General features: G+C 64.3%; 40 protein-coding genes, 1 tRNA gene and 1 pseudogene (1 of these 42 running past the window's edge). 19 read left to right on the top strand and 23 right to left on the bottom strand.

Features of this window, described 5'->3' with window-relative positions; genetic code table 11:
* Window positions 1-147: 147 nt before the first annotated feature.
* Complete coding sequence (locus tag AC1Q6E_RS23620) at window positions 148-1,044, top strand: LysR family transcriptional regulator (RefSeq protein WP_152792918.1); 897 nt, start codon at window positions 148-150, stop codon at window positions 1,042-1,044.
* A gap of 142 nt (window positions 1,045-1,186) precedes the next feature.
* Here the strand turns inward: AC1Q6E_RS23620 and AC1Q6E_RS23615 are convergent, their stop codons facing one another.
* Genes AC1Q6E_RS23615 through AC1Q6E_RS23600 form a run of 4 tightly spaced genes read right to left on the bottom strand, consistent with a single transcriptional unit; the run spans window position 1,187 to window position 7,000 of the window.
* On the bottom strand, window positions 1,187-2,248 hold the full coding sequence (locus AC1Q6E_RS23615) for an NAD/NADP octopine/nopaline dehydrogenase family protein (protein WP_492573616.1): 1,062 nt from the start codon (window positions 2,246-2,248) through the stop codon (window positions 1,187-1,189).
* Window positions 2,245-3,906 (bottom strand): hydantoinase B/oxoprolinase family protein, encoded by a 1,662-nt coding sequence (locus tag AC1Q6E_RS23610; RefSeq protein ID WP_492573615.1) that lies wholly within the window; start codon window positions 3,904-3,906, stop codon window positions 2,245-2,247. The genes AC1Q6E_RS23615 and AC1Q6E_RS23610 overlap by 4 nt, the downstream gene beginning before the upstream one ends.
* Window positions 3,907-3,908: 2 nt before the next feature.
* The gene (locus tag AC1Q6E_RS23605) at window positions 3,909-6,020 is read right to left on the bottom strand and encodes a hydantoinase/oxoprolinase family protein (RefSeq protein WP_492573614.1); all 2,112 of its coding nucleotides are present in this window, start codon (window positions 6,018-6,020) and stop codon (window positions 3,909-3,911) included.
* Window positions 6,017-7,000 (bottom strand): Bug family tripartite tricarboxylate transporter substrate binding protein, encoded by a 984-nt coding sequence (locus AC1Q6E_RS23600; protein WP_492573613.1) that lies wholly within the window; start codon window positions 6,998-7,000, stop codon window positions 6,017-6,019. Before AC1Q6E_RS23600 ends, AC1Q6E_RS23605 begins: the two co-directional genes overlap by 4 nt.
* Before the next feature lie 157 nt (window positions 7,001-7,157).
* Between AC1Q6E_RS23600 and AC1Q6E_RS23595 the strand changes: the two genes are divergently transcribed.
* The 3 genes from AC1Q6E_RS23595 (at window position 7,158) to AC1Q6E_RS23585 (ending at window position 8,861) form a co-directional block, all read left to right on the top strand.
* Entirely contained in the window at window positions 7,158-8,075 is a 918-nt protein-coding gene (locus tag AC1Q6E_RS23595; protein ID WP_492573612.1) for a LysR family transcriptional regulator, read from the top strand.
* A gap of 245 nt (window positions 8,076-8,320) precedes the next feature.
* A complete protein-coding gene (locus AC1Q6E_RS23590; RefSeq protein WP_492573611.1) occupies window positions 8,321-8,512 on the top strand; it encodes a HipA N-terminal domain-containing protein in 192 nt (63 codons plus the stop codon).
* Window positions 8,448-8,861 carry a HipA domain-containing protein gene (locus AC1Q6E_RS23585; protein WP_492573618.1) on the top strand — a complete coding sequence of 138 codons (414 nt, stop codon included), beginning with the start codon at window positions 8,448-8,450 and terminating at the stop codon, window positions 8,859-8,861. Before AC1Q6E_RS23590 ends, AC1Q6E_RS23585 begins: the two co-directional genes overlap by 65 nt.
* Window positions 8,862-9,540: 679 nt before the next feature.
* Here AC1Q6E_RS23585 and AC1Q6E_RS23580 read toward each other — a convergent pair.
* A tRNA-Gly gene (locus tag AC1Q6E_RS23580) sits at window positions 9,541-9,614 on the bottom strand.
* 211 nt (window positions 9,615-9,825) lie between these two features.
* Between AC1Q6E_RS23580 and AC1Q6E_RS23575 the strand changes: the two genes are divergently transcribed.
* The 10 genes from AC1Q6E_RS23575 (at window position 9,826) to AC1Q6E_RS23530 (ending at window position 20,584) form a co-directional block, all read left to right on the top strand.
* Window positions 9,826-10,332, top strand: coding sequence for a sigma-70 family RNA polymerase sigma factor (locus AC1Q6E_RS23575; RefSeq protein WP_152792924.1), 507 nt, complete (start codon window positions 9,826-9,828; stop codon window positions 10,330-10,332).
* Window positions 10,329-11,318, top strand: coding sequence for a FecR domain-containing protein (locus AC1Q6E_RS23570; RefSeq protein WP_492573610.1), 990 nt, complete (start codon window positions 10,329-10,331; stop codon window positions 11,316-11,318). Before AC1Q6E_RS23575 ends, AC1Q6E_RS23570 begins: the two co-directional genes overlap by 4 nt.
* Window positions 11,319-11,384: 66 nt before the next feature.
* Entirely contained in the window at window positions 11,385-13,817 is a 2,433-nt protein-coding gene (locus tag AC1Q6E_RS23565) for a TonB-dependent siderophore receptor (protein ID WP_492573609.1), read from the top strand.
* A gap of 136 nt (window positions 13,818-13,953) precedes the next feature.
* Window positions 13,954-14,778 (top strand): aspartate dehydrogenase, encoded by an 825-nt coding sequence (locus tag AC1Q6E_RS23560; RefSeq protein WP_152792926.1) that lies wholly within the window; start codon window positions 13,954-13,956, stop codon window positions 14,776-14,778.
* Window positions 14,775-15,092: a non-heme iron oxygenase ferredoxin subunit gene (locus AC1Q6E_RS23555; protein WP_296555857.1), complete on the top strand. Its 318-nt coding sequence runs from the start codon at window positions 14,775-14,777 to the stop codon at window positions 15,090-15,092. The genes AC1Q6E_RS23560 and AC1Q6E_RS23555 overlap by 4 nt, the downstream gene beginning before the upstream one ends.
* 15 nt (window positions 15,093-15,107) lie before the next feature.
* Complete coding sequence (locus AC1Q6E_RS23550) at window positions 15,108-16,382, top strand: Rieske 2Fe-2S domain-containing protein (RefSeq protein ID WP_296555859.1); 1,275 nt, start codon at window positions 15,108-15,110, stop codon at window positions 16,380-16,382.
* Between the two features lie 23 nt (window positions 16,383-16,405).
* A complete protein-coding gene (locus AC1Q6E_RS23545) occupies window positions 16,406-17,656 on the top strand; it encodes an NAD(P)/FAD-dependent oxidoreductase (RefSeq protein WP_152792927.1) in 1,251 nt (416 codons plus the stop codon).
* Between the two features lie 61 nt (window positions 17,657-17,717).
* Window positions 17,718-18,704 (top strand): DODA-type extradiol aromatic ring-opening family dioxygenase, encoded by a 987-nt coding sequence (locus tag AC1Q6E_RS23540; RefSeq protein WP_152792928.1) that lies wholly within the window; start codon window positions 17,718-17,720, stop codon window positions 18,702-18,704.
* An 11-nt stretch (window positions 18,705-18,715) separates the two neighbouring features.
* Complete coding sequence (locus tag AC1Q6E_RS23535) at window positions 18,716-19,492, top strand: alpha/beta fold hydrolase (RefSeq protein ID WP_492573608.1); 777 nt, start codon at window positions 18,716-18,718, stop codon at window positions 19,490-19,492.
* 72 nt (window positions 19,493-19,564) lie between these two features.
* Window positions 19,565-20,584, top strand: coding sequence for a tripartite tricarboxylate transporter substrate-binding protein (locus AC1Q6E_RS23530; RefSeq protein ID WP_296555863.1), 1,020 nt, complete (start codon window positions 19,565-19,567; stop codon window positions 20,582-20,584).
* Window positions 20,585-20,609: 25 nt separating this feature from the next.
* Here AC1Q6E_RS23530 and AC1Q6E_RS23525 read toward each other — a convergent pair whose 3' ends face one another.
* From AC1Q6E_RS23525 to AC1Q6E_RS23505, 5 genes are all read right to left on the bottom strand, one after another.
* A complete protein-coding gene (locus AC1Q6E_RS23525; protein ID WP_296555865.1) occupies window positions 20,610-21,569 on the bottom strand; it encodes a LysR substrate-binding domain-containing protein in 960 nt (319 codons plus the stop codon).
* 79 nt (window positions 21,570-21,648) lie between these two features.
* Window positions 21,649-22,818, bottom strand: a complete 1,170-nt coding sequence (locus AC1Q6E_RS23520) for a Rieske 2Fe-2S domain-containing protein (protein WP_296555867.1) — start codon at window positions 22,816-22,818, stop codon at window positions 21,649-21,651.
* Between the two features lie 34 nt (window positions 22,819-22,852).
* Window positions 22,853-23,713, bottom strand: coding sequence for an alpha/beta fold hydrolase (locus tag AC1Q6E_RS23515; protein WP_296555869.1), 861 nt, complete (start codon window positions 23,711-23,713; stop codon window positions 22,853-22,855).
* Window positions 23,714-23,753: 40 nt separating this feature from the next.
* Window positions 23,754-24,572 carry a DODA-type extradiol aromatic ring-opening family dioxygenase gene (locus AC1Q6E_RS23510; protein ID WP_296555871.1) on the bottom strand — a complete coding sequence of 273 codons (819 nt, stop codon included), beginning with the start codon at window positions 24,570-24,572 and terminating at the stop codon, window positions 23,754-23,756.
* Window positions 24,556-24,837: a hypothetical protein gene (locus AC1Q6E_RS23505; protein ID WP_296555873.1), complete on the bottom strand. Its 282-nt coding sequence runs from the start codon at window positions 24,835-24,837 to the stop codon at window positions 24,556-24,558. Before AC1Q6E_RS23505 ends, AC1Q6E_RS23510 begins: the two co-directional genes overlap by 17 nt.
* A 180-nt stretch (window positions 24,838-25,017) precedes the next feature.
* On the opposite strand from AC1Q6E_RS23505, the gene AC1Q6E_RS23500 reads away from it, so the two are divergent.
* A complete protein-coding gene (locus AC1Q6E_RS23500) occupies window positions 25,018-25,716 on the top strand; it encodes a GntR family transcriptional regulator (protein WP_152792935.1) in 699 nt (232 codons plus the stop codon).
* Between the two features lie 26 nt (window positions 25,717-25,742).
* Here the strand turns inward: AC1Q6E_RS23500 and AC1Q6E_RS23495 are convergent, their stop codons facing one another.
* The 4 genes from AC1Q6E_RS23495 to AC1Q6E_RS23480 all read right to left on the bottom strand — a co-directional run bounded on the left by AC1Q6E_RS23495 (window position 25,743) and on the right by AC1Q6E_RS23480 (window position 29,971).
* The gene (locus tag AC1Q6E_RS23495; RefSeq protein WP_152792936.1) at window positions 25,743-26,837 is read right to left on the bottom strand and encodes a porin; all 1,095 of its coding nucleotides are present in this window, start codon (window positions 26,835-26,837) and stop codon (window positions 25,743-25,745) included.
* A gap of 135 nt (window positions 26,838-26,972) precedes the next feature.
* A complete protein-coding gene (locus tag AC1Q6E_RS23490; protein WP_492573607.1) occupies window positions 26,973-28,277 on the bottom strand; it encodes an MFS transporter in 1,305 nt (434 codons plus the stop codon).
* 215 nt (window positions 28,278-28,492) lie between these two features.
* Window positions 28,493-29,176, bottom strand: coding sequence for an RraA family protein (locus AC1Q6E_RS23485; protein ID WP_152792938.1), 684 nt, complete (start codon window positions 29,174-29,176; stop codon window positions 28,493-28,495).
* Window positions 29,177-29,185: 9 nt separating this feature from the next.
* Window positions 29,186-29,971, bottom strand: coding sequence for an SDR family oxidoreductase (locus tag AC1Q6E_RS23480; protein ID WP_492573606.1), 786 nt, complete (start codon window positions 29,969-29,971; stop codon window positions 29,186-29,188).
* A 95-nt stretch (window positions 29,972-30,066) separates the two neighbouring features.
* Here AC1Q6E_RS23480 and AC1Q6E_RS23475 point away from each other — a divergent pair, with 95 nt between their 5' ends.
* From AC1Q6E_RS23475 to AC1Q6E_RS23465, 3 genes are all read left to right on the top strand, one after another.
* Complete coding sequence (locus AC1Q6E_RS23475) at window positions 30,067-30,987, top strand: LysR substrate-binding domain-containing protein (protein WP_152792940.1); 921 nt, start codon at window positions 30,067-30,069, stop codon at window positions 30,985-30,987.
* Window positions 30,988-31,060: 73 nt separating this feature from the next.
* Window positions 31,061-31,978 carry an EamA family transporter RarD gene (gene rarD, locus AC1Q6E_RS23470; protein ID WP_296555879.1) on the top strand — a complete coding sequence of 306 codons (918 nt, stop codon included), beginning with the start codon at window positions 31,061-31,063 and terminating at the stop codon, window positions 31,976-31,978.
* 141 nt (window positions 31,979-32,119) lie between these two features.
* Window positions 32,120-33,748 carry a tannase/feruloyl esterase family alpha/beta hydrolase gene (locus AC1Q6E_RS23465; RefSeq protein ID WP_492573605.1) on the top strand — a complete coding sequence of 543 codons (1,629 nt, stop codon included), beginning with the start codon at window positions 32,120-32,122 and terminating at the stop codon, window positions 33,746-33,748.
* Window positions 33,749-33,801: 53 nt separating this feature from the next.
* Here AC1Q6E_RS23465 and AC1Q6E_RS23460 read toward each other — a convergent pair whose 3' ends face one another.
* The 9 genes and pseudogenes from AC1Q6E_RS23460 to AC1Q6E_RS23420 all read right to left on the bottom strand — a co-directional run bounded on the left by AC1Q6E_RS23460 (window position 33,802) and on the right by AC1Q6E_RS23420 (window position 45,393).
* Window positions 33,802-35,103 (bottom strand): purine-cytosine permease family protein, encoded by a 1,302-nt coding sequence (locus AC1Q6E_RS23460; protein ID WP_152792943.1) that lies wholly within the window; start codon window positions 35,101-35,103, stop codon window positions 33,802-33,804.
* 152 nt (window positions 35,104-35,255) lie between these two features.
* Complete coding sequence (locus tag AC1Q6E_RS23455; RefSeq protein ID WP_152792944.1) at window positions 35,256-36,191, bottom strand: dimethyl sulfoxide reductase anchor subunit family protein; 936 nt, start codon at window positions 36,189-36,191, stop codon at window positions 35,256-35,258.
* 5 nt (window positions 36,192-36,196) lie between these two features.
* Window positions 36,197-36,808, bottom strand: a pseudogene (soeB, locus tag AC1Q6E_RS23450) (sulfite dehydrogenase subunit SoeB); the annotation flags it as partial.
* A 4-nt stretch (window positions 36,809-36,812) separates the two neighbouring features.
* Window positions 36,813-39,614, bottom strand: coding sequence for a molybdopterin oxidoreductase family protein (locus AC1Q6E_RS23445; protein ID WP_152792946.1), 2,802 nt, complete (start codon window positions 39,612-39,614; stop codon window positions 36,813-36,815).
* 21 nt (window positions 39,615-39,635) lie between these two features.
* A complete protein-coding gene (locus AC1Q6E_RS23440; protein WP_296555881.1) occupies window positions 39,636-40,568 on the bottom strand; it encodes an electron transfer flavoprotein subunit alpha/FixB family protein in 933 nt (310 codons plus the stop codon).
* 11 nt (window positions 40,569-40,579) lie between these two features.
* On the bottom strand, window positions 40,580-41,329 hold the full coding sequence (locus AC1Q6E_RS23435; protein WP_152792948.1) for an electron transfer flavoprotein subunit beta/FixA family protein: 750 nt from the start codon (window positions 41,327-41,329) through the stop codon (window positions 40,580-40,582).
* Window positions 41,326-42,696 (bottom strand): 2-oxoadipate dioxygenase/decarboxylase HglS, encoded by a 1,371-nt coding sequence (gene hglS / locus AC1Q6E_RS23430; protein ID WP_152792949.1) that lies wholly within the window; start codon window positions 42,694-42,696, stop codon window positions 41,326-41,328. The genes AC1Q6E_RS23435 and hglS overlap by 4 nt, the downstream gene beginning before the upstream one ends.
* Before the next feature lie 3 nt (window positions 42,697-42,699).
* Window positions 42,700-44,187, bottom strand: a complete 1,488-nt coding sequence (gene tcuA / locus AC1Q6E_RS23425; protein ID WP_152792950.1) for an FAD-dependent tricarballylate dehydrogenase TcuA — start codon at window positions 44,185-44,187, stop codon at window positions 42,700-42,702.
* 33 nt (window positions 44,188-44,220) lie between these two features.
* Window positions 44,221-45,393: an amidohydrolase family protein gene (locus tag AC1Q6E_RS23420; protein ID WP_152792951.1), complete on the bottom strand. Its 1,173-nt coding sequence runs from the start codon at window positions 45,391-45,393 to the stop codon at window positions 44,221-44,223.
* 206 nt (window positions 45,394-45,599) lie between these two features.
* Between AC1Q6E_RS23420 and AC1Q6E_RS23415 the strand changes: the two genes are divergently transcribed.
* Window positions 45,600-46,580, top strand: the 5' portion of a protein-coding gene (locus AC1Q6E_RS23415; RefSeq protein WP_296555883.1) for an amidohydrolase family protein. The gene runs 216 nt beyond the window's last position; the window shows 981 of its 1,197 coding nt (coding positions 1-981); the start codon lies at window positions 45,600-45,602; its stop codon lies beyond the right edge, outside the window.

Raw genomic sequence — 46,580 nt, 5'->3', positions numbered from 1 at the left:
CCCCCCCCCCCCCCCCCCCCCCCCCCCCCCCCCCCCCCCCCCCCCCCCCCCCCCCCCCCCCCCCCCCCCCCCCCCCGGGCCCCGACGCTATAGAATACGAACCAGACAAGAAAACTAGAAAAACACAATGGGGAGGCAAAAGCCACAGTGCGCGAAGCTCATCTGCGCGATTTGATTGCGGTTGTCGAGACAGGTAGCGTTCGGTCCGCAGCGCGAGCGCTCGGCCTGGCGCAAGCCGCCGTCAGCAAGAACCTCACCGCGCTCGAGAAATCGCTGGGCGTACCACTGCTGATACGTTCCGCCCGAGGCGTCGAACCTACCGAAATCGGCCGCCTCGTGCTGCGCCGCGCGCGCGTCATCGATGCCGAGTTGCGCAATCTGCACGAGGAAATCGAACGGTTCAGCGGCGAACACCACAGCCAGGTCAAGATCGGCCTGTCGGCCACCGCCGAGGCGATGCTGCTGTCCGAGGCCGTGGCTCGCTTCCGCGAGCTCAGGCCGAACACGCAGCTCAGCGTGTACGGCGGCCGGTCGTCTTCGACGATCGCGGCGCTGCGCGAGGCCAGGATCGATTTCGCGGTCAGCCCGCTGCCGACCGACCAGAGCATCACCGACCTGCATACCGAACGCTTGTGCAGTTCGGACCTGGGCATCATCGTGCGGGCGGATCACCCGGCCGCCGACGCCCGCGACCTGGCCAGCCTGGCTCCCTACGGCTGGCTGTACAGCGTGCAGCAGTCCGGCGGACCGATGATCGTCTCGCTGATGCGCAAGCAGGGCCTGCCCGATCCCACGTTGGTGGCGCACTGCAATTCAGCCAGCGCGCTGGTCGACATGCTGCTCCAGGGCGACTATGTCGCGATCAACAGCCTGGCGGCGCTGGAGCCCCTGCGGCAGCGGGGGCTGCTGAAGTTCCTGCCTATCGACCTCGATCTGCCACTGGCCGTGCAGTACCTGATCACCCCGACGATGCGGCCGCTGACGATAGCGGCGGCGGCGCTGGCGGCCGAATTCCGGCGCGCCTCGCGCAGGCTGCGGCGGTGAAACGCTCTACTCGACGCGTTTGGCCCTGCGCGGTATCCGCCGATCAGACCGCATGCACCTGTCGCAGGAATACCCGTAAGCGCGGCCACTTCATCCAGATACGTGGGCCCGAGTGGGTCCTGCGATTGCCTCGTGTTCCTCGTCACGCGAAGCGGTGCGCCAAGGATTCCGCCGTTTCCGTTTCCAGCCGGAGTCCCGCCAGGATCGGATTCATTCGCGCGTACGGCTTGTCCAAGCCGCAACTCAGCAGCGCGATGGCCATATCCAGATTGGGCGTCGCCGCGCCAACGCGTACGCCGATCTGTTGAAGCACCACCAACCCATAGGGAACATCTTCTTCGATGTAGCGGTGACTGGTGCTCTCAGGCCCCGGAGCCCCGAGTCCTGCTGCTTCGATGGCTTGGGCAAGCGCCGCCAGGTCCCTGCCTTCCACCGCATAGGACAAGCGATAGTGATCGGCCAGCGAGCGAAGGGGGATTCCGAAGCGGCGCCCTATCTCCAGCCGTTCGGCATCTATCGCCTCGGCAATGCGCGCACCGGCGCGTGAGAAATTGGCGAACAGACGCCACGGCTCGCCGTTCTCGATGCGGGTCAGGTTCGGGATGACCTGTCCCGCATGGGCAATGGGGTTTATATTGGCCAGCAATGTCGCCAGATGTGCTGGCGCAGCTTCGAAGCGATCACCGAATAGCGCGGCGCAGCGGCCCGTCAGGGCTTCGAGGCGGGCAGAAGGTAGCGCGCTCACGCCAAGACGCGGCCGCACCGTGGCGATGCGGGCATGCAAGGGCGCCGCGCGATTGGCGGTGCCGAGGGTCGTCCCCCAGGCCACCAGGTCCGGAGCGGAGCCTTTCCAATCCACGGAATCCCTGAACCAGAATTGCACCAGCGAGAGCGCGCCGCTGAGAATCACCGTCTGCTTCCCGTGCAGGAACGGCGTGGCCATGCCTAGCACGTCGGCATAGGCGGTGGCAGGCAAGGCCACCAGAATATGGCTCCATTCGGCGAGCGACTCCGGCCCGGAGATGTTCTCGACCTCCACGCTCGACTCCAGCTTGCCAGAGCAACGCAAGGTCAGCCGCCTGCCCTCCACCGGCGTACGTGGGGACCACACCCCGACGCGATGCCCCGCGGAAGCCGCCAGCGTTGCCGAGAGAATACCGATGGGGCCCGTGCCGATGACGGCCAAATCCAGGGAGCCAGTCATTCCGCGGATTCCTTCACGGAGGTATAGCCGCAGCTTGCATCGTGGGCCTTGAGCGCGGCGGGGCGGTCTTCAGGTGGACCAAAGCCTCCACCGCCGGCCGAATCATGAAAGATCAGGTCGCCCGGCAGAATCGACACGGTGCCGGACAGCGCATGCAACGTCACATCCTGGCCAGCCCGCACGATATGGACGGCATTGGGTTGTCCCGGCTTGCCACCCGCCAGACCGGGGGGAGGCACCATCACGCCGTCGCCAGTTGGCGTCAGGCGGCCCGGCTCCACGCCCTCGTAGCGAAGAACATAGGTAGCCCCCAGGCCTCCGCGATGCCTTCCCTCGCCGCCAGAGTCCGGACGCAGCGCATACTGTTCGACATGCAGGGGAAAGACTGACTCCGTCCTCTCCACGCTGGGCGAAGGCGTGCCCCCCGGGCTTTGCACGACACCCAGGTTGGACCAACCGTCGCCCGAGGCGTGCGCACCGGCTGCCCCCCGGTTGGCGAAGTGGTGCCACACCACACTGCGCCCGTTCCTGTCGTGGCATGCGATCGCCACGCGAAAGCGCCGCGCAAAGCCTGCGATGACCTGATGGGGCACGATCTTGGAGAGCGCATCCAGGACCGCCTCGATGATCGGCGCCGCGGTGAGAGTGGTACAAGCGGTGACTGGCGCCGGCGCGATCGGATCCACCAGGCTGCCTGGCCGGGTAAGGAGCCGTATGGGACGCATCGCGCCGCCGCTCTGCCGCCCCTCGCCCGCGCAGACATATGCGAAAGCAGCGTTGACCGCCGCGGTAGTGTTGGCCAGCGGCGAGTTCACGAATCGCACGACCTGATCGGAGCTGCCTCGCAGATCCACCGTCGCTTCGTCGCCCTCCACCTCGATCCGGACGTGGATGCGCGGCGCGGCGCCGCCGGGTTCGATCGGATCAAGCCAGCTTTCGCCTTCCTGCATTCCATCGGGCCACGCGCTGATGGTGGCCCGCATCGCCACCTCCCCCGCCGCCAGAATCGCTTTGCCGCATGCGGCCAGGCAAGGGGCCCCGTAATGATCGACCAGCGCGCGCAGCCGTATGGCACCCGCCTGAACGGACGCAAGCTGGGCCAGGAGATCGCCACGCATGTCCGTCGGCGTGCGGGAATTCAGGCAGAGCAGATCGAGCAACTCCTCGTCCAGAAGCCCGGCCCGCACCAGACGGACGGGCGGCACCCGCAAGCCCTCGTGCCAGATTTCCGTCGCACGAGGGCTGTAGCCGCCAGGAGAGATACCGCCGATATCGCCTTGATGAGCACGGTTGACCACCCAGAATGCGACTCGCCCGTCTATCACGACGGGCAGGCACAACGTCATGTCCGGCAAGTGGCTTCCGCCGTGATAGGGGTCATTGAGCAGCACGACGTCACCGTTGGCGAGCCGCTCGCCGAACCGCTCGCGGGCGGCCATCAGCGCGAACCGCAACGCCCCCAGATGGATGGGCAGGCGCTCCGCCTGGGTCAGTAGCTCCCCATCCGCATCGAAGAGAGAAGCCGAGAAGTCGCGCGACTGATTCAGGATCGGAGAAAAGGCCGTACGCGCCATCACCTCGACGGTTTCGTCCACGATCGCAGCGAGGCGGGCTCGCACGACCGCCAATGTCACGGGGTCCACCGGTTGCAAGGCCATCGTCACTTCTCCACTGAGAGGATGAGCAAGCCCTGCTCTCCTCTGCTCAAGGTTTCACCTTCCCGCACGACCACCACTCCACCGCAATCGCACAAGAGAGGACCGCGCCATACGGCGTCCTCGCCAAGCCCATCGACCGAGATGACGGGCCATTCCCGCCAGCCCCCCCCTTGGTGAACCGAGCGCGTAAGCGCCTGCCCGGCCGGCTTCGGTCGCGTACGGCTCTTCCGGCGCCCCGACGCGGCGCAAGGCTGTGTCGCCACCAGCCGCAGGGCATCCAGCACGCAGGCCTCGTTGTGATGCGCATGGCCAAAAAGCATGGTGTAGCGCGCCTCGAAGCGGGCCGCCACCTCGTCCACCGCGCCGCGCTCCAGCTCATCCGAAGTGAGTGGAATGGCAACGGTACCGGCCTGCCGTGCATAGCGGCATTCCGCGATCCAGGCCATCTCCATCGGTTTATCGCCCCAGGCCATGGCGTGGCGGTCACTCCAGCGCTGCATCTCATCCTCCATGTCGCGCGCGAGCGTGGCCAGGCTCTCCTTCGGCAAGGTGTTCATCGCCAGACCGGCGTGCCGGATCGTGTCGTATCTCGTTTCCGCATCGAGGAACCCGGCGGCCGACAGCACAGACCCCGCAGCCGGCGCCACCGCCAGCTCCACGCCGGTCTCCCGCGCCACGGCGCCGAGCAGCAAGCCGCCGGCGCCGCCAAAGCCGACCAGCGCCAGAGCGCGCGGGTCAATGCCCCGGCTGACCGTGGCCGCGCGAATTCCACTGGCCACCATGGTGGCCGCGAGTGTCAGCACCGCTTCCGCGGCCGCTTCCAGCGAAAGCCCCAGCGGCACGGCAACATCGCGCGTAACCGCCTGGATGGCCAGCTTCCTGGACAGGCTCAGGCCGGAAGTCCCGCCCAGGCTGCTCGTTTCGCCAGCATCGCCGGCCGGCAATAATCCGAGCACGACCGCCGCATCCGTCAGCGTCGCCCTCGCTCCGCCACGGCCGTATGCGGCGGGTCCTGGTACCGCGGCCGCACTCTCCGGCCCGACCTGCAGCACGCCGTCCGTCCCGACCCGCGCGATCGAGCCGCCGCCCAGGCTCAGCACATTGATATCGATCGTGGGCAACCCGATGACGTACGCATCGGTACTCGTCACGAGCCGCTCCTGCGGCTGGCCGTCGTGAATGACCGAGATGTCGGTGGTAGTGCCTCCGACATCGAAGGCCACCACGTCACGCCCCAGTTGACGCGCAATGCTGGCGGCGGAAATGGCGCCGCCGGCCGGACCGCTGTTGACAAAATGCGCGGCCCGGTCCCCCGCCGCGGTCAACGGCAGCAGGCCGCCGGAAGACTGCATCACCTGCGTGCGGACCGGGCCGCCAGCCTTGGCTTCCAACTGTTTGCCCAAGCGCTCCAGGTAGCCTTCCAGCACCGGTGCGACGCTCGCCTCGATCGCAGCCGTCGAAAAACGGACGTACTCGCCCTCCTGCGGCAACACCCGATGCGACAGCACGATCGGCCCCCCCCAGCCCGCTTCGCGCAGCCATTTTTCCAGCGTCAGTTCATGCGCGGGGTTGCGGTGCGCATGCAACAGCCCGATCACCACTGCTTCCACATCGAGATCGAGGAGCGAGGCAATGGCGTCTCGCGCCTGCGTTTCATCGAGCGGCGTCCGGACGGATCCGTCGAATCCCATTCGCTCCATCACCTCCAGCCGGCAAGGCCGGGCCACGAGCGGCATCGGACTGGGCACCCGTAATTGATAGCGATTGCCCCGTGTGCCGTCACGCAACTCCAGTATGTCCCGGAACCCGCGTGTGGTCAGCAGACCGACGCGCGCGGGGCGTCCCTGGGCCAACACATTGGTCGCGATCGTGGTGCCATGCACGAGTTCGCCCGCGGATGAAAGCAACTGGCGCGCATCCTGGCCAAGTTGCTCCGCCAGCGCAGCGATACCGTTCAGCACGCCCTCGACCGGATCGTCTGGGGTGGTCGGCACCTTGGCGAAAAAAACATCGCCATCCGCCTGTCGAACCGCTACATCCGTAAAAGTGCCGCCTACGTCGCAAGCAAGCCTAAACGCCATACAGTATTCCCTTGGCTTTTCACCCGTGTTCATTCGATCTTGATGCCGGTGCGCGCGATCACGTCACGCCACTTGTCCGACTCCGCATTGATGTAGCGCGCCATCTCTTCCGGCGTGCCACCCATCCCATCCAGACCCAGTGCGATGAAACGCTCACGCAGGTCGGGCTGCTTGAGCATCTCGTTGATCGCGCGGTTCAGTTTCGCGACGATGTTGGCTGGCGTGCCCGCCGGCGCAAAAAGCGCATAGACCGTCGCCGAATCGAAACCGGGATAGCCGAGTTCCGAGATAGTCGGCAAATCGGGCATGGCAGGCGAGCGGCGGCTTGAGCTCACCGCCAAGGCGCGGACCTTGCCGGCCTCGATAAGGGGTTTGGCGACAGCGACGTCGAGCGCCGCCATCTGTACCTCCCCGGCGAGAAGTGCTTGCAGGGAAGGTCCGGTTCCCCGGTACGGGACATCCAGCATGTTCAATCCTGCTGTTGTCGCCAGCAGCACCGAAGCCATGTGGCTGGTGCCGCCCTTCCCTCCCGATCCGTAGGAGTAGCGGCCGGGATGGGCGCGAACGTGGGCAATGAAACTTGGCAGATCCTTCGCGGGAACGGACGGGTGGATACAGATGATCTGGGGGTTGGCGGCCACCAGCGCCACCGGCGCGAAATCCGATATTTTGTAAGGCGTGGGGGGCAGCAAATGTGGAGCGATTCCATAAGTGCTGTTCGTGCCCAGCAGTAGCGTATAACCATCCGGCGACGAACGGGCGACGACACCGAACCCGATCGTACCGGCCGCTCCGCCTCGAGCGTCCACCACGAAAGGCTGCCCGAGCAAGGCCGCCAGGCGATCTCCGACCAGCCTGGTCGTGACATCGGCGGAACCTCCCACCGGCCATGGCGAGATGAGGCGCACCGGCTTCGACGGATAATCATCCTGCGCGAAGGCGGCACCGCTTCCCATCAGGGCTGCGGCAGCCAAGCCGTGTACAAGTACATGCCGGCGATTCAGCTTGCTCATTTTCGGCCTCCAAGGAGCCTGGTGCTTGTTAAGATCGGGTGAGTATGTGTGCCCAACTCAGATGAAGTCCAATCGCAATGCACGATGAATCAATAGGGTTTGGCGATCCTTGCTCCGGGAAAAACGCCACGAAGATCCTCCGTTGGAGTTGGCTGCCTTGACCCAGCGCGTCACCATCAGGCAATTGGACTGCTTCGTGGCCGTGGCGAAAGCCGGCCATTTCACCGTGGCGGCCGAGCGATTGGCTCTCGCGCAGCCGGCACTGACTGCCACCATCCAGAAACTCGAGGCAGAACTGGGCGTACGCCTGTTCAACCGGTCGGCCCGGCACGTCGAGCTGACCGAGGCTGGGCGGGACCTGCTTCCCATCGCGGAACGGCTGCTCCAGGACCTGGATCACACGGTCAACGATATGCGCGGCTTCGCGAGCGGCAGCCGGGGCCATATCAGCGTGGTAGCAGCGCCTTCCGCATTCGAAGCGATTCTTGCGCCTGCCATCGAAGCCTTCGTGGAAAACCACCCCGCCGTGCGCATCACCATCCGCGATGCGGGCGCCGACGAAGTACGTCGGCACGTGCGGTCACGATCGGCCGACTTCGGTTTGACAAGCCGTACCGCCGAAGACTCGAGCCTGATGTTCGAGACGCTGATACACGATCACCTCGGACTGGTATGCATGGCGGATCATCCTCTGGCACAGCTTGGCGGGCAGTTGCATTGGGATCAACTGCGCGGCTACGAACTCGTCGGCCACACGCTGGACACCAGCACGCGCCAGCAATTGCAGAGCGTGCCGGACCTGAGCTCCATCCTGACTGAGCCGAAATACCAAGTCTCCAGCGTTACGAGCCTGCACTGGATGATCCGCAGCGGCATTCGCGCCGCCGTGGTACCGGCCCTGGTGGCCGCACTCCCTTTGTTGCGGGATCTGGCCTTTCGGCCTCTCGCACCTCCGCTTATTCAGCGCGACGTCGGGCTGGTCTTTCGACGCGACATGGAATTGAGTCCTGTGGCCGAGCAACTGGCTGAAGAGTGCCGGAGAGTGAGCAGGAAGCTTGCCAACGATTCAGCATGATGGGCCGAAAAGTGACAGGGGTCTGAAGCGTACTGGAGCGGGTGAAGGGAATCGAACTTAGCATCCAACCAAATCGTTATTTCACGCCATTATGGACAAATGGGCGACCTCAATCAGCTTGGGGCCGACGACAGAGTTGGTCGGAAATTGCAGGACCTGGAGCTTGAACCAGCTCTCAAACGCCGCACGGCCACCCGTGCCAAAGCGATCAACCCCTCGTCAGCGTCAGACAGCGAGAAATCGACATGAGCGCGCAGGACAACACCCTGGATGTCTGGTTGAATGATGACCTCGGCCCTGCGCGCCAAGTCGGTACACTCGCCCATGACCGTAGCCAGATCCGCTTCCATTACGAACGCGATTGGCTGAAGGATCCTCGCGCCTTCGCGCTGGACCCCGACCTCTCTCTGGACGAACATCCGTTCCCATGGCCATGAGCCTACCCGGGATCTGCGCCAGCTATGGCGTCGCCTTGTATTCAACCTGCTGATTACGAACGTAGTCGATCACTTGCAGAACCATGGTTTCCTGCACGTGGGGCACGGGCTTTGGCGTCTTGCGCCCGCCTTCGACATCAAGGACAAGGAACGGGAATCCAAGACCTGGTTATCTGAAACAGATGGCCCGATCACCGATGTGCAGGTGCTGCTGGCTCGCGCGTCTTACTTCGCACCGGATGAGAAGGCAGGCATTGGGTGTCTGGGCCGAGGTCCATGCGGCCGTCATGAACTGGCGACAGGTCGCTCTTGGTATAGATGTCAGACTACGTGTGGACGAACTGGATGATTTCACGGCGGCTTTCGAGCATGAGCAGATGGATGCCGCAATTGCGCTGCTCGGGCATTAGAAATGGAGACTCCTATATCGGCATAGGCTCGAAGAAACCCGGCACAACGGGCTTTGCCAGCGGAGCTGTGGGGAGATGGTAGAGAAATCGTCAGACCGACGATGAGCAAACCATGGCAACCAATGACTCGGATCCGAAGTGGGAAATCATCCTCATCCAGCCATGGAATCGGACAGGCCACCCGTTGCCCTGTTGACCTTTGCCCTCGCTGAAGCGACGACGTTGGACACCCAATGGCCACCGTCCAACTGGGCAAGGCTACGGTGATTTACCGGCGTGGCATCGAATTGTCCAATGAATGAACTTGCCTTCGAAATTACCTACGCCTTCGCTTAATTTATCGTAGCCCTGGGGGCACAAGGTCGAAGCCTCTTTGGGCAACACCGAGACGGAAGGCTCCAACCCGACAAACCCACCAAACATCCCGCCCGGGGGCGTGGCGGCAATGTAATACGAATCAGGCTCTTCCCTTGATGGAGAAACGTAGATGCCTGTTCGACAGCCGGTCAACACAACCAGAATGGCGCAAACGATCACCGATCTTCTCATGGTGACAACATGAAGCACCGACAGACAGCGACCATAAAGGGAATTCGAACTGGAATGATGGGAGAAACCTGGAGCGGGTGAAGGGAATCGAACCCTCGTATGAAGCTTGGGAAGCTGCCGTTCTACCATTGAACTACACCCGCCTTGGGTGCCCGGGCTGAACACCTGGGCGGAAGGCACTGCCGCTTGGCGGCAGGAACGCAATTCTAAGCCCGATTTCAAGGGTCGGCAAATGAGCAGCAAGAGACGGCCGGAAGCATGGGTCTTGCAGTCCCACTCGCCCGGCACCAGTCCCCGCTCGCAGGTCTTATATTGTAAATTATAGTCATTCTCATTTCTGTTGGCGTGTCTCCCATGGCTGCCTCCGACCCCACCCCGCCGCATTCCCTGCATGCGCTTTACCAGGACCACCAGGGCTGGCTGCAGGGCTGGTTGCGCAAAAAGCTAGGGAACGCCCTGGACGCCGCCGACCTGGTGCACGACACCTACCTGCGGGTACTGTCGCGCCGCGAGCCTGGCAATATCCGCGAGCCCCGTTCGTACCTCGCGACCGTCGCGCACGGCCTGATGGTGAACCACCTGCGGCGCCGGGACCTGGAGCGCGCCTACCTGGAGACCCTGGCGCAACTGCCCGAGCCGCTGGCGCCTTCGCCCGAAGCCCGCGCGATGGCGCTGGAAACCCTGTGCGAGATCGATGCCATGCTCGACGGCCTGCCCGTTCCTGTGCGGCGCGCCTTCCTGCTGTGCCAGCTGGAAGGTATGACTCATGCCGAGATCGCCAAGGTCCTGCGCGTGTCGGTCTGCTCGGTGCGGCTGTACATCGGGCGCGCCCTGCGCCAGTGCCTGGGGCTGGCGCCGTGAGCGCCGGCGAGGAAAAAGGCATCGACCCGCGCGCGCTGGACGGTTCGGTGGAATGGTTTCTGCGGCTGACCTCGGGCGCCGCCGGCAAGGCCGACCGCGAGGCCTGGCGGAACTGGCGCCACGCCGATCCCGAACATGAACGCGCCTGGCAACGCATCGAAGCCCTGACGCGCCGCTTCGAGGCGCTGCCCGACGGCATGCTGCCCGTGCTGAGCCGGCCGCGCTCGCCCGCGCGCCGGCGCGCCCTGGGCAAGCTGGTGCTGCTGGCCGGCGCCGGCGGCGCGGGCTGGCTGGCGTATCGCGACGACACCTGGCGCGGCTGGACCGCGCAGTACCGGACCGCGGTCGGCGCGCGGCGCGAAGTGCTGCTGGCGGACCATAGCCGCGTCGTTCTCAACACCGCCACGGCGATGGACGTGTTGTTCGATGCCCGGCAGCGGCTGATCGCGCTGCATGCCGGCGAGATCCTGGTCGAAACCGCGCCGGATCCCGAACCTGTCGCCCGCCCCTTCATCGTCCGTACCCGGGAAGGCAGCATCACCGCTCTGGGTACGCGTTTCGTCGTGCGGCGCGACGATGGCGTCTCGTTCGTGCAGGTGCTGGAGGGCGCGGTGCGCGTGCTGCCGCGCGGCGCCGAGGCCGGCGGCGCGCGCCTGGTACCGGCCGGCATGGGCCTGCGCTTCGGCGATGGCCTGGCCTCCCCGCCCGAACCGCTGTCCGGCGACCCGTCCGCCTGGCAACTTGGCATGCTGCAGGTGGACGGCATGCCCCTGAAGGACTTCCTGGCCGAACTGCAACGCTACCGCAGCGGCTGGATCGACTGCGCCCCCGACGTGGCGCGCCTGCCGATCTCGGGCGCGTTCCCGCTGGCGGACATCGATCGCGTACTGGCTACCGTCGCCGACACCCTGCCGCTGCGCCTGCGCTATCGCACCCGCTACTGGGTGTCGGTCCTGCCACGATCGGCGACCGGGAAAAGTTTGTAACACGCTTAGCGCTTTTCGCGTTTCAACTGGCTACGAGGGTAAGACCCATCCTTGGAGTACCCCGTCATGCCCCCGCGTTTCCCACGTTTGCGCGCAAGCGCGTCCCGCCGCATCCTGCGCGGCGCCACGGTCCTCGCGCTACCGCTGGCCGCGATGGCGACGCCCGTCCATGCCCAGGCGCCCGCTGCCGCCGCCATCGCGCCCGGCCCGTTGGGCCCGGCGCTGTCGGCCTACGCCGCGCGCGCCGGCGTGCTGTTGTCGTTCGATCCGGCCTTGACGCGGGACCTGCGCACGCAGGGATTGAGCGGCACCCATGCGTTCGAGGACGGCCTGCGCAAGCTGCTGGAAGGCAGCGGACTGGCGCCCTTGCGGCGCGCCGACGGCGGCTATACGCTGCAACGCGCGCAACAGGGCGAAGTGACCGCGCTGCCCGCCATCAGCGTGACCGGCCAACGCGACGGCGATGCGCCCAGCGAAGGCACCGGCTCGTATACCACCCCGGCCGCGGCCGCCGCGACCCGCATGGACCTGTCCCTACGCGAAACGCCGCAATCCATCAGCGTCGTCACGCGCCAGCAGATGGACGACCAGAACCTGGTCACCCTTGACGACGTGCTGCGCCAGACACCCGGCGTCGTCGCCGAAAAGCTCGACGAACGCGTCACCTTCACGTCGCGCGGTTTCGCCTTGAACACCCTGATCGACGGCGTGCCCACCTTTTCCTTCAAGACGCCCGCGGCCGAGATCGGCATGCTGAACACGGTGATCTACGACCGCGTCGAAGTCGTGCGCGGCGCGGCCGGGCTGCTCAACGGCGTGGGCGAACCGGGCGGATCCGTCAACCTGGTGCGCAAGCGGCCCACGTCCGAATTCGCCGGCCGCGCCACCGTCGGCGCCGGCCGCTGGAGCAACTACAACCTGGAGCTGGACGTGGGCGGCCCCCTGAACGGCACCGGCACCCTGCGCGGCAGGGCCATCGTCTCGCGCACCTCGGGCGACAGCTTCATCGACTACAAGAAGCGGTCCGACGACATCGTGTACGGCATCCTGGAAGCCGACATCGCGGCGAACACCACGCTGAGCCTGGGCTACGAACACCAGAAGACCGCCATCGACGGCGCCAATTTCGGACAGGCGCCCTTGTTCTACAGCAACGGCGCGCGCACCGACTTCCCGCGTTCGTTCAACCCCGGCACGCCCTGGAGCCAGTGGGACATGTACAGCGACAAAGTATTCGTCACGCTGGACCATCGCTTCGCCAACGGCTGGCGCGTCAAGATGGACGCCAGCCGCCTGAAGAACGAGCGCAAGGCCACCTGGGGCTACCTGTTCGAATACCTGCCCGTCGACCAGACCGGCGCCTCCACCATCGAGATCCGCGACAACCCCGCCACGTCCGTCAACAAATCCTTCGACGTATACGCCACCGGTCCCCTCCGGGCGTTCGGCCGGGAACACCGGGCCGCCGTGGGCCTGAGCATCAACGACTACACCAGCAAGCTGAACCTCAATTCCGCCAACCCCAACGGTTGGGATCGCCGCCCGCTGAACTTCTACCAGTTGCAGGATTTTCCCAGACCCAGCCAGTTCTATACGTTCTACAACACCTTCCTGGACGCGAAGGAAACCGCCGTCTACGGTTCGACCCGCCTGCGCATCGCCGAACCGCTGTCGGTGATCCTCGGCGCCCGCGCCACCTGGTACCAGGAAAAATCATCGTCCTACAACGGCCCCGCCGACCTCTGGACCATCAACCCGACCACCAAGGCCAACGGCCAGTTCACCCCCTACGCGGGCGCGGTCCTGGACCTGAACGACACCTTCTCGGCCTACGCCAGCTATACCCGGATCTTCATCCCCAGGTCCGAGCGCGACGCCGGCAACGCCCTGCTTCCGCCTCAAACCGGCAGGAACTACGAACTGGGCCTGAAGGGCGAGCATCTGGACGGCAAGCTCAACAGCAGCTTCGCCATCTTCCGGACACAAGAAGCCAACGTGCCGGTGGAAGACCCCGGCGGCACCCCGCTGCCTGACGGCAGCGCGCCATACCGTTCCGTCCCGGGAGCTCGCAGCAAGGGTTTCGAGATCACGGCCACCGGCGAAGTGGTACGCGGCCTGCAAGTGATGAGCGGATACACCTACTTCGCCAAGCGCGACAACGAAGGCGCCCTGCTGCTGCCCAACTACCCCCAGCGCCTGTTCAGGTTGGCCGCCAGCTACCGGCTTCCGGGCGAATGGAACAAGCTGACCCTGGGTGGCAGCGTGAGTTATCAGAGTGCGATCCACTATGACGAACTGGACGGACTCGGACGCGCGACGCAAGGCGGCGTGACCGTGCTGGGAGTCAGGGCGCGGTATGAATTCAACAAGCAGGTGGCCGCGTCGGTCAGCATCGACAACCTGACCGACAAGCGCTACTACAGCGGCTTGGGGGGATACAACGGCTACAACTATGGAACGCCCCGGAACTTCTGGGTGAGGGTCAGTTATAAGTTCTAGGGTTGAAATCCGCGGTGCCAGCGGGCATGCATGAATGCAAGTGATCCAATCCCTCCAAGAAAATCGTTTGTTCGCCCTCGGACCTTAAACCTACGATCCCTCCATGACGCGGTAAAGGCGTTCAACTGGAGGCGATATGAAGTTAGCGGATGGGCGCGCACCAGAGCGGGTCGGCATTGCCGGCCTGGGTGCGATTGGCAACTCGTTGGCAACGATTCTCGACAAGGGAATACTCGGACTTGAGCTCGCGGCGATTGCCGTCAGGAATCCGGCCAAGCATACGGCGTTCCTGTCTGGCCTGGTCCAAACACCCCAATGTGTCCCGATCGAGCGGCTCGCCGAACTGTGCGACATCGTGGTCGAATGTGCTCCCGCCGCGCTGCTGCCCGCTATTGCCACCCCGGTGCTCAGGGCGGGGAAAAAACTCGTCGTCCTCAGTTCGGGCGCGCTACTTGCCAACCCTGACCTGATCAAGCTGGCCGAAAAGCACGGGGGTCAGATCCTGGTCCCGACCGGTGCGCTACTTGGCCTGGACGCCGTCACGGCGGCTGCGGAAGGCACCATCCATTCGGTTCGAATGGTGACCCGCAAACCGGTGAAGGGCCTGCTCGGCGCACCGTACCTGGAAGCCCACGGCATTGCCATCGACGACATAAAAGAGCCGACGCGCATCTTCAATGGAACCGCTCGCGAGGCGGCTGTCGGCTTTCCGGCCAACTTGAACGTCGCTGTCGCCTTGTCATTGGCCGGAATCGGCCCGGACCGCACCCAGCTCGAAATCTGGGCGGATCCCGCACTCACGCGGAATACCCACACTATTCATGTCGATGCCGACTCGGCCTCGTTCACGATGAGCATCGAGAACATTCCGTCCGAGAACCCGAAAACCGGACGCATCACCGCGCTGAGCGTCGCAGCGCTCCTGAAGAAGATGCAAAGCCCCCTGAGGATAGGCTCGTGACCAAAAGAATCCTCCTGTGTGAAATTTCGGACGTTCCCGAAGGTCGGCCGCACCAAGTCTGTGCCCCGGAGCGCGACGACGCGCTCGCGCTCTACAAGGTGGACGGCGAACTGTACCTGACCGACGACTTGTGCACGCACGGCCTCGTCTCGCTGTCCGGCGGCGAGCTCGAAGGAAAGATCATTCATTGCCCCTTGCACGGCGGGGCGTTCGATGTGACCACGGGCCAGGCCACCGAATTCCCGTGCAAGCGCGCGCTGCGCACCTACGCTGTCGAAGTGGAAGACGGGAAAGTTTTCGGCCTAATCAACTGAATTCGAGAGAGCACCATGTTCAGCCAAGAGAACAATGAAAAACTGACTCGCGTCGGCCCCGGGACACCGATGGGAAACGTCTTTCGCCGCTTCTGGATGCCCTTTCTCATGCCAGAAGAGGTTGCCGAGCGCGACGGCCCACCCGTGGCGGTGCGCCTGTTGGGAGAGGATCTGGTTGCCTTTCGGGACTCGGAGGGAAAGCTCGGCCTGCTCGACCGCTATTGCCCTCACCGACGTGTCGATCTGCTCCTGGGCCGCAACGAGCAATGCGGCCTGCGCTGCGTCTATCACGGGTGGAAATTCGACACGCGGGGCAATGTCGTGGACATGCCTGCCGAACCAGCCGACACCCCGCTCAAGGACGAGACCAGGATCCAGTCCTATCCCATCGTCGAATGGGGTGGCCTGGTCTGGGCATACATGGGCGAGCCGGAACATATGCCCACGGTGCCGCCGGAAATCGAATGGGGTCTCGTTCCCCCCGCGCACCGCTATATCAGCAAGCGGTTGCAGGAAACCAATTACGCGCAGGGTGTCGAAGGAGGGATCGATTCAAGCCACGTCGGCATCCTGCACAGCCTGCTCGACGAGGATACCTCCATCCCGTTCCGCCAGCGGCAGATCTCGCCGAACTCCAGGATTCCATATCTTGCTTCGGACACCGCTCCCCGATTCTTCGTGCGTCATACCGACTATGGGATGGCAATCGGCGCTCGCCGCAATGCCGCGGAGGACGACTATTACTGGCGCGTCACGCAGTTCCTCGCGCCCTTCTACACCATGATCGCTCCGAACCAGCAGGGCGGGCCGATCATGGGACACGCCTGGGTTCCCATCGATGACCACAACTGCTGGTTGTTCACCATGACCTGGAATGCCGCGCGCCCCCTGGAAGCTCACGAGCTGGACCATGGCGGCGTACATACCCGGGTCATGGACGACGGCTCTTACCGACCCCTGGTCAATCGCCACAACGACTACAAGCGCGACCGAACGGAACAACGGCTGCGCAGCTCAACGGGTATCGAAGGCATAGGCATGCAAGATACCGCGGTTCAAGAAAGCATGGGGCCGATAGTCGATCGATCCAGGGAAACCTTGGGATCCGGGGACGCCGCCATCGTCGGCTTCCGCAAATGGCTGCTTCGATCCGCCGACGATCTCGAGCAAGGCAAGGCGCCTGCCGTGGCAGCGCATCCCGAGTGGTATCGGGTGAGATCGGCGGCCATCATCCTGGGCAAGGGCACGGATTTCCAGGTTGGGGCCGGCGCGGCTCTGCGTGTGGATTGACGGCATCCACGAAGGAGACATCCGTGACTCAGGAAACCCATATGGATGCTGAACCAGGCATCGTCATCGTTGGCTCCGGACTCGCCGCGGTCAGTGTTCTCGACGGACTCAAGGATGCCAGTTACGCAGGCCGCGTGACCATGATCGGCGAGGAGCCGCACTATCCCTATGATCGGCCGCCGCTGTCCAAGGACGTACTGCTGAAAACCGGTGCGGAATCGACGATTCTTCTGCGGGAACAGGAAACGTATGAGGGGCAGGACGTGACGTTGCTGCGAGGTCGTGCCGTCACCGCGCTCGACCCTTCGCTTCGGTGCGTGATGCTTGATAACGGTGACACCATTGACTACGGGCGGCTCGTGCTGGCAACGGGCTCTCGCCCGAAGGTCCTCCCATTGCTGTCGCCTGCGACGCCGGGGGTGTTCTATCTGCGCACGCTCGACGATGCGTTGGCGCTGCGCGTGGCAATGAAGCGGGCCTCGAGCCTGATCGTCATCGGCGGCGGAGTCATCGGCCTGGAAGTTGCCGCGGTCGCCGTACAGCGCGGGATCGCCACGACGGTGATCGAAGCCGGTCCCCGGCTGATGGCACGAACCGCGCCCCCGCTATTGAGCCACGTGCTGCAGCAGGCTCATTCGGCACACGGCGTAGCCATCCGATGCAACACGTATCCCGTCGGATTCGAATACGGCAACGACAGCCACACGGTAACCCTTTCCGACGACACGACCCTGGTCGCCGACCTGATTGTCGTCGGCATAGGCGTCACACCGGAGATCACACTGGCGCAGAGTGCCGGCATCGACTGCGGGGCCATGGGAATTGCAGTGGATGGCCTGGGTAGGACCAGCGCCGATGGTGTGTTCGCGGCGGGAGAAGTCGCCTATGCCTTCAACGACATCTCGGGCCGGCACGAGAAGCACGAGAGCTGGCACCATGCAGCCGCGCATGGCCGGCATGTCGGCCATGCGCTCGTTGACGCGCACGCCGGCTACGCGGAGATATGCGGCTACTGGTCTGACCAGTACGACTTGAACATCAACGTCTTCGGTTCGACGCAAGGTGATGACTTGGCCGTCCGCGGTGACCCCGACACCCGGCGGTTCGCCATCTACCACCTCGCGGCGGGCGCCATTATCGGCATTACCTGCGTCAACGATCCGAAAGAGCTGCGCATAGGCAAGCGGCTCGTGAAGGCTCGAGCCGTCATTGCCAGGGAAATGCTGGAAGACACGAACGCAAGCCTGCCGCCGGCAGGCTTGAAGGCGGCGTGACAAGCGGCTTCGCCACATACAGCCAAAAGAACGAATCAACGCTCACATACAAGGAAAAGACATGGCCAAGATCGTAATGGGCATTGGATCCTCACATAGCCCCGCGTTGTTGATGGAGCCCTCGGCGTGGCTTGCCCGCGCCGCGGTGGACGACAAAAATTTCTTTGCGCTTCATGATTTCGACGGCAAGAGCGTCTCGTACGACGAGCTACTGGGCAGGGCAAGCCCGGCCGTCATCGACGAGATCACCATGGAGAAGATGGCCGAACGCCACATGGCCAATCAAAGGGCGATGGCCGAACTCATCCGTCGCCTCGATGCGGTCAACCCCGATCTGGTCATCGTCATCGGCGATGACCACAAGGAGGTTTTTGACGACGACAACATGCCGGCCATCCAGGTTTTCTGCGGCGATGCGCTGCCATACAAGCCCCAAGGCATCATGAAGTGGAAGTACGATCCCCGCCTGAACCAGGACCTCTGGTATCCCCAGCAGGAAAAGGAATACCCGGTCGACTCCGGGCGCGCCTTGAAGATCATCGATCATCTGATGAACAACGGCTTCGACCCCGCCCATTCGCGCTACCTGCCGCCTGATCAGGGAATGAGCCACTCGTTCGGCTACGTCTACTACAAGATGATGGCCGCGAAGATCTATCCGATCATTCCGATCAGCATCAACACCTACTACCCGCCGACTCAGATCACGCCGGGGCGCGCCTACCAGCTCGGCCAATCCATCAGAGCGGCCGTCGAATCGTGGCCAGACGATATCCGCGTCGCGGTGATCGCCACTGGCGGCCTCAGCCACTTCGTGGTGGATGAGGAATTCGATCGAAACTTCCTCGAGATCATGGCGTCGGGCAAGCCCGATGGCCATCTCGGCATGCCCCTCGAGAAGCTGCAATCCGGCAATTCCGAGTTTCGATGCTGGTCCGCCTTGGCCGGCGCGGTAGAGGGCATGAAGATGGACCTGGTCGACTACATCCCGTGCTACCGCAGTCCGGCCGGAACGGGTTGCGCAATGGCTTTCGCCACCTGGGAATAGGCGGATCGACCATGCCCTATTTCTCTTCAGGCCAAAGCCAGCTGTACTACGAGGTCCATGGCAGCGGGCCAACGCTGGTGCTGCTTCACGGGATGGGTGGAAATCATGCCAGTTGGTTTCCCCAGATTGCCGGGCTGGCGGACCGTTTCCGGTTGATCACGGTAGACGCGCGCGGTTTCGGGAAATCGAGCGATGCGGAAGGGCTCGGTCGGGACGGCTTCGTCGACGACCTGGACCACCTCTGGCGCGCACTGGACCTGCGCCAGGCGGTACTGGTCGGACAGTCCATGGGCGGCGGGTGCTGTGTCCTCTTCACTTGCCAGTATCCTGAACGCGTCGCCGGCCTGGTCCTGGCCGATACGTTGATCGGCATTGAGTTGCCCACCTCCCTGCGGGCCGGCATGGATGCCGTCCAGCGAGCTACCGCCAATCTCGGCCAGGCCGAGCGTGTGCTGGGTTCCACCACCCGTGCCGGGGACCCGGACAAGGTCGCCCTGTACGGCCAGATCGCGAGCTTCAACAGTGTCGGACTGCGAACACTGACTGGAACGCAGCGCGTTCGACCGCTGGACGACCTGGTTGCCACCCGGATACCCATACTCTTTGTCGTCGGATACGAAGACATCCTTTTCCCCCCACCGCTGGTCGAGGCTGTCCAGAAGCGCGTACCGTCCTCGCGGTTCCACATCATTCCGAACGCGGGCCATTCGGCTCACTTCGAATCGCCACAGGCGTTCAACGACATCCTGACAGCCTGGCACACGTCGCTCCCACCGGCATCCAGGTGAAAGCCCAGGCGTCCGTTCTCTTCTGATCGACGCGCCCACATCATGCAACCGCTAACGGCATCCGGGGACACCATGGATCGCAACTCGTCATCGAATTTTTCCCACGAACGGCGCAAACTCTTGCGCGGTGGAGCGGCAACGCTCGCGGGAGCGGCAATACCGACAGCGCCCGGGGTCGCCACGACGCTGGACGGCGGCAGCGGACCGATTCGGCTCATCGTGCCGCACGCGCCAGGAACCACTCCCGACCTGGCCGCTCGGCTTGTCGGGCCCCGTCTGACCGCACGGGTGGATCGTCCGGTCGTTATCGACAACCGTCCGGGCGCCTCCGGACTGATCGGCTACGAAATGGTCACGAAAGCGCCGCCGGACGGGTCGACACTGATGATCACCGCGGCGTCGATAATGACCTTGCCATTGCTATACCCCAACGCTCCGATCAACGTGCTCGATGGATTCACCCCGATTTCCAATCTGTGTTCCACCAACTTCGCCCTGGTCATCCATCCATCGTTGCCAGCCGGGAATTTTCCGCAGTTCCTGGCCTACGTCAGGGCCCGGCCGGGAACGGTCGACTATGCATCGCCTGGCAAAGGAACCTTCCACCATCTCTGGATGGAGCAGATGTGCCTGATGGCGGGGCTCCAGATGAGTCACGTCGCGTACAAGGGAGCATCGGGAGCGATCACCGACGTGCTTGCGGGCCATGTCAAGACGATGTTCCTGCCCGTACATCAGGCAGTACCGTTCCAGAAAGAAGGCAAGCTCCGGATCATGGGCGTCATCAGTGCGACGCGAGATCCGAACTTCCCCGCGCTCGACACCCTGAGCGCGAGCGGCCTCCCGGGTTTCAACGGTGAAGCGTGGTACGCCTTGTTCGGGCCAAAAGGAATGGGCGCGAAACTCGCTGCGGACATTCAAACCAGGATCCAAGCCGTCCTGGCAGAACCGGAAATCATGTTCACGCTTGCAAAGCAGGGGGTTGTCGTCAAGGGAAGCTCAACCTTGGAGCTATACACCACGATGAAAAACGAACAGGAGAAGTGGGCCCGGGTGGTCAGGGAAGGCCAGTTGAACATCCGTGCGGAATAGCGCTTGATCGGGCGGGGCGCGCCTTTCAGGCTTGCGCCGGCGGCCCGCCGGCAACATGCTCCGCTTCGGCCAGGATCCATTCCGCCAGCAGGCGGATGCATGGATCGTCGCTCTGCGACTCCCGGGTTAATAAATAATAGGCGCCGGCGCTTTCGATCTCCCCAGGCAGCGGACAGACGAGGTCGGGATCGTGGGGGAAAATCTCGAAGAAAATCCTGGGAACGATGGCAACCCCCTTGCAGTCTTTCGCACCGCGAATCGCCATGAAGAAGTGGCCGAAGTCCAGTTGATCGGATCTGGCCGGCACACGCAGGCCGTGGTTCGCCAACCAGTCACCCCAGGCATAGCGGCGACTGGCCGTATGAATCAGCCGATACGAAAGAAGATCGGCCGGCGCCTCGATCGGTCTTCCCTGCTCGAGTAATTTGCGCGATATGACCGGAATGAGTACGTCAGGGAAAAGATACTGGGCCGTGACGTCCTTCCAGCTACCCACCATTTCCAGCTCGATGCGCGGGCATCGCTTGGGATACCTGCGTCCCGGAAACCGCCCCACTCGAATGGCCACGTCAACTTCATGCGTGCGAAAATCAACGGGACTGATCGAGGACACCAGCCGCAACTCGATGTTGGGGTGCGCTTCGGTAAAACTCGCCAGGCGCGGCATGACCCAAAGCGAGTTCAAGGTGGGGAGCACATCGAGCGTGATTCGCCGCCGTGAATCCCGCCTTGCCGAGATGGTTGCTCGTTCGATGTCCAGCAAGGCGTTCTGCACGGACAGGAAGTACTCCTGACCGATTTCAGTCAATTCCACGCGCCGAATATAGCGTGTGAAAAGCTTCGCCTTCAGGTAGGTTTCCAGCAGCTTGACGTGGCGACTGATAGCCCCCTGAGTCAGGTGCAGCTCGCTTCCGGCGGCGGTAAATGAAAGATGCCGGGCCGCGGCTTCGAAGGCTTTCAACGAAAGCAGGGGTGGAAGACGCATTCCTTGGCTCATTGCGCTCAACTTGTCGAATTCGACGTCGCGACGGCGACCGACCGATCCGCCGGTCGCCTCGCGGCCGTCAGCCCAGATGCTCCGGGCACTGCACCCCACGGTTATGACGGTGCGCCAGCTCCCGCCAGGCGATGATGGGATAGTCGCCTTCGATCAACATTTCTTCCAGCCACGCCCGGTCGCGTTTGTAGAAGCTCTGCAGGGCCAGCCTGGCCTCGACATCCTGATTGTTGAATCCGTCGAGCGATACGGGCTTCCAGCGGCTCCAGAACTCCTGCTCGTGGGCCAGCGCCTCCTCGGGCGAGCTGACCCGTTTGCCGATCATGATGAGGTAGTAGTGGGTGTTCTCGTCGATAGGAACGTACCACTCGAATTGATGACGTCCCGCATCGGGAAAATCGTCCACGCGCAAGACGCCGGGCATCCACAGTGACGCGGCCGTCGTACGGCTCGGAGCACCATCCGCACGCGAGTTGCGCACCCCTTTGACGACCACATCCCCTTCGACACGGCCTTCCCAGAGACTGTGGTGGTGGGCGAACGAGTCATATACGCCCTTGGGCTCTCCGGGGGCTTCTCTCAGCTCGATCTTTCCGGATTCGGCCGTGTGGCCAATCGGCAGGGACCGTTGTGTGTCGTTGACCAGCGGCGAGGTTCTATGGATATAGACATGCAGTCCATCGAAGCCATTTTCGCAGCCGACTCGCCAGTTGGATTCCACGACGTAGGAATCGCCTTCCAGCGCCATGTCCTCGTCCAGAAACATGGGCGGCACGTCTTCGGCCAGCGGTGGCACGTCGAAGTCATCATCCCCGAGGAAGACGAATACGACACCCTTTGCTTCTTCGACCGGATAGCTCTTGACGCCCCGCCGTCCAATGGCCTTGCTGTCCGGCGATGCAAGAATATCGCACAGTTCGCCGCTCTCCCACTTGTAGGTGAAGCCGTGATACCAGCAGGTGATCGTCGTTTTCGTGTAGCACTCCAGTTTCTGCGAGAACGGCACGCCGCGGTGAAGGCACTGATCCCGCAAGGCGAACAGTTTTCCGTCCACCCGCTTGATCAGTATTTTCTCGCCGCAAAGCGTCACCTGTGCGATCTGCGCCTCGCCGATTTCCCGCGATAGCTTCACGGGATACCAGTGATTGCGAAAACCGAGTTTGGCCGAGAGATAGTCGCGCCACGAAGGTACCTTGCGCAGCAGTTCGTCTTCGACAAACGTAATGGGTGATTCCATCATTGCTCCTTCAGTTCTGTTGCCTCTTCACGCTTCAGAACAGGTCATCAGAAAAAAATGCACTCGTGACAGCGACGAACTCGCGCGGCGACTCCATCATTGCCCAGTGCCCGACGTGCGGCAGCACGAAGCCCCACGAGTTCTCCATCAATTCCAGATAGCCATATGTACGGGCCAGTACGGCGATCTTGTCTTCCTTGCCTCCGACCACCAGGGTTGGCGTCCGCACGGCAGCAATCCGAGCGCGTTCATAGACGAGATGGCTGCGACGAATGACGTCAATGGCCACTTGCGCGGCGGGTTCCTGCATGAGCGCGTGGCGATACATGAGCAGCCGCTCATCGATCTCGTATCGCGATCCACCCAGGCTCTGCATCAGGCGGCGCATGGCCTCCACGGTGTGGTCGTAGCCCGCGAAGGCCTGCATGTAGGTCGGGTCCGGATTCGAAATGCCCAGGCCGGCGCTGCCCATCAGTACAAGCTTGTTGACCCGGCGGGGCTGCGCCATGGCAACGCCGAGGCTCGTCGCCCCCCCCATCGAATTGCCGATCAGGTTCACCGAGTGCAGCCCGAGCGCATCCATGAATGCCAGCATGTGCCGGTTGCGGCTGGACTGGCTGTAGTCATACTCCTGCGGCGCCGGCTTCGCCGTGCGGCCAAAGCCGGGCATGTCGGGGGCGATGACACGGAAACGTCGAGCGTAGGCCTCCAGGCAGGCGCTCCAGTTTCCCCAACTATCGGCACCGGCTCCCCCGCCGTGCACCAGGATCAGAACCGGGCCTTGCCCGATCTCCAGGTAATGCGTGTCGAGGCCATCGACCATGACACGGCGGCTGGATACACCCATTGCGGCCAGTTCCGCACTGATGTCCGGTGGTTGGTAGGAAGAGGTCATGTCGGATCCTTCTAAAAAGGTTGGTTGGGCTCGGAGTGCATCAGGCAGCATCGATGTGCATGGCGACGCCACCCATTCCCGTCCACCAGTTGTGCATGGGCTCGTAGTAGATCGCCGACCCCGTGGCATCGCCCGCGGCGCCCAGCATGCAGGCCCACGCGGCGATTTCGAGACCGCCGTTTCCGCCGGCCTCGATGATCGAGGCCGGCGTCCAGGTGGCGAGCTCGCGGCCCTGCCCGCACGCGATGCGATCCAGGATCCCGCGGTCCCATTCTTCGTTGATGCGGCCGGAATCGGGCATGCAGATCCAATGCGACAAGCCGCCGGATCCGACGATCGCCACACGCTCCGCATTCGGTCGTTGCTCCCGGATGTATCTGGCCACGACTCTTCCCAGCTCGTAGCTGCGCTTGCAGGTTGGTATGGTCTCCATGACCGTGTTGATGTACAGCGGCACCAGTGGCACGTCCGCGTGCACATTGATCATCGCGTTGGGCACGGCAATGCCGTGGTCCGGGCGCACGCGCTCCAGGCCGACGAGATCGAAGCCATCGTTCGAAGCAAACTGCACGAGACCGGCGGCGAATCCACGGTTCCCGGGATAGCGCCGGACAGGCACGCCGAGATCGCCGAGCGGTTCGTAGCCATCCGCCATGCCCACGGCGAAGGGTATCTGTACGTCGAGATCGAAATTGGTCAGATGATCGCTGGACACAATGATCAGGATGTCAGGCTTCGCAGCGCGCACGCGCCTCCCGATCTCGCGCATGCCCTCCGCCACGCGCTCCGTCGCCTCGATATGGTTATCGGGCAACCCGAAGGTGTGCGACGTGGCGACCGCGCTAACGAGCTTGCCCATGAGGCGTCTCCAGATAGGGTTGTATCGAGGCGGGTTTGAGGCCGAGCAAGCCGAGCGCGGCAAGAAATTTGAACTGCAGATTCGGGTGGACATTCAGCGTTGCCAGCGCTTTCCGCGGATCCGCGAGCAGCAACGCCTGCTGGTCAGCCGGGATGCCGAAGTGCGTGTAGACGGACCGTGCATCACAACGCAGTTGTTCGTTCAAGCTCGGATTGACGACGGTTTGACTGATGAGCCGATGAAGTTCCACAGGCGGCCGTTGCATAGGGATTGTCTCCTTTTTCCTGTACGCAGACCGCGCACTGAATTGTGCGTACTGTATACACAGAACATATTTTTTTCAATGGTAAATTGCTCGTATCGACGCACGCCGGCAGAAAGTCGGCTCTAATAGGCATCTCACGTCAACGTGTCTGACTGAACCGCACCCACACCACATCGACACATGCTCAAAGCAAGAAAAATGGCCCGCACATCTTCCAATCCCCTCATCGTTCAAAGCGCACCACTGAGAGAACAGGTCTACGAAGCCATCCGGCTAGGACTGCGCAGAGGGGAGATCGAACCGGGCCAGCGCTTGATGGAAGTCGATCTCGCGCAAAAGTACGGCGTTTCCAGGACCCCCGTTCGCGAGGCTCTTTTCCAGTTGGCGCGTGACGGCTTGATCGTAAGCAGCGAGCGTGGGTTCGTCCTTCCAAGCGATTCTTTCGAAGACTTCGCGGATCGGCTCGAAGCACATATGCTGATCGATCCCAGGGTCGCCTATCACGCCGCCAAAGACGGTACCGCCGACGAGCTCAAGACCTTGGAGAAAGCGTTCGAGAAGGGGCTGCAAGCGCATCAATCCAATCGGCTGAGCACATTCATCGAAGCAAACTACGTCTACCGCATTACGTGGCGGACGATGTGCCGCAACGTGCCCCTGGCACGCTGCGCCACCATGCTCGAAGACCAGTTCCTTGCCGCACGCAACGAGTTCTACAAGGACCCCGCCAATCGCGAGATTGCGCTTCACTACGACCAGAAGCTGCTCACCGCGATGCAGGCACGCGATAGCCAGGGCTCGGAGGCCGTCACGCGCCAGTACATGGAAGCGCTGATCGAAAAATTCGTGAAAAACCGTCCCACCGACTCCCAGGCTTGATCCTCGCCATGGCGCGGCCTCCTGGCTCAGAACGCATGGCGGATGCCCGCCGCCACGCCGATCTGGTTCAGGCCTGGACCGGCACCGGACATGCCGTCGAGTGAATTGGCGGCGTTGCCCGAGTTGGTCAGATAGCCCCCCGTCACATACACCGCCGTACGTTTCGACAAGCTGTAGGTGGCACGGGCGACGTACATCATGGTGTCATCGTCGCTATGGCGCTTGGTATAGCGGAATGCCTGGGCATCAAGAAACAATGCGGGCGTCAATGCGTAGCCAACCGCAGCGAAAACCATGTCTTGCCTGAAAGATTGTGCGCTTCGATTCGTTCGGCCGATCCAGCCGCCGCTGACTCGCAGGCCGCCGACCTGTACGTAGCCATTCACCGTGGTTCGAGCCTCGTAGTAGGCACTGTTGTTCAACGCGGCAGGCCCTCCAAAAACGACGCCGGGGCCACCGTGGAGCTTGTCGTACGCACCAGCGATGCCCCATGTCGGCGCGTCGTACTTCAAGAGTGCCGTCCATTGACGGCAGGCCTTGCGATCGGTGGCTGACTCGCCCGCGCAGTTGGTGGCCGCGGGACCGCCTGTTGCCGCGGCATCGCGTCCGAAACTGTAGGTCGCCCCGTATTGGAAGCCCCCCGTCCTGCCCAGGAAACCGATGGCATTGTCGGTCCTATCATTGGCGATGTAAGGATCGAGACTGGCCGAACCGAACAGATTCGGGCCCAACTGGTCCGCGCCGAAAAGGGAATAGAACAACATCGAGTACTGACGGCCCAGGGTGACCGTGCCATAGGGCGTCGACAGCGACACATGGGCTTGCCTGCCAAACAGGCGGCCACCCTGCATGGAAGCGCCCGTATCAAGCGAAAAACCGCTTTCCAATACGAAGCCCGCCTTGTAACCGTTCCCCAGGTCCTCCGTGCCACGCAGCCCCCAACGAGATGGGATGGAGCTATTGGAGGGCATTTTGGTGACCGAGTCCTTGGCTGCGTTCACATTCGTGATGTGGGCAATGCTTTGGTCGACCAGACCGAACAGCGAAACGGACGACTGCGAGTGCGCGGCGGGGACGGCCGCGGTGATCGTCAGAGCGAAAGCGATAGTGGAGAGCTTCATAGCGAACCTTTTTTTGAGCAACAGGAGGCCTGGGCCGCGAGCCGGAGGCAACGCGGGCCTGGAAGTGTGGCCAAGAGAAGAACTTGTCGAATCAGCGCCCCGCCGGCCAGGCCGCCGGAGCTGAGATGACAGCGGCTACGTCTGGACGGAGGGAACGTCCTTGAAGCGCGGCAACGTTGCGCACACCACGCAAACCATCACCAGCATCACGGTCGATGCGATCAGAATGGAGTCGTAGCTTCCGGTCCGCGCTTGTACAAGCCCGTAGATGGCGGGACCGGCGGCGGACCCGGCCATGAACGCTCCAAAGATGTAGCCGTACAGTTCGCCCATGGACTTCAAGCCGAAATAGCGACTCGTGAAGTAGCCCAGCACATCCGACTCCGCGCCCAGGCCAATCCCGAAGAAAAAGGCCATCGGGTAGAAGGCCCAGAGCCCCACGCCACTGGATACCAGCATGAGGCTGGCGAGCGGCAGCATGAATGCAACCATCGCGACACGCGGTGCGAAGAAGCGATCGAAGAGAACGCCCGTGGCGATTCGGCCGATGATGGAGCCCGCGCTCAGGAGGCCGATGAAGACTGCGGTGGCCTTTCCGGCCGAGATACCGCTGTCCATCAACAACGGAACGAAGTGGATCTGGACGCCGTGCAGCGACATCGACATGCAGAATGCGATGAATATCAGGGACCAGAACACGGGCATGCGAAGCGCCTGGGCGCGCGACACGCTGAATGCGGGTGTGCCGCTGCGCAAGCCCGCCTCCTCCGCGCCGAACGGCTCCTGGCCTACATCACCCGGTTCGTTGCGCAGGAACAGGGCCACGATGGGAAACCCCGCCACCAACACCAGCAAGCCAAGGCCCAGATAGGCGACACGCCAGTCGTATTGCGTTACCAGACTCTGCGCCAGCGCAACGCTGATGGCCTGGCCAGCGGCCACGCCTGCCGAAGCAACGCCTATGACGAGCCCACGGCATTTGATGAACCAGGCACTCAACACTCGAATATAGGACACGTTGTTCGCCGCGGTTCCGACAACTCCGATCAGCACGAACATGCCGTAGAAGTGGACCAGTGTCCCAGAGAAGAAGTACATCACGCAGAGCGACAGCCCGAATCCGAACATCGATGGCAGAAGCACCCGGCGTACGCCGATGCGGTCGATCAGCCGGCCTACCAGAGGCGTGGAAAACAGGAGTACGAAGGCCCCCACCGATAACGCCATCGCGACTTGGCCGCGGTTCCATCCGAACTCCTGCCCAAGCGGTTTCATGAATACGCCCAGGGTCAAGAAGGCGATCGCGGTCTGGCCAAACGCCATTCCGACAAAAGCCACTGCCACCGTCACCCAGGCACGAAAGGAAACCCTGCCGCCTGTCGTCCTGGTGCCCTGGGTTACCCCGTCGCGGATTGCCGCGACCTCCGTGGTTACGCTCATTGTCTCCCCCGTCAGCGGCGCCGGCCCCATGCCCACGCCGTCTTTGTCGTTTCTCTTAGTTTTGTGCACTGTATTGTGTATACACAGTTTGAACCAACTTGAATGCCTTGAGCGATAGGGGCAAACCCCTTGATCGCGCACTGCCTTGTACCGCCGAGAACCCATGCCCCAGGCGCCATTGGGCACCCAGGGCTTTCATGAACAGAGTCGGACGATCAGACGTGTCCGTACTTCGCGAGTGCGTCCCCCAACGACAGACCGTCTTTCAACGCACGTCGTACCTGTTGCTCCGTGACGGTGAGCGCTTCGGATTTCTCCAGGACTTCGACGACGGCACCGGATGGAATCACGATGGCACCATCCTCATCGGCGAGGATGAAATCGCCTGGCGCCACGCTGATCATGCCGCCGCCCGCGCCTCGAAGCGAGACGGGGATCTGCCAGGCGTTTACTTTCCATCGCCCGATCGATTGCACGGGCGTCCGGTAGCGCGCATATACGGGGTAGTCCTGTTCGGCGATCCAGCGAATGTCACGCACACCACCGTCGACCAGCGCCCCCACGCTTCCCCGCTCTTTCATGCCAATAGCGATTAGTTCACCGAAGTAGCAGAACCCCCAACCGTCACCACTCCACACACTTACCTCGCCGGGTGAGAGCCCTTGGCAGGCTTGCATCTTGTCGGCGTCGCCCGCCCCTTCGAAGGGAGTCATTTGACCGCGGATCGTATAGGCCCAGCCCGCCAGCTTGCCCGCCGTCGCCGGATAGGGAGCGAACTCCGCGGCCAGCCCTTGATTTGGCAGGCCCATCATGTCGAGAACGTCAGCGACGTTCGACGTATCCACGGCGAGGAATCTTTTGCGGATGATCTCGCGCTCACTGAGGTTTCCAGCATCCATGTCTTTCTCCTAGATATTCGGAATCAATCCACCATCGACACGCACCATGGACCCGGTGATGTACGACGCGCGTGCGCTTGCCAAGAACGTGACGGCGTCCGCGTATTCTTCGGGTTTCCCGTAGCGACGAGCGGGAATGGAAGAGGTGCTGGCGCAAATGACGTCATCAAGCGACCGCTTCTCGCGGTCGGCTCTGGCTTGGTCCAGCTGGGCTATGCGAGCGGTTGAAATACGCCCCGGAAGCACGACGTTGACCGTCACCCCATCCGCGGCGACCTCCGCGGCGAGTGTTTTCGACCAACCGATCAGCGTCATGCGAAGCGCATTGGATACGGCAAGGTTCGATATCGGGGTGATCACACCCGAGGATGCGCTCGTAATAATGCGGCCCCAACCCCTGCGCCGCATTCCGGGCAATACGAGCGAAGTGAGCTGCATCAGCGACAGGACCATGGCATCGAACTGTCCATGCCACAGCTCGTCCCGCACATCGGTCGCCAGACTGGGCGGCGGCCCGCCGGAATTGTTTACCAGGATATCAACGTCCCCCGCCCAATCCTGGATCTGCGACAGCAGTGTCGGAAAAATCTCCCTCCGGGACAGGTCCCACTCGAGCGGCAAAGCGTGGCCGCCACAAGCGCCGACCGCCTCCGCGGTACGGCATGCCGCCTGCGCACTCACGTCCGCGATGACGACGCTGGCGCCTTCCGCAGCAAGTTGCAGAGCGATTGCGCTGCCCAGGCCGCCGCCTCCCCCCGTAACGAGAGCGACTTTTCCCTTGATTCCAAAATCCATGCAAAAACCTCATAATTAACCATGCACGCTGATTGGACATGGGCATTACCGCTCACTCAAACGGAAAAATCTCATGACTTTGATGCGAGAAAATCATGAATAAGGATCGCCCGATCAGCCTTGCGGGTTTACGGGGCTTCGTCCTTGCCGCCCGGCAAGGAAGCTTCACGAAAGCGGCGGAGGAGCTATGCCTGACGCAATCCGCGCTGAGCCGGCAGATACAGGCGCTGGAAAGCGAACTGGGGGAACGACTGTTCGTGCGCACGACCCGCGTGCTCAAACTGACCGAAGCAGGCGCAAAGCTGGAGAAGGTCGCGGTAGCCATGCTGGATCAACTCGACGGTTGCGTTTCTCAGATCCGCCGCGGTTCCGCTAAGAAGCGGGTCACGATATCGTCGTTCTCGTCATTCATTTCGATGTGGTTGATTCCCAGGCTTGGGGCCTTGCATGCGGCTCATCCCGACATCGATCTGCACTTTCAGGCGACTGATCGGTTCGTCGATCTGGACACCGAGGACGTCGATGTGGCAATCAGATACTGCACGCCGGACACCTTGCCTTCCACGGGCCAGGTCTTGACCAGGGAAGAGATTTACCCGGTGGGCAGCAACACCGTCGCTGCCAACATCGAACCGGGTTTGGACAAGGCATTCGACCCTGAAGGCCAGACCTTGCTTCTTCAGGAGTCCACCACCAGCCTCTACCCATGGTCTGCCTGGGCGACATGGCTGCCCGACACCGCCACGGCGGAAACCACGAAGAGCCTGCGATTCACCAATCACGACCAGATCATCCAAGCCACGATGCTCGGGCAAGGCGTTGCATTGGGGCGGCATGTTCTCATCGAATACTTTGTCGAATCGGGCCTACTGCGGAGATTGTCGCCAGTAGGCATCGTTCCGCCGCAAGCCTACTGCCTGCTCGTCTCCGAGCGAGCCAAGGCGGTACCGGAAGTAGAGTTGTTCATCGAATGGTTGAAGTCGGAGATACGTATCGGGAACGCATCGCCCCAGTAGAGAGACGGGGATTTTTTCAGCACCCGCGGCGCCCATGGCTTCACCCTACCCATCCCACGCTTCCCCCTTTTCAATGACTGCCCCCTCCTCCCTCGACACCTCCACCGGCGTCCTGCTCAACGTGGCCTCGTCAGCGCTTTTCGCGCTGATGTCCGCGTACACCGTCTTGCTGCGCCCCCTGGACGGCGCGGCCATCTACGGCTGGCGGATGCTGCTCACCGTCCCGGCGCTGACCCTGCTGGTCCTGGCCATGGGACGTTGGCACGAGATCCGCCAGCTCGCCGCGCGGATCCGCCGCGAACGGTTTTTCTGGGCACAGCGCTTGCTGTCGGCCGCGCTGCTCGGCGGCCAGCTCTGGCTGTTCATGTGGGCGCCGGTGAACGGTCACGGACTCGATGTCTCGCTGGGCTATTTCCTGCTGCCGATCGTGATGGTGGCGCTGGGCCGACTGGCCTTCGACGAACGCATCAGCCCGATGCAACTGCTCGCCGGCGGCCTGGCATTCGCGGGGATCGTCTACCAGATCGCCATCATCCGTACCGTGTCCTGGCCCGCGTTGCTGGTGTGCCTGGGCTATCCCGGCTACTTCTGGCTGCGCCGCGCCACCCATACCAACACCCTGGGCTCGCTGTGGCTGGACATGACGCTGGGCCTGCCCGTCAGCGTGTTTTTCGTCGTGCAGGGCGGGTATGCGCTGCCGGCCGATGCGCCGCCCGCCCTGCCGTGGCTGATCCTCGGCCTGGGCATCATCAGCGCCTCGGCACTGGGATTGCAGGCGCTGTCGGCGCCGAAGTTGAACCTGACGCTGTTCGGCCTGCTGATCTACGTGGAACCGGTCTTGCTGGTCATCGTGGCCGCGGGAGTGCTCGGTGAATCCATTCCCGCCTCGCAGTGGCCCACCTATCTGGCGATCTGGATGGCGGTGCTGGTTCTGGTCGCCGAAGGGGTGGCCACCATGACACGCCAACGGCCACCGCCCCCACTATCCTGAGCTATCGATCAATTCATGTAAATTTTCGAATTCCCAAATGAAATCTCCCGGCATAGAGTGCGGCGGACAAGAAGGTTCCAGCGAATCTCGCCATGCGCACAAGATCGACAACGAGCGCGGCGCCACACCAGAGGAGAAATCATGGGATACCCCTGTCCCGCGAGCGGCATATTGCCTCTCGCGCTTGTCCTGGCCGCAACGCTCGCCGCCTGTGGCGGCGACGACGGCGGATCGCCGGCCCAGCCGCCCGGGCCGGGCGGGCCTGTCGGGCCGGTCGCCCGCGCCTGCCAGGTGGAAGATTTCGCCGACGTACGGATTCCCGCGGCGCGCATCACGGCGGTGTCGTCCATTCCCGCGGGCACCTATCGACCCGCAGACAGCCGCCAGGACCTGAACGGCGTCCCCGCGTTCTGCCGCATCGATGCCGTGGCCATGCCCAGCGCCAGCTCGCGGATCGACTTCCAGCTCTGGGTGCCGGAGGGAACGGCCTGGAACGGCAAGCTGGTCACCACCGGCAACGGCGGCTACAGCCCGGCGCTGAGCTATGGCGACATGGCCTATGCGATGCGGCAGGGCTACGCCGTGCTTGGCGGCGATACCGGCCACCAGACCGAGGACATGCTGTGGGGCGTCGGCAATCCGGAGAAAATCATCGACTGGGGATCCCGGTCGGTCAACGCGATTACCGTCGCGGGCAAACAATTGCTGGCCGAGTTGCGCGGCACGGCGGCCAGCCGGGCCTACTACCTGGGATGCTCCACGGGCGGTCATCAGGGATTTGCGGAAGCACAGCGCTATCCCGAAGATTTCGACGGCATCATTGCCGGCGCGCCCGGCAATAACCGCACCGCCCTCAATATCGAATTCATGTGGCGGTTCCGCTCCAACCGCCCGGCCAACGACAACCTCACGCAATTCCTGACGCCGGCCAAGCTCCGGCTCATCACGGATAGCGCCGTCGCGGCCTGCGATGCGCTGGATGGCGTGACGGACGGCGTCATCGACGATCCCCGCGCCTGCAGCGCGGACAAATTCGACGTCGCGACCTTGCTGTGCACCGCCGGCGATGCCGCGGACTGCCTGACATCCAGCCAGCTTGCCGCCGCCCGCAACATCTATCGAGGGCCGCGCAATCCCCGTACGAACGCCCAGCTCTATCCCGGCTGGCCGGTGGGCAGTGAATCGGGATGGTCGGGCTACATGGGGTCGACCGAACCGGTACGGGCAGACTTCTGGCGCTACTGGGTTTTCGACGATCCGCAGTGGAACTGGTGGACATTCGATTTCGACCGCGACGTTTCGTATGCGTATGCCAAGATTGCACCGCTGGTCGACCAGACCAGCGCCGACCTGTCGGCATTCAAGTCGGCGGGCGGCAAGCTGATGGTCTATCACGGCTGGAGCGATCCGGTGGTCAGCGCCTACGACAGCATCGGCTACTACGATCGCGTGCTCGATGCGCAAGGCTCCCGGAACGCGCTCGATGCGTTCTACCGGCTCTTCCTGGTTCCCGGCATGGGCCATTGCAGCGGCGGCCCGGGTGCGACCACCCTGCGCGTCGACGGCGACGCCGCTCCCGATCCGAGCCGCGACGTCCTGGCTGCCATGGATCGATGGGTCGAGCAGGGAACGCCCCCGGACGACTTCGTCGCGTCGCGGACGGCGGCCGGATCCGTGCAGAGAGCCCGTCCGTTGTGCGCCTATCCCAAGCAGGCGGTCTATCGGGGGACGGGCGATCCGGACGATGCGGCGAATTACGCCTGCCGCTGAAAGCGCGACGGACGCGGGCCACGGCCTCGATGGCCGTGCCCGCCGGAGACTGGCTACGCGGGAACCGGCCCGGCCGGCTCGCCCCGCCGCATGAACAATACGGCCAGGCCAAAACTCAGCGCCAGGGTCGGCAGGGCCGACCCCAGCGCGGTACTGGCAAGCGGCAGCAGATGATAGAACGCAATGCCGGCGATCCAGATGAGCACGGCCGTGACCCGCACCGAAGGTGCTTCCCGCAGCAGCCGTTCGGCATCGGCCCCCAGGCCCAGGGTACCCAGCATCACCCCGAACAGCGGCACGAAGCAGGAACTGAGCAGCAGCAGGAACGGCTCCAGGCTGTGCATGGGCAGCACCATCGCCAGCAGGCAGCAGGCCGTGGCGATCAGCAGTCCCCAGCGGCGGATGCTCCAGCGCGGCGCCATGCTGTGCGCCGACACCGAAGCCGAGTAGTTGTCGCCATAGGCGTTGTCGACTTCGTCGATCAGCACCAGTGACAGCGCGATCAGGCCACCCTGGGCCTGCAGCAGGGCCATGATCAGGTCCTGGCTCGGCAGCGTCAGCGCGACCAGCACGCCCAATCCATAGCACCAGATGTTGGCCACGGCATAGCCGGTCCAGGTGCCCGTCAGCGCCGAACGGCCCCGCTTGCCGTGGCGTGCGTAGTCGGCCACCAGCGGCAGCCAGCTGATGGGCATGGCGATCACCAGGTCCAGGGCCGACAGCGCGCTCATGCCACCCGTGCCGCTCCGGCTCCACAAGGCGGCCAGCCCCTGGCCCTGCGCCATGGAAAGGAACTGCCAGCTCAGCCACAGCAATGAAAGCACGACCAGCGGCAGGGCCACGCGCGAGACGATGCGCCGCACCAGGCGCACCATGGAGCCACCGATGAGCAGCAGGATCACCGCCCCCCAGAGCAGCGTGGCCAGGTAGGGCCAGTAGTCGGCGGTCATGGCGCCGCCATGGCGGCCCACGGCGACGGTGGCATCGCGCATCACCACGAGTTCGAACGCGCCCCAGCCCAGCAACTGCACGATGTTGAGAACGATGGGCAGGCGCGCGAAACCGCGCCCGTAGACCGCCACCATCAGGCCGGCGCTGGACAGGCCGCTGCGGCAGCCTATCTGCGCGACCCAGCCCAGCAGCCCGGCCCCCAGCACGGAGCCCAGCACGATGACCAGCAAGGCTTGCGGGGGACTCAAGGCCGGCAGCAGGTACGAGCCCATCTGCATGACCAGCAGGCCCACGCCCAGGCTGAACCAGAGCGACGCGTGGTCGTGCCACAGGAAGACGCGTTGTTCGCCGGGAACGGCGGCGAGCGCCTCGTTGCCGGGGGACGAGGATGAGGAGTGTGTCATGGGTGTTCGTTCGGGGGACATGGCCCGGTCTGGGCATGTCCCGCACAATACCAGACCACGGGCGCCGCCCCTGCGCGCAAAAGCCGGTCTTGGGGTGACGAACCTGCGTGCGGCGGCGCGACTCCGGCATGTCGCGCCTCGCGGTCATCCCCCTAGGAAATCACCTGGTAGTACAGATTCTGCGGATGATTCGCCTGCGCGAAAAAGAACCATCGCTCCGCCAGCAACCCCAGGTACTGCACCGCCAGCGCCCCGGCCAGCAGCGCGCCGCTGGCACGGAACTGCCCCCACGCCAGCAGCAGCGCCGAACCGGGAAACAGCAGCAACAGGAACGCCCAGCGCACGCCGCGGATCACGGCCGCGCTGCGGCCGTGGAAGAACTCGCGCGTGTTGAAGGTGCCACCCATCGCGCCCATGGATTTCTGCGCGATCTTCGGATTCCGGATGCCCAATGCGCTCTGCAGCGTCGAGCCCGGCCGCAGCCGGGCATTGCGGCGCAGCATGAGCAGCCGGACCACCAGGCCGGCACCCAGCGACACATAGGCGGCCAGCAGGTAGGCCGGCACCCAGCGCGGCGCCGTCCAGGCCGCCCAGGCCGACGCCGCGGTGAAACCCGAGACGCAGCCCAGCAATGCGAAATTGGCCAGGGTGAACGGGCTGGCCCACTCGCGGATGAAGCGCAGGCAGGCGTAGATCATCGCCGTGCATACCCACAGCGCCAACGCGCAGGCCACGCACAGGAAACCCACCGCCGTGGCGTAGCCCTGCCCGGCATGGTGGGCCCAGGCATACCATGCCGCGGAAACGATGAAAGCCGGCACCGCGATGACCTCGCGCGAGAGCCACGAAGTACGCCACATGGCGGCGCTGCGCCAGAAACGCTCGGGACGGCCCAGGTGGAAGAACGACGCGAAGAGTCCCAGGATCGCCAGCGCCACGCACAGCAGCGCCCCGCCACCGAAGAAGCGCTGCGCCGCGGCCGGCTCGAGCGCCCCGCCGAACACGTCCGCGCCGACCAGCGCCAGCATCAGGCCCTGCGCCATGCCGCACAGCGTGGTCAGGAAAATGACCGACCAGGCGGGCTTCATTCCGGGCTCCGGCGGGGCAGGTAGTGATTCGCCGGCCGCGTGCCCCACTCCGGCATGAGCGCGTAGCCGCCGCGCTCGCGTATCGCCTGCGACACTTCGGAACGCTCGTCATGCACGTCGCCGAACAACCGCGCGTTGGTCGGACAGGCCATCACGCAGGCCGGCTTGCGCTCGTTCTCGGGCAGCGCCGGGTTGTGGACGCGGTCGACGCAAAGCGTGCACTTGGTCATCACTTTCCGGCCTTCGTCGAGTTCGCGCGCGCCATACGGACAGGCCCACGAACAGTACTTGCAGCCTATGCACTTGTCGTAGTCCACCAGCACGATGCCGTCCTCCTTGCGCTTGTACGACGCGCCGGTGGGACAGACCGGCACACAGGGCGGATCCTCGCAATGCAGGCAGCTCTTGGGAAAATGCAGGGTCTCGGTCAGCGGGAACTCACCCACCTCGAAGGTCTGCACGCGGTTGAAGAACGTACCGCTCGGGCTCTCGCCGTAGGGGTTCGCGTCCTCCAGCGGACCGGCCGAACCGGAGGTGTTCCACTGCTTGCAGGACGTCACGCAGGCGTGGCAGCCCACGCAGACGTCCAGATCGATGACAAGCGCGAGTTGGGTCATGGGGTTATTTTCCGCCGGCGAAATAGGCTTGGACTTTCCGGATGATGCCGGTGCCCGGCATCGGCTTCATGGCGGGAAACCGCGGCCAGACCTCCTTGGGCTCGCCGGGATCCGCCGGGCCGATACGCACGCGGACGTCGTACCAGCCCGCCTGCCCGGTGACGGGATCGCTGTTGGAAACCGTCCCGCCCGGGCCCGGCAGGGGCAGTTCTTCCGAAATCAGGTGGTTGAGCAGGAACCCCTTGCTGGATTCGTCGGCCTGCGGCCCGAGGTTCCAGGCGCCGCGCGACTTGCCGATGGCATTCCAGGTCCACACGGTGCCGGGTTCGACCGCCTCGCTGTAGCGGCACATGCACCGCAACCGGCCCCACTGCGACTCGACCCAGATCCATCCGCCGTCCTCGACCTGCGCGGCGCGCGCGGTGACGGGATTCACCATGAGGTAGTTGTGGCTGTGGATCTGGCGCAGCCAGGCGTTCTGCGAGTCCCATGAGTGGTACATGGCCATCGGCCGCTGCGTGATGGCGTTGAGCGGGTATTTTTCGAGATCGATCGCCGCGTGCTCCAGCGGCGGCGACCAGAATGGCAGCGGATCGAAGTGGCGCTCGATGCGTGCGCGCAGGTGCGGCGGCGGCTGCTTGCCGTCGCGCCTGCCCTGGGCGGCCAGCCGGAATTCCTGCATCACCGGCGAGTACAGCTGGATGCGGATGGGCTCGGGCGCGCCGTTGAAGCCGGCCTGCCGGGCAAAGGCCAGATAGTCGCGGTTCCAGTTGCGCATGTATTGCATGCCGGGCGGCAGCTCGTGGTGGAACACACAGTTGTTCTCGGCATATTTTTCCCACTGGCGCGGGTTGGGTTCGCCCACCAGCGACTTCTCGCCGTCGCTGCCGCGCCAGCCGCCCAGAAACCCGATGCCCGAACCGGGCGCGGTCTCGTAGCGGACGATGAAGTCTTCATAGCCCCGGTACTTGCGGCTGCCATCCGGCTCGGTGAACACCGGCAGCTTCAGGCGCCAGCCCAGTTCGATCAGTACCTCCTGGAAAGGCTTGCACAGCCCTTTCGGCGCAACGACGGGAATCCGCACGGAGTCCACCGGGCCGTCGAACTCCGAAATCGGCCGGTCGAGCAGCGACATCGCGTCATGCCGCTCCAGATAGGTGGTGTCGGGCAGGATCAGATCGGCGTACTGGGTCATCTCCGAGGCGAAAGCGTCGCACACCACGATGAAGGGGATCCGGTACTCGCCGCTCTGGTCGCGGTCGTTCAGCATCGTCCGCACCTGGGTGGTGTTCATGGTCGAGTTCCAGGCCATGTTCGCCATGAAGATCAGCAGGGTGTCGATACGGTACGGATCGCCGCGCCAGGCGTTGGTGATGACGTTGTGCATCAGGCCGTGGGCCGAAAGCGGATGCTCCCACGAGAACCCCTTGTCGATCCGGATCGGTTCGCCGCCAGGCCCCACCGCCAGGTCGTCGGGGCTGGCCGGGAATCCCAGCGGGGCGGCCCCCAGCGGCGTCATGGGCCGCACCTGGTCCCAGGTATTCGGCGGGCGCACGGCCGGCGGGATGGATTTGGGGAACGGCGCCTTGTGGCGAAAACCGCCGGGCCGGTCTATGGTGCCCAGCAGGCTCATCAGGATGGCCAATGCGCGAATCGTCTGGAAGCCGTTGGAATGCGCGGCCAGGCCTCGCATCGCGTGGAACGCCACCGGACGGGCGACGACGCTGGCATGCTCCACGCCCTCGGTATCCGTCCAGGCAATGGGCAGTTCGAACGACGCGCGCATGGCCGTCTCGCCCATCTCGCGGGCCAGGGCCACGATGCGCGCCGCCGGGATGCCGGTGATGGCGCTGGCCCATTCCGGCGTACAGTCCGCCACCCGTTCGCGCAGGAGTTCAAACGCGGGCTTCGCGGGCTTGCCCCCGACCTCGCGTCCGCCCTCCTCCAGCGATTCGCCCTTGCCGACGATGAGACCGCTGTCGAGATCGACCAGGTCCAGGGCGTTGGTGTAGCGGGCGACGAAATCGCGGTCGAACTCACCGCTGGCGATCAGTTCCCGGATCAGCGCCATGAAGAGCGCGCCGTCGGTCCCCGGCCGTATCGGGATCCATTCATGGGCGATGGCGGAGTATCCGGTGCGGACGGGATTGATGGAGATGAAACGGCCCCCCGCCCGCTTGAACTTCGAGATCGCGGTTTTCAGCGGATTGGAATGGTGGTCCTCGGCGGTTCCTATCATCACGAACAGCCTCGCATGGTCCAGGTCGGGCCCGCCGAACTCCCAGAACGAGCCGCCGATGCTGTAGATCATGCCGGCGGCCATGTTGACCGAACAGAATCCGCCGTGCGCGGCGTAATTGGGGGTGCCGAACTGGCGCGCCCAGAGGCTGGTCAGGGCCTGCATCTGGTCTCGCCCGGTGAAAAGCGCGAATCGCTTGGGGTCCGTGGCACGGATCCGGCCCAGGCGATCGGTCAAGGTGGCGTAGACCTCGTCCCACGAGATCTCGACATAGTCTCCGTCACCGCGGGCGGAGCCCGGCCGGCGCTTGAGCGGCACCGTGAGCCGGGCGGGCGAATGCTGTTTCATGATGCCGGAAGACCCCTTGGCGCAGATCTTCCCCTCGTTCAGCGGGTGGTCCGGATTGCCGTCGATGTAGCGGACCTCGCCATCGCGCAGGTGGACACGGATGCCGCAACGGCAGGCGCACATGTAGCAGGTCGTGTGCTTGACCTCGTCCGCGGCGCCCGGCACGGGCGGCCCGAGCGGATCATGGACAGGCGGCGTGGGACGCAGGAATTCGAACATGGAGGTCCTTGCCCTCGGGCATTAGAGTCGCGTCAGGAGTTCCGGGACCGCCTCGAACAGATCAGCCTCCAGTCCATAGTCGGCAACGCCGAAGATCGGCGCCTCGCCGTCCCGGTTGATCGCCACGATCACCTTGGAATCCTTCATGCCCGCCAGATGCTGGATGGCGCCCGAGATGCCCGTGGCGATATAGAGCTGCGGCGCCACGACCTTGCCGGTCTGGCCCACCTGCAAGTCGTGCGGAGCATAGCCCGCATCGACCGCGGCGCGGCTGGCGCCGATCGCCGCGCCCAGCTTGTCGGCCAGCGGGCCGATGACGTCCTTGAAGCGATCAGCGCTGCCCAGCCCTCGTCCGCCCGACACCACGATCTTCGCCGCGGTCAGGTCCGGACGATCGCTGCCGCTGACCTCGCGTCCGGCGAAGCGGCTCCTGCCATACCCGGACACCGCCGGGACGGACTCGATCCGCGCGTCGCCGCCCGTCGCGGCCACCGGATCGAAACCCGTCGCGCGCACGGTGATCACCTTGACCGGGTCGCCGCTCTGCACCGTGGCCAGCGCGTTGCCGGCGTAGATGGGCCGTTCGAAGGTATCGCTGCTTTCCACGCGGACGATGTCGCTGAGCTGGGATACGTCGAGTTTCGCGGCGACGCGGGGCGCGACACTCTTGCCGCCGGCGTTCGCGGGAAAAAGAATGTGGCCGTAGCCGCCGGCCACGGCCAGCACCTGGGCCGCGACGTTCTCGGCCAGGCCATCGGCCAGACAGGGCCCCTCGGCATGCAGCACCCGGGCCACCCCGCCGATCCGGGAGGCGGCCCGGGCGGCTTCGTCCGCCCCGCTGCCGGCCACCAGCAGGTGGACCTCGCCGTCGCAGGCGCGGGCCGCCGCGATGGTGCTGAGCGTGGCGGGACTGATGGAAACGTTGTCGTGCTCGGCGACGACGAGTGCGGCCATGCGACTCTCCCTCAAAGGACCTTGGCTTCGTTGCGCAACTTGTCGACCAGCGTCGCCACGTCCGGCACCCTGGCGGCCGACGCCCGTGGACGCGGCTCCGAGACCCGGATCGTGCGCAGGCGCGACCCGACCTGAACCCCCAGGTCGCCGGGCGTGACGGTCTCGATGGTTTTCTTCCTGGCTTTCATGACGTTGGGCAGCGTCACGAAGCGCGGCGCGTTCAGCCGCAGGTCGACCGTGACGACGGCTGGCAGGGACAACACGACCGTCTCCACGCCCCGGTCGACCTCCCGGGTGACCACTGCCTCACCGTCTTGCAGCTCGATCCTGCCCGCGAAGGTCGCCTGCGGCAGGTCCGCCAGCGCCGCCAGCATCTGGCCCGTCTGGTTCGCGTCGTCGTCGATGGCCTGCTTGCCCAGCAGCATGAGCCGCGGCTGCTCCCGGTCGGCCAGCGCCTTGAGCAGCTTGGCCACGGCCAGCGGCTGCAGATCTTCCCCGGTCTCGACCAGGATGCCCCGGTCGGCGCCCATCGCGATGGCCGTGCGCAAGGTCTCCTGGCATGCGGCGACGCCGCACGACACCGCCACGACCTCGGTGGCGATGCCCTTTTCCTTCAGCCGGACGGCCTCCTCGACGGCGATCTCGTCGAAGGGGTTCATGCTCATCTTCGCATTGGCGATATCCACGCCGGAGCCGTCCGCCTTGACGCGGACCTTCACGTTGTAGTCGACCACCCGCTTGACCGCGACCAGTACCTTCATTGACTCACCTTTGCGTGAAGCGCTTCGAGCGAACGGGCCTGCGCCGCCTCGTACAGCGCGATCTCGTCCAGCACCGGCGCGCCCAGGGCGTGCTCGAACGCCGCCTGCGCGGCGTTGCCGGCATAGCTGCGCGGTCCCGCCCCGCCCAGGTTGGACTGGAAGATGCCGGCGGCGCTCACGGGCAGGAAATCCTCGTAGACGATGGGATCGGCCCGGACCAGGCCGCGCTCGATCTGCGCCTCCAGGGATAGCCCCGCGGCGGCGGCGTCCCGGCTGCCCCGGCTGGTGCGCGCATAGCGGAAGAAGGCGAGCCCCTCCCGCCGCAGCGTCGTCAGGTCGTCGGGAAAGTCCTTGAACGCCCCGGCCAGCCGGCCGGCATAGTCCCGGTCCGGGGACCCCGGTGAGCCGTGCCTGACATTCGCCAGCAGCGTGTCGTAGCGCGCACGCCCCTTGCGGGTCAACGCCACGCCCCGCTGCTCGATCTCGCCGAAGCGGGCGGTATGCGTTCCTGGCGCCCGGGCGTCCTCGCCCACGAAGGCGATGCGTTCCTCCAGCGCCTTGAAACTCGTCTGCCTGAGCAAAAGCGCCACCTTGCGCGCGGGCGGCCCTTCGATCACCGTCTTGGCGGCGATGCCGCGCACCGGCATCGCCGCCTGGACGGCATCGATGTCCAGCGTGCGCGGCGTCAGGTGGTTGATGTGCGGCCCCTTGAAACACACGACATCGGCCACCAGGCGATGGGCATCGTGCAGCCGGGCGTAGGTCGCCTTGTCCACGGTTGCCGCGCTGTGCCAGCGAAACGTCTGCAGGGCCTCGGCCACCAGCTCGTCGGCCTCGGCGCCGGCAAGGGCTCCCTGCCCTTCGGCGCGTTCGACCAGGTCCAGCAGACGGGGGGTGAAGATCCGCCGCCGCTCCAGGATGTCGGTGGCGATCATGCGCAGCCCGGCATCCTCGATCAGGTCCAGGCGCAACAACGACGTGAATACCCGGAACGGGTTGCGCGCCAGGGAGGCATCCTCCACCGGGCGGAATGCGGTGGCATGCACGGGCACGCCCGCCACCGAAAGATCGTAATAGCCGACAGGCCGCATGCCCATGACGGCGAAGACACGCCGCATCGTGGCGAGCTCTCGGGCGGAGCCGAGACGGATCGCGCCATGGCGCTCGACGCCCAGGCGCTCCAGCTCTCCGGCACGGGCCAGGCGCTCGCGCAACGCCGGTTCGCGCCGCAGCGCGGCGGCATTGACGTCCGCGACGAGATCGAGCAGCGCGCCGTATTGCGGCACCTCGCGCCGGTACATGTCCGACATGCGGCGGGAGAACCGAGCGCGGATCTCGTCGCCGTCCGCGAGGCCGGGAGTCTCCATGGCCTAGCGCGAACCCACGTATTCCGCGGCGGCATCGCCCGCGACCCGTCCGAAGACGGAGCCCGAGATGAGACCGCTGCCGCCAGGATAGTTCGAATAGAAGAGCCCGCCCACCATTTCACCGGCCGTGTACAGGCCCGGAATGACGCGCGCGTCGACATCTTCGACTTCGGCGCGGGCATTGATCTTGAGTCCGCCGAACGTGAAAGTGATGCCGGTGGTGACCGGATAGGCCTCGAACGGGCCTTCGTCGATGGTGTTGGCCCAGTTCGACTTGTTCAGGGCAAGCCCCTCCGTGCACCGGCCATCCTTGCTGTTCGGGTCGAACGCCCGATCGGTGCGGACCGCCGCGTTGTACTCCCGTATCGTGGCCAGGAACTGCTGGGGATTGACCCCTTCCATGCTCTCGGCCAGGCCCTCCAGGGTATCGGCGCGCACCTTGGTCACGCTGCGCAGCCGGTACTCGTCGCGCAGGAGGTGCAGCACCTTGTTGTCGAAGACCTGATAGGCCAGTTGCTTGGGCTGCCGTGCCAGCGCCAGGCCGCATTCCACATAGGTGTACATGCGGAAGTCGTAGCCTTCGTCGAAGAAACGCTTGCCTTCGGCATTGACCAGCACCCCGAACGGGTAGCTGTGTTTCTGGAACGCATCGCCGAACTTGAGATCGCCATAGTTCGGCGCGTTGAGGTCGCCCGCGACCACGTGGCAGCCCGACCAGTTGCCGGCCGGCAGCGCGCCGGCGTCGATCGCCATGCGCAGTCCGTCGCCGGTGTTGAAGCGCGATCCACGGACCTTGGCCAGGTCCCAGCCCGGTCCCAGGTAGCGGGCGCGCCATTCGGCGTTGGCCTCGAAACCGCCACAGGCGAGGATCACCGCGCCGCTCTCGATATCCTGGGTCTTGCCATCGATGCGCGCCCTGACGCCATGGACGCCGCTGTCGTCGGCAAGCAGGGAAAGCGCGCGGGCGTTGTAGTGCACGCTGATGCCCCGATCCGCGACCAGCTTGTAGAGCGAATCGACCAGGCCCGCGCCGCCGCCGACCACTTCCACCACCACTCCGCCGGAGAACTTGAAGCGCCCCCCCACCTTGTAGGCCTGCTTGCCGTACTTGGGCACGTAGCGCAGCCCGAGCGAGCGCAGCCAGCACACGGTATCGAAGCTGCGCCTGACCAGGACCTCGGCCAGGTCGGGATCGCTGCGGAAATCGGTGACGCGGAACAGGTCGTCGAAGAATTCGTCCTCGGTGTAGGCACCGAAGTCGGTGTTCTGCTTTTCGTCCTCGGTCAGGTCGGGTACGACTTTCAACAGATCGTCCACGCCATTGAAGGCGAAGCGCATCGACCCCTCGGTAAAGCGGCTGTTGCCGCCGCGCTCATCTTCGGGTGCCCGTTCGAGCACCATCACCGAGACGCCGTGCGCGCGCGCCGCCAGCGCCGCGCACAAGGCGGCGTTGCCGCCGCCGACGACCAGTACATCAGTATGGATAGCCATCCTCGCTCCCTTGGCGATAGGTGTACGCGCCGTTCAGTCCGGCAGCATGTTGAGGGCGGAACCGCTGCGGATGATCTCCTTGTCTTCCTCGGAGATGCCGGTATGGTCGTGCAGGAGCTGGACGTCCTTGTATTTCATGCGTCCGCCCGGATCGTCGTGCGGATAGTCGGTGGCGAACAGGAACTGCGACGCGCCCAGGAACGCGATGGAATCCGGCAGCTCGGGTTCTTCCGTCTCGATGGTGAAGAACAGGTTCTTCCTGAAGTAGTGGCTCGCGGGCTCCTTGTTGCGGCTTTCGTATTCCTCGACGGTGGTGATGCGCTTGCCCGCCGACAGACGTTCGCCCCCGGGCTTGACCCGGCGGTGGAAACGCGCCTGCGCGTCCTCGTCCTCGTAGTTGAGCGGCGGCTTCACGTAGGCGGCGTCGAAGCGCTCGACCAGCGGCTTGATGAACGCCGAGCCGGCTTCCGTGAATACCACTTTCAGGTCGGGACAATCGTCGAACAATCCGCTGGTGCACAGCGACATCAGGCTGAGCTGGCCTTCTGCCGGCGACGCCACGTCGAGCCCGTCGCGCTGGAAAATATTGAGATTGCTGATGCGGTGCCCGTGCTGGATGTTGTGCAGGATGATAGGCATGCCCAGCGCCTCGGCCCGCTTGAAGAAGGGCCAGAGCTCGCGGCGGCTGCCGAGCGTTTCCGAGAACTGGTGCTCGCGGACGGGGAACACTTTGTCGACCGCCACCGACTGGAAGCCGTTCCTGCGGGCCCATTCCATCTCGGCGATGGCGCCATCCACGTCCTGCAGCGCCACGAGCGCGGAGCCGACCAGGCGCCCGGGATATTTCTGCAGCAGGTTGAGGATGGACAGATTGTAGGAGTGCGCCATCTGCGCGGCCAGCTCGGGGTCCAGCGTGTAGTTGAAGTAGATGGCCGAGAACTGCGGCAGCAGCAGTTGCTTCTCGATGCCCAGTTTGTCGTACTCCTCCAGGCGATGCTCCATGTCGGTCAGGCCGATGTGCCGGCCTCCCGCCCCGGGCGGCGGCAACGGGGTCGATCCCTTGACGATGTAATTGCCCGGAAAGCTCCAGTTCACGAGGATGCCTGCGCTGTCGAACTCGAATCTCGGCCGCAGGTCGGCGGTCCTGCCGCTGACATGGTCGTAGATGTCGCGCGGAAGGATGTGGGTGTCCATGTCGATGATCATGTGCGGGCCCGCTAGGTGTGAGTGGGGGAAAGTACGCGCGTGGCGGCACGGCGTATTGGCTGGGTAATTTACGGACAAGCCATGGCGCTGTCAATAAATTTGGAAAGGCGTTCTAATATTTGGAAAACATGTATTGCAGCCCGATCGAGCCGGGAGTAGTCTGTTTCCAGCGCGTTTCGACCATGCGAGACGTCGTTCGAAAACCGATGGAACGAGACCCTGCCATGATCATCGATGCCGATACCCACTTCCTGCCCCCCGATGTCTACGACTACCTCGGCCCGGAATTCGAAGCGCTCCGGCCCCGCCTTACCTGGGATGCCGCCGGATTGCTGACCGACGTCCAGTTCCCGGGGGAGCCCCCGCGCGTCCCGGGTGCGACGCCTCTCCCCCCTCCCGGCACCGGCTCGCGCTACCGCGGCACCTACTACATCGAGGAACGACTGGCCGACTACGACAAACTGGGCATCCAGCAGCAATTCCTGTTCCCCCAGCTCACATCGACCATGTTCTCCTACCTGGTCGAGCGCCGCCTCGCCACGGCCATGGCCCACTCCTGGAACCTGTCCATCCTCAAGCTGCTGCGGAAGTACCCCGACCGCCTGATCGGCGGTGCCCTGGTCGCGCTGCAGGACGTGGACGGCGCCATCGCCGAGATGGAATGGTCTGCCGCCAACGGCTTTCGCGCCGTCATCCTCGACAAGGTCTTCCCCGTCCCCGAACACTGTTATTCCGATCCGCTGGGCAACCACCGCGAGCTCTGGCCCTTCTTCAAGCGGGCCGAGGAGCTGGGCATGCCTTTGTTCCTGCACAACATCCAGCACGGCCACCGCATCACCAACCTGCTGAACTACCAGTTCAACGGACTGGACGTGCTGGCGCCGCAGGAAGGCCAGATGAGCCTCGTCTCGCTCGTCACGAGCGGACTGCTGGACGACTTCCCGGACCTGAAGTTCGTCTTTACCGAGGCCGGCGTCGGCTTCATCAAGCCGCTCGTCTCGCACCTGGACTCCGTCTTCAACAAGGAGATCGTCGACTACGAGTCGGAAGATGCCGCGCCGCGCTTCAACTATCGCAAGCTGGAAGGGGGCAAGCGGATCGTCTCGGTCGACGACTACCAACCGAAGAACAAGCACGCGCCCAGCCACTACTTCAAGAAAAATCTGTTCTTCACCATCGAGACCGAG

It is taken from the genome of Pigmentiphaga sp. MLSB6-MA01 (genome assembly GCF_058793475.1).
The sequence above is the reverse complement of the archived record's forward strand: the minus strand, read 5'-3'. Positions and strand labels throughout refer to the sequence as shown.

What these genes read in the sequence shown, in the direction of transcription:
- AC1Q6E_RS23615 (WP_492573616.1), bottom strand. Translation starts at nt 2,248, where the DNA reads ATGACTGGCTCCCTGGATTTGGCCGTCATCGGCACGGGCCCCATCGGT.
- AC1Q6E_RS23610 (WP_492573615.1), bottom strand. Translation starts at nt 3,906, where the DNA reads ATGGCCTTGCAACCGGTGGACCCCGTGACATTGGCGGTCGTGCGAGCC.
- AC1Q6E_RS23605 (WP_492573614.1), bottom strand. Translation starts at nt 6,020, where the DNA reads ATGAACACGGGTGAAAAGCCAAGGGAATACTGTATGGCGTTTAGGCTT.
- AC1Q6E_RS23600 (WP_492573613.1), bottom strand. Translation starts at nt 7,000, where the DNA reads ATGAGCAAGCTGAATCGCCGGCATGTACTTGTACACGGCTTGGCTGCC.
- AC1Q6E_RS23590 (WP_492573611.1), top strand. Translation starts at nt 8,321, where the DNA reads ATGAGCGCGCAGGACAACACCCTGGATGTCTGGTTGAATGATGACCTC.
- AC1Q6E_RS23575 (WP_152792924.1), top strand. Translation starts at nt 9,826, where the DNA reads ATGGCTGCCTCCGACCCCACCCCGCCGCATTCCCTGCATGCGCTTTAC.
- AC1Q6E_RS23565 (WP_492573609.1), top strand. Translation starts at nt 11,385, where the DNA reads ATGCCCCCGCGTTTCCCACGTTTGCGCGCAAGCGCGTCCCGCCGCATC.
- AC1Q6E_RS23560 (WP_152792926.1), top strand. Translation starts at nt 13,954, where the DNA reads ATGAAGTTAGCGGATGGGCGCGCACCAGAGCGGGTCGGCATTGCCGGC.
- AC1Q6E_RS23550 (WP_296555859.1), top strand. Translation starts at nt 15,108, where the DNA reads ATGTTCAGCCAAGAGAACAATGAAAAACTGACTCGCGTCGGCCCCGGG.
- AC1Q6E_RS23540 (WP_152792928.1), top strand. Translation starts at nt 17,718, where the DNA reads ATGGCCAAGATCGTAATGGGCATTGGATCCTCACATAGCCCCGCGTTG.
- AC1Q6E_RS23535 (WP_492573608.1), top strand. Translation starts at nt 18,716, where the DNA reads ATGCCCTATTTCTCTTCAGGCCAAAGCCAGCTGTACTACGAGGTCCAT.
- AC1Q6E_RS23530 (WP_296555863.1), top strand. Translation starts at nt 19,565, where the DNA reads ATGGATCGCAACTCGTCATCGAATTTTTCCCACGAACGGCGCAAACTC.
- AC1Q6E_RS23525 (WP_296555865.1), bottom strand. Translation starts at nt 21,569, where the DNA reads ATGCGTCTTCCACCCCTGCTTTCGTTGAAAGCCTTCGAAGCCGCGGCC.
- AC1Q6E_RS23520 (WP_296555867.1), bottom strand. Translation starts at nt 22,818, where the DNA reads ATGGAATCACCCATTACGTTTGTCGAAGACGAACTGCTGCGCAAGGTA.
- AC1Q6E_RS23515 (WP_296555869.1), bottom strand. Translation starts at nt 23,713, where the DNA reads ATGACCTCTTCCTACCAACCACCGGACATCAGTGCGGAACTGGCCGCA.
- AC1Q6E_RS23510 (WP_296555871.1), bottom strand. Translation starts at nt 24,572, where the DNA reads ATGGGCAAGCTCGTTAGCGCGGTCGCCACGTCGCACACCTTCGGGTTG.
- AC1Q6E_RS23505 (WP_296555873.1), bottom strand. Translation starts at nt 24,837, where the DNA reads ATGCAACGGCCGCCTGTGGAACTTCATCGGCTCATCAGTCAAACCGTC.
- AC1Q6E_RS23500 (WP_152792935.1), top strand. Translation starts at nt 25,018, where the DNA reads ATGCTCAAAGCAAGAAAAATGGCCCGCACATCTTCCAATCCCCTCATC.
- AC1Q6E_RS23495 (WP_152792936.1), bottom strand. Translation starts at nt 26,837, where the DNA reads ATGAAGCTCTCCACTATCGCTTTCGCTCTGACGATCACCGCGGCCGTC.
- AC1Q6E_RS23490 (WP_492573607.1), bottom strand. Translation starts at nt 28,277, where the DNA reads ATGAGCGTAACCACGGAGGTCGCGGCAATCCGCGACGGGGTAACCCAG.
- AC1Q6E_RS23485 (WP_152792938.1), bottom strand. Translation starts at nt 29,176, where the DNA reads ATGGATGCTGGAAACCTCAGTGAGCGCGAGATCATCCGCAAAAGATTC.
- AC1Q6E_RS23480 (WP_492573606.1), bottom strand. Translation starts at nt 29,971, where the DNA reads ATGGATTTTGGAATCAAGGGAAAAGTCGCTCTCGTTACGGGGGGAGGC.
- AC1Q6E_RS23475 (WP_152792940.1), top strand. Translation starts at nt 30,067, where the DNA reads ATGAATAAGGATCGCCCGATCAGCCTTGCGGGTTTACGGGGCTTCGTC.
- rarD (WP_296555879.1), top strand. Translation starts at nt 31,061, where the DNA reads ATGACTGCCCCCTCCTCCCTCGACACCTCCACCGGCGTCCTGCTCAAC.
- AC1Q6E_RS23465 (WP_492573605.1), top strand. Translation starts at nt 32,120, where the DNA reads ATGGGATACCCCTGTCCCGCGAGCGGCATATTGCCTCTCGCGCTTGTC.
- AC1Q6E_RS23460 (WP_152792943.1), bottom strand. Translation starts at nt 35,103, where the DNA reads ATGACACACTCCTCATCCTCGTCCCCCGGCAACGAGGCGCTCGCCGCC.
- AC1Q6E_RS23455 (WP_152792944.1), bottom strand. Translation starts at nt 36,191, where the DNA reads ATGAAGCCCGCCTGGTCGGTCATTTTCCTGACCACGCTGTGCGGCATG.
- AC1Q6E_RS23445 (WP_152792946.1), bottom strand. Translation starts at nt 39,614, where the DNA reads ATGTTCGAATTCCTGCGTCCCACGCCGCCTGTCCATGATCCGCTCGGG.
- AC1Q6E_RS23440 (WP_296555881.1), bottom strand. Translation starts at nt 40,568, where the DNA reads ATGGCCGCACTCGTCGTCGCCGAGCACGACAACGTTTCCATCAGTCCC.
- AC1Q6E_RS23435 (WP_152792948.1), bottom strand. Translation starts at nt 41,329, where the DNA reads ATGAAGGTACTGGTCGCGGTCAAGCGGGTGGTCGACTACAACGTGAAG.
- hglS (WP_152792949.1), bottom strand. Translation starts at nt 42,696, where the DNA reads ATGGAGACTCCCGGCCTCGCGGACGGCGACGAGATCCGCGCTCGGTTC.
- tcuA (WP_152792950.1), bottom strand. Translation starts at nt 44,187, where the DNA reads ATGGCTATCCATACTGATGTACTGGTCGTCGGCGGCGGCAACGCCGCC.
- AC1Q6E_RS23420 (WP_152792951.1), bottom strand. Translation starts at nt 45,393, where the DNA reads ATGATCATCGACATGGACACCCACATCCTTCCGCGCGACATCTACGAC.